This window comes from Sulfitobacter sp. F26204 (assembly GCF_026410305.1).
GTDB lineage: Bacteria > Pseudomonadota > Alphaproteobacteria > Rhodobacterales > Rhodobacteraceae > Sulfitobacter.
The window spans coordinates 172,430-230,100 of sequence record NZ_JAPMLQ010000005.1 but is presented as its reverse complement, the minus strand read 5'-3'; the positions used below and the strand labels follow the sequence as shown (position 1 = coordinate 230,100).

Genomic DNA, 57,671 nt, shown 5'->3' with positions numbered 1-57,671 from the left:
TTGTGACCCACTCCATGCAGCAGGCCGCGCGCGTTAGCCAGAAGACGGCTTTTTTCCATCTCGGTAGTCTGGTTGAATTCAACGATACCGACCAGATTTTCACCAACCCTCAAGATGGCCGTACAGAAAGCTATATCACTGGCAAGATCGGTTGAGGAATTGATCCATGAATGAAAAACATATTTTGACAGCCTTTGACCGCGACCTTGATGTGATTCAGGGTGCGATGATCAAAATGGGAGGGCTGGTGCGCATCTCCCTTTCCGACGCTGCAACTGCGTTGATTTCGGAAGATACGAACCTGGCCGAAAAGGTGCGTGCCGGCGACCGTGCCATTGACGCTCTTGACCAGAAAGTGAAAATCGACACGGCCAAACTACTTGCTTTGCGTGCGCCAACTGCGGGTGATCTGCGTTTCGTATTATCGGTTATGGAGATCAGTTCACATCTGGAAAGATGCGGAGACTATGCCAAGAATATTGCCAAACGAACCATTGCGATGGCGGGCGGCTGCGAAATCAACGGAACGCCGGCTGCCTTGGGGAGAATGTCCAAGTTTGCCGAAACGATGATCAAGGATGCACTTGAGGCATTTATTCAGCGCGATGTTGAGAAAGCCCGTGAGATTATCGCAAGGGATGTAGAAGCTGACCAAATTTACAACACGCTGTTTCGGTCGCTTCTGACACATATGATGGAAGATCACCGCAATATCACAGTCGGAATGCACCTTCACTTCATCGCCAAGAACATCGAGCGGGTAGGTGATCATGCAACCGGTATAGCAGAGCAGACTGTCTATTTGGTGACGGGTGATATGCCAGAGGATGATCGCCCGAAACAAGATTTTGTAACACCGGCATCCGAAGGGGCGGAGAACTAATGCCGGGACTTGTTGGCCAGCGCGTTCAAAACCGCCTTGGCCGACCAGCAAGGTCGGCGTTTGTTGTCGCTAACGGATCAGCCGCCTGGCTTGAAGAACGGTCATAACCTCTGGATGATCGCAACTTTATTCGATGGCAATCATGTGTCCGTTGCCTGCATTTTCCAATGTTACATGAGGTACCGTTTCACTGATCAATCTGACGGGGCTGGGCACATCGCCGACAAGCCGGGCAAGGGTTTGGCGTTCACGGGTTGGATCCGCCGTCGGCACTGCAGAAATCAACCGCCTTGTGTAGCTGTGGCGCGGCGTGCCAAAGATCTGTTGACAGCTTCCCATTTCGACAATTTGTCCGAGGTACATCACGGCTACGCGGTCCGATATGTTTTCGACAACGGCCATGTCATGCGAAATAAACAAGAAGGACACGCCTAGATCTGATACCAGTTCTTTCAACAACACCAGTACCTTGGCCTGTACTGTCACGTCCAATGCGGAAACGCTTTCATCGGCGATAATCAATTTGGGATTAAGTGCAAGTGCTCTGGCGATACAGATGCGCTGCCGTTGACCGCCCGAGAACTCGTGAGGATAGCGTTCAATCTGATCACGTGACAGTCCCACACGTTCGAACAGGTATTCGACCCTTCGTTTTTGTTCAGCGACGCTGCCAACGCCATGAATGACAAGAGGCTCGCGCACAAGTTCACCAACACGCATACGCGGGTCAAGAGAGGCCATGGGATCCTGGAACACCATCTGGATTTCGCGTCGGACTTGATTGTCGATGGTGCCGTAGGGCGGGCTGATGTCGATGCCATTGATGCGAATACGTCCCGAATGTTTGACCAGTCCAACCATCGCTTTGGCGATGGTTGATTTGCCACATCCGCTTTCGCCGACCAGCGAAAAAATTTCTCCCTTGCGTATGTTCAGGCTGACGTTTTCTACTGCGTGGACACGGTGGGTTACGCGACCGAGAATGCCACTGCGCACGTTGAAGCGCACAACAACGTTTTCAAGTTCTGCAACATAGGGATCTTCATTGGGCTTGTTGGCGGAAGCTGACGCCAAACCGTCGCCCAGACAGGGCACAGCGTTGAGCAGATCGCGGGTGTAGGCTTCGCGAGGTTGGGAAAACAGCGACACAACGTCATTTTCTTCGACAAAATGGCCACCCTTCATAACCAGAACGCGATCAGCCATTTCGGCGACAACGCCCATGTCATGCGTAATGAGGATCAATGCGGTTCCCATCTCGCGTTGTAGATCACGCAAGAGATCCAAAACCTCTCTTTGGACGGTCACATCCAACGCAGTGGTGGGTTCGTCCGCGATGAGTATGTCGGGTTTCAGCGCAAGTGCCATTGCAATCATGACCCGTTGGCGCATACCGCCGGACAATTCGTGGGGAAATTGGTTAAGCCGTTTTTCGGGTTCTGACAGGCGGACAGATTTTAATGCGGCCAAGGCGCGGGCGCGGGCGTCTTTGAAAGAAATTGACTCATGCGCGCAGATCGCCTCTGCAAGTTGGGTCCCTATTTTCATGACCGGATTGAGAGAAGTCATCGGTTCTTGAAAGATCATGGCAATCCGGTTGCCTCTGATCTGCCGCAGCGCACTTTCCCCAAGTGTAGTGAGCTCTTGTTCGCCAAAATGGATCGACCCGCCGGTAACGCGCACGGCAGGGGGCGGCAGCAACCCCATAATGGCCAAAGAAGTTAGCGACTTGCCCGAACCACTTTCACCCGCGATGGCCAGGGTTTCACCGCGATGCAGATCAAAGCTGAGGTCATGAACAAGCGGGCGTAGACCATCCTCTGTGTTCACGGATATATTGAGATGATCAAGCCGCAATACAGGGCCAGACTCCGTGGAGGTCTCTGGGGCCTTGGCCCCAGAGCGTTTGATATTTCCATCACTCATTCGAAAACGCACCTTGGAAAGTAGAATGAGACAATCCAGTTCGGCATATCGACGATCTCAGAAATGCGCAGATCACCACAAGTGGACACCAGCATATAAGCGTCAACCGCAGACAGCCCTTGCGTTTTGCAGAGAAGGTCAACCATGCTGGAGACCGCATCTCTTGCACCTGACATGAGGTCGGGGCCGACGCCGGTCGTAACGTCATACCCTTTCGCATCCAGATGCCGCGTGACCGGGCCAGGTGTCGTGAAACGCGGCATTTTGAGCTCCGCGTTCTTGACAAGATCGACAGTCATCACCGCATCCATGGGCGATTCAATCGCCGTGCCGCAGACCTCTCCGTCGCCCTGCGCTGCATGGGTATCCCCGACTGACAACATCGCACCTGCAACTTCGACAGGCAGGTAGAGTGTCGTCCCTGCCGCAAGATCCCGGATGTCCATGTTGCCGCCAACTCTGCGCGGTGGCACAATTGAGTGCAGCCCGTCTTCGGCAAGCGCATTGCCGATTGTGCCTGCAAATGGCTTGAGGGGTACCCGCCCGTATGTGCCAAACAACGCTGGCTCCATTGTGTTCGCATCATACTTCCACAGCGTCAAAGCGGGATCGGTGAACTGGTCAGCGAGCAGGCCAAAGCCTGGAATATTGGCCGTCCAGCCAAAGCCCGAAGGTTTGAAGCTGTCGATCGTGATCTTGAGCGCATCACCCGGTTCCGCGCCTTCAACAAAGATTGGCCCGTTGACCGGGTTAATCTTGCCAAAATCCAGCGTTTCAACATCTTTCACAGTGCTGTCAGCCGTAAGTTGCCCCGCAGAGCTGTCAACACAGTGAAATTCGATTGTGGAACCAGGGGCTACCGTTTCAACCGGGACAAGCGCGTTGTCCCAGCCAAAATGGTGTTGATGGTTATGGATTGTATAGGAACAAGCGTTACACATCAGTCGGTCACATACACATAGTCATAGTTAACAGGAATAGAAACCGGATCGACATAAAGCGCATCCGCACCGCCCATACGCGGCGACCTCATGGTGTAACGCTGTTCATTGAACACCGGCACCCATGGGGCATCTTCCATGACGCTCATGTAAATTTCGCTCCACATTTCCAAACGTTCGTCCGCACGGGCGGGATCAACGATGGCATCTGCTTCGGATGCTTTGGCGTCGAGGGCTTCGTTACAGTACCAGGACCAGTTCCAGCCTCCCTGCACGGCTCCAGAGCAGCCAAGGATCGGGCCATAGAAGTTTGCGGCGTCTGGAAAATCGGCGATCCAAGCCATGCCGCCAGACCAGATCATCGGCGCTTGATCAGCTTCGCCGCCGGCCGCGATGACATTGGCCTGAGCCAGTGATTTGATGCCGGCGGTGATCCCAATACTTGCCAGATCCTGTTGAATTGCCTGTGCAATGCGTGGGTTTGGATCCGTATTCATCACATAAAGTTCGGTCTCAAATCCGTCAGCAAAACCGGCATCTGCAAGCATTGCCTTTGCGGCCGCCTGATCAAAGGCATAACCTTTGTAGTCCTTCGTATAACCGGGCATGGTCGGTGGCAGAGGTTGTGTTGCTGGGATGGCCCGTCCGTTGATGATCTGGATGATCCGTTCCTTGTTGATTGCCATATTGACAGCTCTGCGGACATCAGCGTTATCAAAGGGCGGTATCTGTGTATTCAGTGTGATATATCCCGTGTGCAGCTGGCCGCCTTCAACAACACGTTCCGCCTGAGCGGGATCGTTCATCACTTCCTGGAACTTTGCAGGTGGAATGCCATCACCTGGCACGTCGACTTCTCCGTTCTGCAGACGCAGCAATGCAACAATTGGTTCCTGACCTACTTCAAATGTAATCTGGTCAAGATAAGGGACGCCATTGCGCCAGTAATCCTTGTTCTTGGCAAAAACCAGGCGCTGACCGATGGTCCAATCGGCGAGGGAAAAGGCACCGGTACCTACGGGCTTTTTACCAAAGTCATCACCGGCTGCTTCGACGGCTTCGCGTGGGACAACCGACGCAAAGTTCAACGCCATGACATGCAAGAATGTAGCATCCGGGCGGCTCAGTTCGATCTGCACCGTTGTTGGATCAGTGATCGTCACACCTTCGAGCGTTTCAGCCTCACCGCTTGCCACCTCGTCAAAGCCTTTGATGGACCAGAAAAATCCGGCACCGGGGCTTTGTGTGGCAGGATTGGTGACACGGTTCAGGGAGTAAACCACATCTTCTGCAGTCATTTCGCGGCCATTATGGAATTTCACACCGCTTCGCAATTTGAAGGTAAAGACCTTGCCATCGTCCGAAATGGTGTAGCTTTCTGCCAGACCCGGACGGAGATCGGTTGTTCCGGGGGTATAATCCATCAGCCCGTCAAAGATCGATTTGATCATGGACCAATTTTGCCAATCATAACCGATGGCAGGATCAAGGGTGGCAACATCATCCTTATAGGTAATGACAATATTGCCGCCTGACTGGGCATTCGGATCAGGCTTATAGCCATCGGCACCCGCTGGCAGCGCAAGACAAATTGCCATCGCGGTTGTTGCAATTAAATTCTTCATAGTTTCCTCCAGTTGCAGTGAATTGTTAGGTTTTTGTTGTTTTGTTTTCATCTTGTGCGGATACGGGGATCGACCAGCAGGCTGATGAGATCGGCAAGCAGATTGCCGATGACGATCGCGGCCGCCGATACAAGGGTCACTCCCATGATGATGGGAATGTCGACACGTTGAATCGCCTGCCATGCAAGCTGCCCAATGCCGGGCCAGCCAAAGACACTTTCGACGACTACGATCCCGCCCATGAAGATGCCGATGTCGATACCGATCATCGCGATGATGGGCAGAATTGCATTGGGTAACGCATGGCGAAAAATGACGCGCAGACGGGTCAGTCCTTTGGCGCGTGCCGTGCGTACATAGTCCTGCCGCAGAACCTCAATCATGGAAGAACGCATCATTCGGCTGTACCACCCCGACCCTAAAATCCCGAGGGTCATGGAGGGCAGTACCAGATGTGCAAAGGTGCCATATCCGCCAATCGGGAACCAACCCAACTGAACCGCGAAAACGTAAAGCAATAACAGGCCGACAACGAACTGTGGGGCCGAAACGCCGATGAACGAAACGATCATCAAGGATTGGTCGGTCGCAGTACCGCGGCGCAAGGCAGCGATGACACCCATGCTCAATCCGATCAGGAGTTCGGCAAAAATGGCTCCAGCCATCAGCAGAAGAGATGCAGGGAGGCGCGATGCGATCAAGGTGCTGACCTCGGTTTTCTGGAGATAGGAACGCCCCAGATCGCCCTGAACCAGCCCGGTCAGATAGCGCCAGTATTGCACCCAAAGCGGTTGATCGAGTCCAAGCTGTTGGCGAATGTTTTCGACGGTTTGTGCGGTGGCTGAGCGTCCTGCGATCTGGCGTACCGGGTCTGCCGGCAGCCAATACAGCAGCACAAAGGTTATGAGGGAGACACCAAGCAAGATCAGCAGGGATTGTATGACCCGGCGAAGAAAGAAACCAATCATCAGTCACGCCCCCGCTGGGTCGGATCGAGAATTTCGCGCAGGGCATCTCCGACAAGGTTGAAGGCAAGGGCGAGCGTAACGATTGCAAGACCGGGAAAGAAAACCAACCATGGCGCCGCCTGAAAGTATGTCTGGTTTTCGAATATGATATTGCCCCAGCTGGGTGTCGGGGGTTGGACGCCAACACCAAGAAAGCTCAGGGTTGCTTCAAGCAGAACGGTGGTGGAAATGCCGAGAGTGCCCCAAACTATGATGGTAGGAACCAGGTGCGGAAGGATGTGTTTCACCAGAATGCGGATATGGCTTGCACCCAGTGTGCGTTCAGCGGCAATAAATTCGCGTTCAGCCAGAGAGGCGGTTTCTGCATAGAGTACCCGCGCGGTTTGAACCCAATAGACGATCGCAATGACCAATGCGACGATCCAGAGCGACGGTTGAAATATCGCCGCCAGACAGATGGCCAAGAGCAAGGCAGGAAAGGCCATCATCAGGTCGGTCAAGCGCATCAACACACTGCCGATCCAGCCGCGAAAATAACCGGCGGTTACCCCGACGATGGTACCGATCAGCAGGGCTAGGCCGTTGGCCGCGACACCAATGATAAGAGATGTGCGTGCGCCATATAGAATACGCGTAAGCAGGTCGCGGCCAAGCAGGTCAGTGCCAAGTAGAAATGCGCCTCCCGGCGGCATCGGTGCGCCGTGAATGGACAGACCATCAAACATTTGCTCGTTTGGCTCGAACGAAGTGAGCCAGGGGGCAAAGACCGCCGCAAAGACCGTTAGCAAGACCAGAAACAAGCCAAATAAAGCAAGTTTCCGCCGTGCGATTTGAACCAGAATCCCGGGTTCTTTTCTTGCGGTGACGATTGGATCAATACTCGTTGAATTGGCCATGAAGCCCTCCTTCATTCTGGGCATCGTGAACAAGTCGATGAGCGGCTTCTTCGATGGTTTCGCGCCGTGACATGGCGAGGTGGCGTAACAGAGCATATGCTTCGTCTTCACTTCGGCCCGTTGCAGCGAGCAGGGTCACTGCCTGGACAACGGTCTGTCGCTGGGACAAACGCCCCCTCAGGACATTTATTTCATTGCGCATGGTTTGGCGGACTTCGAAAGCGCGGCGCGCAATCAAGAGGGCGCTAAACACCCCTCCGTCCCCGACGGGTTTCAGGATTTGTGCATCGGCGCCCTGCGACAGGGACCATTCGATCCGTCCCGGTGCTTCTGACCCGATAAGCGCGATCATCGGCATCGGTGCCTCGCCCGATTTCCATGGAAACTGAGCATCATACCCCATATCAGCATCAAAAAAGACAAAATCTGCTGCCAGTGCCTTGGGTGGCAATTCAGGCCAGCAGTCGAAAGCCTCCAAACCGATGGGTTTGCATTGGCGGCGCAGAGATTGAACCGTCGTGTGCGGACGGTGCAGGATCGCGACCCGCAATTTACTGAGGTCCGGGATATGCAGGCGAACCTTCATTTTACGACCCGCAGGCTAGGTTGACGGACGCCCGTGCGCCGCTCGGAGTAAGACAGGTAAGGATCTGCTGGAATGTCTTCCCATTGTTCAAGGACGTGAAACGAACGATCTTTGACCTGCGCCACCAAGACGGGCAGGGCGGTATGATGGGTTTCCGTATCGATCATGGTGCGCTGCCTGTTCACCTTAAGCAGTTCGGAAATGGGGGCATGTTCAAAACCGGGATTGGCGCGCAGTAGCAGCGAAAGCTCCATCACTGCGGCCCATGAGGCAGCTTCGAGCGAAGATTCAAATTCTCGCTTTCCCTGGCAAGGCCAGCCCTTGGCTCCATGAAAGTAAGGCCCTGTCGAAATCAAACCTTCTGCGGCATCGCCGATTTTCGGGAACTCGCTTTCGGTGAGGTTGCATGAAAGGATGGGGCAGCTTTCGGGTGTGAAATAGCTGTCCCGTTTTGCCAGCGCGGCAAATGCCTTGAGAAATGCATACGAGGATTCCCCTACCAGTGAATTGAGAACGAAATTTGGCCGTGTCGCGCTGATTTCCTCGATCAGGCGATCAACATCGGTGTCATTCAAAGCAAGGTGGCGTTCCCCCAGAATCTCACCACCTGCTTCTTGAATAAGTTCGCGAGCAACCCGGTTGAGTTCCCAGCCCCAGATATAATTTGAGCCCGCCAGATACCCACGATCGCCAAAGCGCGGCAGGATCCAGCTTAACAAGGGAAGCAAGTGTTGATTGGGGCAGGCGTGTGTATAGACTACGTGATCGGAGGCTTCGAAACCTTCGTATGGCAGACTATACCACAACGTTGCCCCAAATTTTTCCAGCACAGGAATGACTTCTTTGCGGCTCCAGCTGGTGACGCAGCCAATGACATGAGAGACAGATCCTTCCGCCAGAATTTCAGTGCAAAGTGGCGCATAAAGATCGATGTTGCCTTCGGGATCCCGTTCAATCGCGTCAAAAGTAAATCCAAACGAATCGTCTTCATTTACCGCTTCGATGGCGCGTAATGCGCCACGTCTGCTTGCACGCGAAAGCCGTCCATAGCTGCCGCTTTGGGAATATAAGATGCCCAATTTCAAGGGTTTTCGCGCCAGCTTCATTTGTTCCTCCCAAAACAAAAACGCCCTGCATCATGGCCCTAAAAAGGGAGGATACAGGGCGCGAATGCCATCTGACAAAGGTCAGTATTTGAGTTCAGATTAAGCGGAAGCGCCTATTTGTCAACGTAACATTGTGACAAATTTCAGGCTTGCCCGGTGGTCCGGGGCCTGACCTGCGCCATGAACGACCTGCAGCAACGACCGGTTTTTTCGGCGGTCGCGGAACGATCAATCCATCACGTTGCGGCGTGAGAAATTGATCTGATGGACGCATAGCAGAGGCTGAAAATCATTCTGTTGACAGTGAAAACCAAATCTGCAACCAATACCGAATTGGTTCAAAACGAGGGTGTCGTGTCACACAGTATGTCCAATTTGTTGTCCGTGAAGGGCCTCGGATTATCCTTTTCGGAGAAAGGCCCGGACTTCCTTCGAGACGTCAATTTTGACCTTAACAAAGGCGAAACCCTGTGCATCGTCGGGGAATCTGGCTGTGGCAAAAGTCTTACAGCCTTGTCGTTGATGGGACTGCTGGCACCAAGCCTCTCGCGCCGGGTAAAAGGCGAGCTGAGCTTTGAAGGGCAAAGCCTTAGGTTCCAGGATCAGAAAAAACTGCAGCAGATGCGCGGTGGACGTCTGTCAATGATTTTCCAAGAGCCAATGACATCTTTGAATCCGTCATTCCGAATTGGCGATCAGATCAGCGAAGCATGGCAATGCCATCACGGTGCCGGTGGTCGCGAGCGGGCGCTGGAGATGTTGGAACGTGTCGGCATACCAGATGCCAAATCACGAATGAACGACTACCCTCACCAACTTTCAGGTGGCATGCGCCAGCGGGTAATGATTGCAATGGCGTTGGTGAATAACCCATCCTTGGTCATCGCGGACGAACCTACGACTGCGCTGGATGTGACGGTGCAATCGCAGATTCTGAAATTGATGAACGATATGCAGAAAACGCTGAATATGGGGATCATCCTGATCACCCACGACCTTGGCGTTGTTGCCCAGGTCGCGACCCGCGTGGCGGTCATGTATGCCGGTGAAGTGGTCGAGCACGCAAGCGCGGAGGCGATCTTTAATGACCCACAGCATCCTTATACGATTGGACTGATTGCTTCTGTTCCACCGATTTCCGGCCCGCGGGAACGATTGACCGTTATTCCCGGCCGCGTGCCATTGCCTGGTTCACTAGGCAAGGGTTGCCGCTTTGCTGGCCGGTGCCCCTTTGCAACCGAAATCTGCCAAACTGATCCGCCTGTGCAACTTATGGAGGGGTCGCATTTTGTGCGCTGTCACCATGCTCCGATCGAAAACATGAAAGAGTCAGCCGCATGACTGCGATAGTAGAGGCGATTGATCTTGTTAAGGAATTCGATGCCGGCGGTGGTATGCTGGGCAAAGGGAAGAAGGTCTACGCGGTCAGCGGAGTTTCGTTTGAAGTACAGCGCGGCGAGACCTTTGCAATCGTCGGAGAATCCGGGTGTGGAAAGTCGACATTGGCGCGCACGCTGTCGCGCTTGATTGCGCCGACCTCGGGTGATGTTCTTGTTCAAGGAACCTCTGTTGGCGCCTTGAAAGGGCGCGGGTTGCGCGATCTGCGCAGCAAGATCCAGTTCATCTTTCAGGACCCGTTTTCCTCGCTCAATCCGCGCATGTCAGTGGGTGCCTTGATTGCCGAGCCGATGGAAGTACATCGACCAGACCTGAACGCGAAACAGCGTCGTGCGGAAACGGCACAGCTTCTGCGTCAGGTGGGCCTGCGGGCCGCGCATATGGATCGTTATCCGCATGAGTTTTCTGGTGGACAAAGACAGCGGATTGGAATTGCCCGTGCCTTGGCTGCCAAGCCTGAAATCCTGATCGGGGACGAGCCTGTCTCGGCACTGGATGTGAGCGTACAGGCACAGGTTATCAACTTATTGGCTGATCTGAAGACGGAGTTCGGCCTGACGCTGATTATTGTCGCGCATGATCTGGCGGTTGTGCGGCATATGAGTGACCGGATTGCCGTGATGTATCTGGGCCGGATCGTTGAAATTGGAGATGCCGATGCGATCACGGCAAACCCGCGACACCCGTATACCCAGGCGCTGATGAGTGCGGTACCGGAAGCCAGGATTGATGCCAATCGCAATCCGATCCTGCTGGAAGGCGAGATCCCTTCCCCGATCAATCCGCCATCCGGTTGCCGGTTCAGAACACGCTGCGCATTCGCAAAAGCAATCTGCGCCGAGAAGATACCCTTACTTGAAACCACCAAGGACGGTCGTGAGGTTGCCTGCCACTTCCACAAAGAAATCCCTGTTTCCGACTATGGATCAGAGACCCAAGCGTTGCCGGAGGCGGCGAAAAGGCGTTTCGCCCTGTTCCGCGGGGCGGTCAACGCAAGAAAAGAAAACAAGACCCAACAAGGAGAATATCAATGAAAAAAACACTTCTTTTAGCCGCATTGCTGGGCGCGACAGCGTTCAGCGCACAGGCGGGCAATCTGCGCATCGGTCTGGAAAGCGACCCTGATGCGCTTGACCCTGACAAATCGCGCACATTTGTTGGCCGGATCGTCTTTACCTCGCTCTGCGACAAGCTGTTCGATATCACCCCGGAACTGGAGATCGTCCCACAATTAGCAACGGCCTCGACGACTTCTGATGACGGCAAGACAATGACTCTGACGCTGCGCGAAGGCGTGACATTCCATGATGGTACCCCTTTTGATGCAGAAGCGGTAAAAGCAAATATCGAGCGGTCAAAAACCTTTGACGAAAGCGTGCGAAAGTCTGAACTGACAAGCATCGAAACCATCGATGTTGTTGACGATCTGACCGTCCGGTTCAACCTGAGCGCACCTGACGCCCCCTTGATTGCCCAGTTGGCCGACCGCTCCGGAATGATGATGGCACCCAGCGCGCTGTCGCCGGAATTTTCAAATGCGCCGGTATGTTCGGGCCCGTTCAAATATGTTGAACGCGTGGCGCAGGACAAGATCGTTCTTGAAAAGTACGAAGACTACTGGAACGCAGATGCAATTGATCTGGACGGTGTCACCTATACGATTATTCCTGACAGCACCGTGCGTTTGGCAAACCTACAATCCGGCGATATTGATATCGTCAACCAATTGGCGGCAACCGATGCCGAAGCGGTGCGAAACGCCAAAGGGATCAGTTTTGCCAATATCACCGGCCTTGGTTACCAGGGATTGACCTTTAACCTCGCCAACGGTGAAATGGCGCAGACCCCCTTGGGACAGGATGCAAAAGTTCGCAAGGCATTTGATCTGGCTTTGGATAGGGCCGCCATCAGTCAGGTTGTGTTTGACGGTTTGTTCCAACCGGCCAGCCAGCCATTTTCACCTTCCAGCCCGTACTACAACCCAGATTTTCCACCCGTCGAGCGTGACATTGAAGCCGCCAAGGCATTGCTGGCCGAAGCCGGAGTCGCGGTGCCGTTGAAGGTGAAAATTCAGGTGCCGAATACACCTGTGACGATGCAGCTTGTTCAGGTGATTCAGTCAATGGTCGCAGAGGCCGGATTCGAGGTTGAAATCATCGCAAAGGAATTTGCGACCTTGCTGAACGATGCGGATGTGGGTGATTTCCAGATCAGTCAACAGGGCTGGTCCGGTCGTATTGATCCGGATGGAAACATCCACCAGTTTGTGACAACCGGTGCCGGTTTCAACGATGGGCAATATTCCAACGCAGAAATCGACTCCTTGCTGAACGAGGCGCGGACCGTTTCCGACCCGGCAAAACGCGTTGAATTATATCAGAAAGCAGCCGCGATCTATTCCGAAGACCGCCCTCTGCTGTATCTCTACCACCTCGCCTGGCTCTATGGCATCGACGATAAAGTGCAGGGTTTGACACTTTATCCAGACGGGATGCTGCGTCTCGAAGGCGTGAGCGTGGCGGACTAACTCCCCCGAACCGCAACTACCACGCGGTTCAACTCTTCCCCGCGCCGGACCGGCGCGGGGCTTTTGAAAGACAGAACCCATGCTCCGCTTTTTCCTGCGCCGCCTTTTGGTGGCGATCCCGACGATCATCCTGATTTCGATCTTCGTTTTCATGCTGCAAAAACTGTTGCCCGGAGATCCGGTGCTTGCAATGGCCGGAGAAGACCGCGATCCTGAAACTCTTGCACGCTTGCGCGCTAAATATCGTCTGAATGATCCGTTGTTTGTTCAATACTGGACATGGATTACGGGCGTTCTTCAGGGAGATTTTGGCAATTCTATTCGCACAGGCGAGCCGATTGCGAAACTGATCGGGCAAAAATTGCCGGTCACGTTGCAATTGGCCGCGATGTCCATGTTCTTTGCTACATTGATCGGGATCCCGATGGGGATCATTTCCGCCGTCAAAAAAGGTACAAAGACGGATTTTGCGGCAAATGTCGTTGCCCTGTCAGGGTTATCAATCCCTAATTTCTGGCTTGGCATCATGATGATCCTGTTGGTTTCGGTGCATTGGCAGCTTTTGCCAGCCAGTGGCTATGTACCACCGACCGAAGACCTCGGGCAGTCACTGCGCACAATGCTGATGCCTGCCTTTGTATTGGGGACGGGCCTGGCTGCTGCATTGATGCGACATACGCGCTCAGCCATGCTTGAGGTATTGCGCCAGGATTATGTGCGTACGGCGCGGGCAAAAGGATTGATCGAACGTCGGGTCGTCTTGAAACATGCGTTTCGCAATGCGCTTACTCCGATTGTTACGCTCCTCGCCCTTTTGTTCGGCGAACTGGTTGCGGGCGCTGTTTTGACCGAGCAAATTTTCACCATCCCTGGATTTGGGAAGCTGATCGTCGATGCGGTTTTCAATCGTGACTATGCAGTGGTGCAGGGGGTCGTATTGGTCACTGCCTTCGGCTTCATCCTGATGAATCTCCTCGCTGATATGGCTTACATGCTACTGAATCCGCGCCTGAGGAAGAACTGATGACCAATATTCCGACGACTGATACGGCGGTCGCTGACACCGTTTTGGACCGCCCGTCCGAGAGCCGTGCCTGGCGCAAGTTCCGGTCCCATTCGATTGGCAAAGCCGGCGCGTTCATGGTCGCGTTTTTTGTGATCCTCGCGGTTCTTGCGCCTGTGCTGCCGCTTCAGGATCCAGTTGCGACAGATTGGGGTGCCGTTCGCAAGTCACCCTCATTCGCACATTGGTTGGGCACAGATGAAATCGGGCGTGACCTCCTGTCCCGCATGATCTGGGGCGCGCGCGCCTCCCTGCTTGCTGGGGTGGTCTCTGTTGCAATTGCCGTCATTCTTGGTGTGCCACTTGGTATTCTTGCCGGCTATTTCGGGGGATGGACGGACGCAGTTATTTCTCGCTGCACGGAGGCTTTGCTGGCCATGCCCTTCCTGATCCTCGCCATCGCGCTTGCGGCCTTTCTGGGCCCCTCGCTCACAAATGCCATGTTGGCTATTGGTATCGCAGCGATGCCGGTTTTCATCCGGATCACCCGCGGTCAGGTGTTGACCGTTGCGGCCGAGGATTACGTTGAGAGCGCGCGGGCCGTAGGCCTGTCAACGCCCAAGATATTGCGGCGCTATGTTCTACCCAATGTGTTACCGCCGATCCTGGTTCAAGCAACCTTGACCGTCGCAACCGCCATCATTGCCGAAGCCTCTCTCAGCTTTCTAGGCCTCGGCCAACAGCCGCCATCCCCGTCCTGGGGTTCAATGCTGAACACAGCGAAAAACTTTCTTAGCCAGGCGCCCTGGATGGCGCTCTGGCCTGGCATAGCGATTTTCATCGTTGTTTTGGGATTCAATTTACTGGGTGACGGTCTGCGCGACGCGCTTGATCCGCGCTCTGACTAACAGGAGAAATCATGGACATGTTCACAACGCGCCCCGACATTCGGGGCAATTTCGGAGTTGTCACGTCGACACATTGGATTGCATCAGCGGCAGGCATGCGGATGCTGGAACTTGGCGGGAATGCGTTTGACGCGGCAGTTGCTTGTGGTTTGACACTTCAGGTTGTCGAACCACATTTGAACGGACCTGCTGGCGATTTGCCTGCAATTGTGCATCTGGCAAAAACGGGGGAAACGCGGGTGTTATGTGCCCAGGGGATCGCACCGGCCCGCGCGACGATAGATCACTATCGTGCCCAGGGACTCGAACTTGTGCCCGGGTCCGGTTTTCTGTCGGTTGTCGTGCCGGGTGCTTTTGACGGCTGGATGTTGATGTTGCGTGACCATGGTTTGTTGGACCTGCAGACGGTCATGGAACCTGCGATTTCCTACGCCCGCGACGGGCATCCGGTATTGCCACGGGTCGCCGCAACAATCGAAAGTTTGAAAGAGTACTTCAAAGAACACTGGCCAACCAGCGCAGAAACATGGGCACCGGACGATAAATCACCCGAGCCTTGGGCCTTGTTTCGCAACCCGGTTCTGGCGAAAACCTATCAGCGTCTGGTTGATGACGGTGCCGCCGCCGGTGATCGTATTGCGCAAATTGAGGCTGCACGCACAATGTGGCGTGAAGGGTTCGTAGCCGATGGCATTTTTGATTATCTCAAAGATCGTGAGGTTATGGATGTATCAGAATCCGCACATGGCGCTGTTCTGGAACGTGCCGATATGGCGAATTGGCGCGCAACCTGGGAAGTGCCCCTGACAGCGACCTATCATGGCTGGACTATCTCAAAAACCCAGAGCTGGTCGCAGGGACCGGTACTGTTGCAAGCGCTTAAGCTGTTGGAAGGATTCGATCTTGCCTCAATGGATCCGCTTGGGTCTGAATTTGTGCACACTGTCGTCGAAGCCATGAAACTGGCCTATGCTGATCGAGAAGCCTATTACGGTGACCCGGATTTCTTTGAAGTGCCGATGGCGCAACTTTTGTCCGAAGACTATGCGGCAGAGCGGCGAAAGCTGATTTCAGACACAGCCAGTCAGGAACAAAGGCCAGGTCGCATTGCAGGCTTTGAACATCTAGCAGATGGTGCGATTTCACGTGCCGCCAGAAATTTTTCGGTTGCCAGTGGCGTGAGTGCCGGAGAGCCGACAATGTCTCACCTCTCCGAGAAACGCGGGGATACTGTACATATCGATGTAATTGACCGTTGGGGCAATATGGTTGCAGCGACACCTTCGGGTGGGTGGCTGCAATCGAATCCGGTTATCCCGTCGCTTGGGTTTGCGCTTGGCAGCCGTGCTCAGATGTTCTGGTTGGAAGATGGATTGCCGACCTCGCTGAAACCCGGCGCGCGCCCACGCACAACCCTAACGCCAACGATTGCCGAAAAAGACGGGCAGCGGATAGCATTCGGAACGCCAGGTGGCGATCAGCAAGACCAATGGCAATTAATCTGGTTCCTGCGCTTTGTTCACCATGGCTATGGCTTACAGCAAGGTCTGGATGCGCCATTGTTCCATTCCGAACATTTCCAAAGCAGTTTCTACCCGCGCGCTGCACGCCCCGGAGAAGTGACCATAGAACCCTCATTTGGTGCGGATGAAATCGAGGCCTTGCGCCAACGTGGACACAAGCTGGTGATAGCAGAACCGATGACTGTTGGACGCCTGACAGCCGCAATCCGCGATGCAGATGGCAGCTTGCGGGCAGGGGCAACACCGCGCTTGATGCAAGCCTACGCGATGGGACGTTAAAGGGAAAAGGAGTAGTGTAGATGACCTATTCGATCGTTGCCAAAGACCCCGAAACCGGTGCAGTCGGGATCGCCGTTGCCAGCCGCTTCTTCGCGGTGGGGGCAATGGTGCCACATGTTAGTGCAACCCATGCTGTCGCCTCGCAAGCATGGGTAAATCCGCTTTGGGGAACGCAAGGTCTGGCGCAGATGCAAGCAGGAAAATCCGCTCAGTCGGTGTTGGATGGGTTCCTGAGCCGCGATAGCGGACAGGCATCGCGACAATGCCACATGATTGATCCAGAAGGAGGTTTCGCTGCCCACACCGGGCGCGATTGCATCGACTGGGCCGGTCACGAGATCGGTGATAGGTTTTCGGTTGCCGGAAACATGCTTGCGGGGCCTCAAGTGATAACCGCAATGGCAAATGCCTTCCGCCAGGCTAACAACGAACCGTTTGAAAGCCGCATGCTGACCGCACTTGAAGCAGGTGAAACAGCGGGAGGAGACAAACGTGGCCGTCAATCCGCCGGCATGGTCATTCACCGAGGTGAAGATTATGCGTGGCTTGATATTCGTGCCGACGATCATGCTGATCCCTTGGGCGAATTGCGCCGGTTGTTGGCGGTTGCCCGCGAACGTTATTTGCTGATCGCGGACGATCTGCCGACCAGTGCTGCGTTTAGCGGATTGCCAGATCGCGATGATCTGGATGCCAGAATCGCCGCTGCCGATGCGCGCCGTAAGGCCGAAGGCCGGGCTTCAGCAAGCCATGCACCGGAACCCTTTGCATGAGCCTTGCGCGTCGCGCTGACAGAAAGGGGTGTAGGTCTTGAGCGATCCCATGATGTTGATTTTGGTTTCAGCCGGTGCTGGCGTGTTTGGTGGATTGCTTGCAGGGCTTCTCGGCGTGGGCGGCGGTATTGTCATCGTGCCTGCCTTGTATTTTGCACTGTCACTGACAGGCATGGAACCGGATCTGACAATACGCATCGCCGTCGGTACGTCACTTGCTACTATTATCTTTACATCCTTGTCGTCAGCACGGGCTCATCACAAGCGCGGCGCCATTGATTTTCAGATTCTGCGGTATTGGGCGCCGTCAATTGCGATCGGGGTGGTCATTGGCAGTTTGCTGGGTGGCTTCGTCTCTGGGCAACTGATGCTGGGGGTTTTTGCATTGACCGCCTTTGCCGTTGCGATGGATATGATCATGCGCAACCCGGCACCCAGAGAGGCCCCGCGCCAGTTTCCTGGCGCTGTCTGGTTCAGCCTGGGAGGTGCCGCTGGCATCGTTTCCGCGATGATGGGCATCGGCGGCGGCACGGTCTGTGTCCCGATGTTGAGCTTTTTGGGTTATGATATTCGCCGCGCTGTCGGGACAGCTTCTGTCATTGGATTGGTTATCGCGATCCCCGGGGCCGCCGGATATGTTTTTACAGGTCTCGGCGTGCCAGGACGATTGCCCTATTCGATCGGCTATGTAAATCTGGTCGCTGTGGTTGCGATCATCCCCTTGACGGTCACGATGGCTCCGCTTGGTGCCCGGCTGGCTCATGCCATACCCCGCCGAGCATTGCGGTTGGCATTCGGGAGTTTTTTGCTGATAACGTCCCTTCGCATGTTATGGGACATTTTATGAGTACTAAATTGAGCGGTGACGAAAAAGATCTTGAGCTACTGAAAAGCCTGCGCGAAGGATTGGCCTCCGAAGCCTTTCTTCGCGATGGCCGCCTGATCGGCGAACGTGACCTCGCAAGCAAGATGGATGTTTCCCGTGCCAGATTGCGCCGTGCGTTGGATCAAATGGAAAAAGATGGGGACATTTTTCGCAGACAGGGGCAGGGCACCTTTGTCCTTCCCCCGCCTTTGACACATGCGCCTCGCGTGCGCAGCCTGGCAGCAGCAGTCACACCGCATGATGTCATGGAAGTGCGCCTGGAGATCGAACCTGCGCTTGCCGCCCTTGCAGCAGAACGCGCGACAACCAAAGACCTGCACCAACTGGAAAGTTTTTGCGCGGCGACCAAATCACGCCCTTCCGCCGAAGCCTATGAACGTGCTGATGACATTTTTCACTACAAGATTGCAAAAATGGCAGCTAATCCGCTGTTCCTGTCGATCTTCGAAGAAATTCGGGCCGTTCGGCGGGAGGCGGTATGGACCAATGTGCGCGCTGAAAGCTATTCGCCCATGGTTCTGGCAGAAACCTCGGCACAACATGACGAGATCTGCATTGCCATCGCCAGCCAGAACCCGCATTCGGCAGCCTCTGCAATGCAACGCCATCTTGTCCATGTCTCGAACGCGCGCTTACGTCCCAGATGGTATGACGCAGATCAATGAATGAAACCTGTGCAACCGTGCGATTCAAAGCGGTATTTGCCTGCGCCTAACTCAATTCCTTTAGTCCTTTGGAAATCGCGCGATTTGGGTTTTTTTGCACGATATGCGCCCCCAGGGATTTTGCGAGGTCGGTATGGCCCTTGGCGATGGCGCGTTTGAACAACTCGCGTTGATACCGCGGGCTGTCCCTGCGTGCACGCAACAATTGATAATAGCTTTTAGAGGTCAAGGTCCCGCTCAGCGCCCCAAGAATGATCGGACTAAGAATTCCCATCTGATTCAGCGAAGACCCCAGACGGTGCCCTAAGAGCGGTGCGCGCAAATGCTGAACGTTATCCCCTGTGAAACGCGCCGCATGTCTTGCATCCAGAGGTTCATAGGGATCATACAGGATCGAAACGCGATGTGCAGCTTCACTGACCTTGGCCGCATCGCCGTATTTACCGGTAAAATCACGATCCCAGACAACCTTGTAGCGGCTTTCCCACGGGACGACCTCCTTGTCCACGGTGCTTTGTGGTGAGACCGCAATCACGTCGCATCCGGGTGCGGCAGGAGAGAAAGCGCAGGCGGCATAACCCCCCATCGAAGCGCCGTAAAATACCACCCGTTTGAATTGCTTGAAAAAGCCTTCTTTTTTTAGCTGGTCAAATTGGTCATACACCCAGGGTTCTCGATACCAGGTCCAACCACCTGCAAGAACACCAAGCATGGACCAGCCTTGTTCCTTGATAAAGCTATAGCCCCAAGGTCGGCGGTCGTCACGTTTGGTCATCGCAATGTCGAGGTTGTCAAATGTGACAACCAATGTGTCGGGACAACGCGGCATATAAAGAAAGCTGTGACCGTTGGTGCCGGGGCGATACCAGCCTTCCTTTCCAGCCAGTTCTCCTGCCAGATTGCTCCAGTCTTCTTCAGCTTCGGATAGAGGTTCGGGTGGCTTTGGTTCCAAACGGATGCGTGCAACAGTCTTTCCGTCTTCCTCGCGGTCGGAAAGATGGGTGTTGGTTCCATAGGCGCGGATTAGGGGAAAAGCCCCCGAGCCTTTGCGAATATCCATAAAAACGCGGCTGTCCGAATGCATCATCTTATCGAGAAAGATCTTGAGCGCTGGCACCTTGTAACGGTCGCCAAAGCCGCTGAGATTACAAATTACATCCACCGGCTTGAGCTTGCTTTTGTCGCGGATAATCTTGATGCAGTCTTCGTCAACCTCGTGCTCGGTCAGAAAGGTGACATAATCCGCCAGCCAATCCTCGTCAGTGTCATTGAACTCGCCTGCGCGGTTGGTGTTGACCAGATGAATGTCGCAGTCGAATTTGTGATGCAAAGCCAGTGTAAATGCGCGCCCCTGTCCGGTTAGATCGGCAACCGCGCTGACGTCTTCCAGATCCACATGATCTATCAAGGCGCCATCAAAGGTTGATTTCCCGCGGCTTTTTATCGGCGCAAGATGGGGATTGATGTCGTGTTTTTTGACCAGCAATTCCAGATAGCTACCGCTTGGCGGCAAACCATCGTGGATATTGCCCAGTTGGCGTTTGTTCGATGCCCAAAGATGAAGAGCCGTGGTTTTTTCGGTGATCAACTCTTCTACCTTGCTGGCACGGCGCATGAACTTGAAACGTTCGCGAAATGTGATGGGATAAAAAGCATCAAGAGGCTGTACCTGCTCTTGGAGTTTCAGATCGTGCACAAAATGTGTCACCATCATCGGTCCCCAGACTCCCCAGGGTTGTTCGCTGACATGCACCGGTTTGCCCTTTGCAGCCATCTGCCGCATCTTTTCCTGGCGTTTGCGGGGGAGGAACGAGGCAATCGAAAAGCGATCGTCCGTAAACGCGATCATTTGTCTTAGCATTTCACTGTTGGCAGGCATACCTAGGACGGCGTTGTTCACACGATGTTCACCGGGAAGTTCAAAACCAAATACATAATCGCTGTCATATTCCATCGGGCGATGACAATAGACGTCTGTGTCGATCCAGATCATGCCGGGACACTGCTGGATCATATGCAGACGAAACCAGTCAGCAAAAAGCGCAAATGAATCCTTTTTCTCGTATTTGATGAAATCATCGGTGTCGATGATTTCGCGACCATCCCGGCGAATGACACCCTTCGGCACATTTGGAATGTCTTCATAGCTGAACAGGGTGATCTGCTGGCCCTTATCTACAAAAGACTTGAGACAAAGTTGTTCCATCCAACTCAGGGGGCCGCCAATCCATAGCGTACCGACCTCGCGTATGCGTGTCATTTCCTGCTCCTCATCCGTGCGCCGGACTTTGCCATTTGCGCCTCATTTATCCCAACCATAGGTTTTTGCGTCGTGTTTGGGTACCACTAGATTACCAATGACGTCGAAACTTGCTGGGCGTGGCCATGATGCTTGCGTGATTATGGCGCGTGGATATATTGCTTGCAAATAAGAAACAAAGCGTATGTAGCGGCACATGTGAGGCATGGCGATGAGCAGTGAGATGTATACGGTCGTCTCGACCATGAAAAACGAAGGCCCCTACATCATTGATTGGGTGGCTCATTACAAGACCCTCGGCTTTGATCACATCCTGGTTTGTACCAACGATTGTACCGACACCACCGTCGAGATTTTGCTGCGCCTGCAAGAATTGGGTCTGGTCACGCATCACCCGACCATCGTACGCCAGGCGGGCATTCACCGCTCTGCTCTGCGTCAGGCTTCGCGCCGATATGATATTGTGATCGATGCGAAATGGGTTTTTGTCTGTGATGTGGATGAATATCTGAACATTCACATGGGCGATGGTTCTGTTCAGGCTCTTGTCGCGGGTTCAGGCCCTGATGCGGATGTCATTTCTGTCCCCTGGCGCATTTTTGGCCCCAATGGGATCGAAGGCATCGAAGATATGCCAGTAACCGAACAATTCACCATGGGTGAATATGAATGGGACGAAAAAGAGCGCCCGACAACGGGTAAGTTTGTCAAATCAATCTATACAAATCAGTACAAGTTCCAACGCATGGGGCTGCATTCGCCTGTGTCGCTTGACGAACATGTATCGGATACCAAACGCGTCCTGCCGGGAGGTGCGGATTATGTACGTGACGGCGTACGCACCGAAAATCCGCCGCTTTTTACCCATGCGCAGCTGAATCATTACGCCCTGCGTTCGATGGACAGTTTCCTGGTAAAACGCGCGCGGGGCAGAGCAAATCACTCACACCATGTTCTGGGCAAGAAATACTGGGAAAAGTTCAACCTTAATGACGAGGTGGATACGTCAATCTCAAGGTATGCCGCCGCGTCTGGAAAACTGGCGGCTGAGTTGAAAAGCGACCCGATACTCGCGGATCTGCACAAGCGATCGGTGGACTGGCATTTGCGCAAAGCTGCCTCACTCAAGATGGATCCAGATATGGATGAACTGATTGATCACCTGAAGTCTGATATAGGCGTGCAAAACGTCAGGCATTACGGCTGAACCTGAAAACTAGAAAGAGTGTGCACATATGAAAGATACAATGAATGAGATTGAACGACCCAAGTTAACCTTTACCCGTGAAGTCGAAGCCTTTGTGCGAAGCCATTATGAAAAGGCCAAGGTCATCTTGGAATATGGCAGTGGTGGATCAACAGTTATGGCCTCCGAAATGCCCGACAAGACGATTTTCTCGGTGGAAAGCAGTCGCGTCTGGACAAAAATGATGAAACGCTGGTTTGACGAAGCGCAACCCGTTTCGATGCCAGACATGCGGCATGTAAATATCGGCCCAACTGGAAAATGGGGCACGCCGATAGATAGCAGAGCCTATCAACGCTACAGCCTGTATCCATTGTCGGTTTGGGACAGTCCCGAATTCAAGCATCCGGATGTGATTTTGGTAGATGGTCGTTTCCGTGTCGCCTGTGCTCTGACGGCGATGCTACGTTGCACCAAAAAGACAACTTTGCTCTTTGATGATTACGAGGGACGAAAAGGCTATCACGTCCTTGAAGACTATCTTGAAAAAGAGGAAGTCGTTGGAAAAATGGCACGGTTTACCGTGAGCAAAAAAGCCTTGCCTCGTGAACAGCTGACTCAGATCATAGGCATGTATGCACAACATTTTTGATGCCTTGAAAAGGAAGCTATCGGTTTAACAGATTTCTGAATAGCGTTTCGCCGCACAGGCGTTATTCGGCGGCTTGACGCCAACGGTTTTGGTAATCCGTTTGATAAACGTCCTCTCCTGAACTCAACTTCTTGAGAGGCTTACGCACAGCATAATTAAGAATGATCCCACCGTCAGAAAGCTTTCCCGACAAACGTGGTCGTTTTCCGGTTATATTCGGGTTGGTTGTCGCAACCACCTTATAGGCATGCATCGGCATCAGCGGCTGAAGATCACAGTGAAGAACTTCGTAGCCCATTGCCTTTTCCCAGAAACCATACACCATCTCTGGGTTGATCTGATAAAAGGAATGGTTGACCCAATTGTTGCAGGGTGAATGCCCAATCAGCACACCGCCGGGTTTTAGCATTTTGTCGATGTTGCGATATGCCGTCGGCAGATCAAAGATATGCTCACAAGTACCACCATCATAAATCACATCGAACCGTTGGTTGAGTGTTTGCGGTAAATCAGCGCTAAGATCCTGTATGATTGTTGCATTCTCGAAGTTTGAAAAATCCAGTGAATCTACCGAGGTAAACCCCAGTTTTTGAAAGAAGGTTTCGGAATATTCATCGTCGGTGTTCTGCAAATCTTTTTCTGCAGTTCCAGGTAGATATTTTGCAAGCACTTCATCCAGCAACATTGCAGACCGTTTCCGACGTTTGCCGACCCAGCGTTGGCGCCCAAGCATGACGAAATTTCCGCTAAGATCATTGTCTTTCACAGTTTCGATCAAACGCGCAGCAAGAGTATCGGGAAGGGCCATTTACTTACCATCCAAATTCAAGGCTTGATCAGGATCAAAGAGTCTTGGCGACCATAATTCGGTCAGCACTGTTGTTCGCCGCTTTTACAATTGCACGCACATAGCCAATTTCAGATAGCTCAAGCATTGCATCACCCAGGGTATGGGCGCGTATGTCTAAGATGATCCGCCCCTCATCCGCGACGGAATTCAAAAAGAAATCCCGATAGGTGTGCCAGGGAAAATGGTAGCCGCAGGAAATGAAACTGAACGCATAGTCGAGCTTTTTGTATGTAGCGACATCTGTTTTCTCGGGATTGACGGTCTTGACCGCCTTCGCGGGAATGCCGTTATCGGTAAGAAGTTTTTTTGCTGTCCCGAGATTGGAATAAGCGGCACCTTCGGATTTGAAACCGAAATGACGATTTTCGTTACTCTCCAAATCGATGAGGACAAGATCCGTGTCGAAATCCTTTGCCAGAAACAAATCAAACAGCGCATAGCCACAGCCAATATCGGCAATTTTCTTTGGCTTCTTCTTTTCGAAGATCGGGCGAAGTTGGAGATATTCCAGATAGATATAAGCCGCTGCACGGCGGGTCAGCGTTTCAACACCCATGGTGTCGATCAGTTCTTTCATCGGGGCATCATCGCCCTGCGTCCAGGCCTTGATATATCGGTTGAAACGATGCTGGTCCCGGATGATTTCAGAGCGTTGCAAGATCAGATTGACCATGTCGCTTTCATCAAGCGCAGAAATGTTCAGCGAAGTGATCGCATCATCATCGAGCACTCTCATTGCCTGTTCGAAAGTAATCATAGTCCTCAAATCCATTTTCTTATCCATTGTTCAACGATCTTGCCCAATGGTTTATTTTGGCTTTCTTTGTTTACCTTTTTTGTCTGTTTTCAAGGAAAAACACCACAATCGAGGAAACGAAACATGCTGTTGAGCATTTTATGCATCACCTGCTTACGACAATCTCATCCGCTTTTGGTGGTAGGGGCCACGTTAAGTAACCGGAGTCAGTGTTGGGTCTCTGTCCGCTCTACCGTAAACTCGAAGTCATCAGGATGTTCGCCTTCAATAATGTCATCAGGAACGCTGCGGGGGCCAGCAAGAAACACGCTTGCCCCGAAATAATGATGCATCCGCGACAGCTTCTGCATCCTTGCACTGGTCAGCACTTTGTAAAAATCCTGCTGCGCGGGCATCGTCATGAGAGAGTCGATTTTTGCTCTATGTGCATCGACGCAACGTTGATGCTGCGCAGCTATTTCAGGATCCGCCAAAAGTTTTTTCAACTTGCGTTCCATCATCGGGATGCGGCTCTGGATCGAAAGGTCTTCGGTGGCGTTGTTGTTCATGCGGAACCAGTAAGCTTCGCCCTGATCTCGATCAACGTGATTGACGCGCCCGCGGTCCCGCTTGACCAGAAAGCTTTCGGCATTGCGCACCGCATAATGATTTAATGAAACCAGGTCATATCCATATGTCGCCGAGGTCGAACGCCAGGAATTGCGAAATTCGTTTTTGGGGATCTCTTCGCCGGACCCATTGACCCAGTTTATCTGGTCCCAAAGTTGCGGGCGCAGCCCTTTCGGGCGATGCACACCGAACTTCTTGAACAAACCGACATTGCGAAACAACGTTTTGAAACCCCAGGCCTGATGTGGTTTGGGTGAATATTCAGGTGCACATCGTACATGCATGCGGATCGTATGGTCTTCTTTGTAGTGATCCAGATCGGAATTCCCAAACAATCGCCAGGTGCAGGAAATCATGTTTGCATCTTTTACCGCGGCGTACAGATCCCGCAGATGTCCATCCCCTACCTTGATGTTCAGAAACTCATCCACATCCATGCAGATGATCCAGTCCGCCTTTTTCATCATCTTTTCGTTTTCAGCCGCTTGCAGTGCCGCATGCTGCGGCTTTAGGTCCATTTCACGAAATGGGTTTTGCCTGTGTTGAACAATCCCTTTGGACTGGAGCAGGTCGAACATGGTGTCAGTGCCATCGTCACAATCATTGGTATAAACAAGAAAGTCCTTTACCCCGATGGCCTGATGATAGGCGATCCATTCCAGAATGAAGGGGCCCTCATTTTTCATCGTCGTCACAATCGCGGTGCGTATGGCGTTTTGTTTGGGGGGTTTAACACGGCTTAAATTCGGCGCGCGCACTGCTTTGAAACCAAAAACATTCTTTGAGATCGCCAGCAATTGATCTGCTTCGACAAGGCTGGTTTTAGGTACGATCTTGCTGGATTGCGATACCGGATGGCGGATCGCCATACAGCGATAAAAAGGTGCCTTTCCCCCGACTTCAACCTTACTGACACGGCGATATTTCATCAGATTGCTGGAGGTCAATCCTGCCGGGCTGACGCACCAACGGTTGCGTATTTTTGGCCGGTCGAACTGAATGCAACTATGATCGCCAAAACTTGGCTCCATGTTCTTGCGCACCCGCCAAGGATAACAATGCATACCTTCCAGATGAACCACTTTGCCGGGGGTCTGTGCGGCCATATCAAACGGATTCTTTGCGATCCGGGGGGCACCTTTTGGTCCCTTTTCTACTGCGGGGTCGTACAAAAGATCACAAAGATCCAAATTGGCGACCGCGCGGGCCTGTGCCAGAAAGCGGGCGCGCCCGATTTCATAGATAGATACTTCGCCCAATGGGGCGAGCCACGGGTCGGCGGGCGGCACTTCCATCCGATCATGTCCCGGTGCTTCGCTGATGCAATGAGGATGGTGTTCCGGGGGCATGTCCCCAAGACCCAAAGGCAGCGCAGATTCGACTATCACCACCTGAATCGGTCGCCCAGTTTTACCAAGTTCGAATTCCAGACTTGCCAAAAAATCAGCGTCTTGTCCTTGCTTTACCCGGTTGAAAATGACCGCGCCATCCATCCCAAAATAATCGTAGTGATAGGTAAGCCAGTCCATGAGCGTGCTGACCGGCTCTCCATTTCGCGTCCCGATTGCAACGTTGCGGCCGGCGAACAATTCCGGTTCAGCCTGTGCCACCTCTATGCCGTCAGGTACGTTTTTGAATTCAAAGATCGGGGCGCCGTTTATTGCGCCGAGCTTCTTGCCGCCCTGCGCCGACTTCACATCCCCCGCAGCAGTCTTGCGGGTGAAAAACACCAGATTGCCTGTCTTTGCCGCGACCGCATCAAGCACAGTGAAACCACCCAGGCTTCCTGTAGATAAGGCACGCACGGCAAGTTTTGCTTCGCTCATGTTAACTGGCCTTTCCTGCCGTCATCCTTTGGATTCTACGAACTTGGCCTAGGATGGCAATCTGTTCAGGGCAGATTTCTGGGGCGACAGGGCAAATTCGCAGGATGTCGAGCAATGCCATTTTGTAACGCAACTAACCGCTTCAGTCTGGATTTGACCATCTACCCGATAACGCCGATACCTATGCGGTTAACAAAGTTACTCCTTCAATCTTTGATACCTTTTCAAGATCAGCCGCATAATGTTCTTGCATCAGCCTTTGTTTTTCTTGGTTCCATCCGGGAATTGAAAGATTGTCCTGTTCTGTATCCTCCACTTTGAACTTGTCCAGAAACAGCGCGACGGCCCGGCTTCGCTTTTCCGGTGGCAAATCTTGATGCTGCTCCAGATATGCCGCCAATCGCTGACCCCCTTCTTCCGTCATCAATCGCTCTGCCAGATGTATGCCGGCCGCAAGCGGAACCTCTGACGGTTTCTGGGTCGCTGCATGTAGCACCTGATGCCAGATTAACGGAGATTCTTCGGCAGGCCATGCAATAACAGGAACATCAGGACAACACGCACGTACATCATTAAGTACGTCCGCCCATGACAGATCAAACGGATCAGGAGCTACAGCATCAAAGCCTGCATAATTACCGCTTGACCATGCATCAGAGAGCAGCGCCGCAGGATTTCGCAGGCTGATCATGATCCGCAGCGGCGAGGGTGAAAAAAGTCCGCAATAACGCGCTGCACGTTCGCCCAGCCCCCGAAACCACTTGCCCTCGGGGCAGAAATTCTCGCCAGATTGCATCAACTCCTTGACGCTTAAAAAACAACGGGACTGTTGCGCACCCCTTCCAAGCTCAACACCCAGTAACTCTTGTAGCTTTGCTGTCCCAGCCGGGGTGTCTTCATAGGCATGGGCCATTTTAGCCAATTCGCGGCGATACTTGCGGGGTCGCGGAATAATCAGGCCGCCATCGTGCGACGTTGCTTCTTTTTTCAAAGTCCAGATCAGTTCCTGACCATTGTCAAAAGCAGTACCGATCTGAATGGTAAATTGATTTTCTGCTGCCATAAGATTCCCTCACCTGTTCTATGCCACCTCCGGCTTGTTGGCGATACTTATCGCTTGTCTCTTCAAACATTAAAATTGGTTTGATTGTCGCGAACCTTTAAACGGCACGGTTTTCAATCTGTTCGGGTCGCATTCCCTAAGGGAACTGGCTTCTAATGGTGATCGGAGCCTGCCGACATTGGCAGCCATTTCCCTTTGCCAGCAATACCTTTGAAGTTGCCATCCCGCAGGGTGATTTCACCACGAGACATAACGGTAACGGGGATGCCTTTGACCGTTGTGCCGACAAATGGATTATACCCCACATTGTCGTGAAGATCATTGGCAGCGAAAGTATGTGTTCGTTCGGGGTCCCACAGGCAGATATCGGCATCAAAACCTATGTCAATCTGGCCTTTGTCCAACAATCCAAAGGCGCGGGCCGGCTCCGTCGCTGTCAGCCGCACAAAATCCTCAACAGAGGATCGTCCTTCGCTAACCATCGCATTGAACATCAATGGCAACCGGGTCTCAAGGCCCGGCATGCCGTTCGCAATGCGGTTGAACGGGGCATCGGGCCCATGGGCGAACTTACCAGTTTCATCCATGCGATATGGGGCATGATCGGAAGTCACGAGTTGAATGGTTCCGTCTGCAATTGCTTCCCATAGGGCATGCTGATCGTCAGCCGTGCGTTGAGGCGGCGAACACATGAAACGAGCAGGGTTTTCGCTTTCCAGAATATCAACAGTCATGAACAGGTAGTGCGGACAAGTCTCTGCCTGAACATTGACGCCTCGGGCGCGGGCACGCCGCACGATTTCTGCACCTTCACGCGTTGATACGTGAAAAATCATGATGCGCGCGCCGGTAAATTCGGCAAAACGGCACATGCGATCAATGGCTTCGATCTCTGCTTCGCGTGGATGTGACTCCGCATGGTATTTGGGCGCTGTTTTCTCTTCAGCCAAAAGTTTTTCCGTCATGTTGCGGATCAACCCATCATTTTCGGCGTGGAAACAGACCAATGCGCCATCGCGCTTTGCCAAATCAAGAATGTCGAGAATTGATTTATCGTCCTGGCGAACCTTGTCATAGGTAGTGAAAATCTTGATTGACCGATGGCCTTGCGCGATCAATTCAGGAATGTCGTGGGTCAGATTGCCGTTACCTGTATCTGCCACGATCATATGGAACGCATAGTCGATCATTGCACCTTTTTCAGCCAATGCAGCATAGTCCGAAACAACTTTACGCATCTGGTGGCCTGGGTGCTGGGCCGCAAAGGATACGACCGTCGTCGTACCCCCAAAAGCAGCAGATCGCGTGGCGGTTTCGAAGGTGTCAGCATTCAACAATCCGGCACCCGAAACCTGTTCTATGTGACAATGGGTGTCCACCCCACCTGGTAAAACCAGAAGGCCTTTCGCATCGATTTCTGTGGGCGCATTCCCTGAAATATCGGTATTGATCGCTGTGATCTTGCCTTTGGAGATACCGATGTCTCTGGCTCCGGTACCCTGTCCGTTGACGACGGTTCCACCCCGAATGATGGTGTCGAATTCTTCGTTTTGCATACAGCCCTCGGCATTGGTTGTGGGTATTTGTATACTTAGTGTATACCTATTAGTGCATCTTTAAAGGCGATTTGTATAATTGTATCACGAAGTTCCATTCCATTGGGAGAAATGACATGGCCGAAACGTTCCAGACCTTAGGTGATTCGACTTTCCAACGCCTGAAATCGATGATCCTGGATGGTTCGCTGGAACCGGGAACACGTCTGAGTGAAAAGAAATTTGCGGATATACTGGGGGTTTCTCGCACGCCTATCCGCGAAGCGATCGGACAATTAATCAGTGAAGGGTTTGCCACACGGTCCGCAGGCGGAGCGCCGGTCGTGAACAGTATTTCACTGGCTGACATCATGGAGATTCTCCACGTCCGAAGTCTACTGGAGTGCGAAGCAGCAAGGAAAGCAGCCCTTTCTGGCAAGTGTTCTGAAGAATTGGCGACAATCAGAGCCCAATTATGCACTTTTCTTGAGGGGAGAAGGCCTGGTGCGGCAGAACATTCCGCCCTGGATATGAAGCTTCATTTCCTTGTTGCACGTATGGCGGGATCGAAACTTCTTGTCGAACTGATCGAAAGCTTGAAGACAAAAACCTGCATGTACGACCAGGGATCCATTCCTGACCGCCTGGAACCGGGATGCAAAGAGCACCTGGATATTATCGATGCGATTTCAACTGGGTCGCCAGAGGCCGCAGCCGCCGCTATGAAATTGCATTTGACCAATGTACGCGAGGCAATCATCTCGCATATCTATCATCCGTTCTGAACATTCGTCAGGCGAAACGACCTTTTTTTAACGTCGCTGTTGACTCGGCATTCCGCGTGTATACCATTGGCATACCGTATAGCCAAGGAACGGATCCAACTGATGACAGCGCAAGACACTAAGCGGCCGGAAGACGGGATCGTTCTGGCGATCACATTTCAGTATTATCGTGACCTGCCGCGGGCGATGGCGTTTTACGAAGACATCCTTGGATTAACTCTGGCAATTGATCAGGGATGGTCAAAAATTTACCGGATCGATGGGCAAGCCCATGTCGGTCTGGTTGACGAAAGCCGTGGCATGCAAAACTGGGCAGAGCAAAAAACCGTGCAGTTATGCCTGCGCGTGCCGGATGTGGATGCCTGGTACTCTTGGGCAAAATTCAGGGAAGTGAATGGTCTGACTGAGATGTTTGACAGCACGGAGCTGGGCATCCGTGCATTCGCCATGAATGACCCCGAAGGATACCAGATCGAAGTGCAAACCGCAAAAACCGGTCACTAAACTGCAACAATCCGCGACAATTTCCCAAAAAGCAAACAAGGGCGGCACACCGCCCGACACACCCAAAAATTCGAAAACAGAGGAGTTTCCATGACATATCTATCTCAAACCGCGCTTCGTGCTGGTGCCGTGGGCGTCGCCATCCTGGCCGCAACCACGGCCTTTGCACAGGACAAGTCCGCGACCATCGGGCTCACCTCAGACCCAAGCCACCTTTACCCTTTGGCGGGTGAGGAGCTTTCCTCAAACATCATGTACTATCATCTGTATGATCCGCTTGTTAAACGCGGTGGTGACCTGTCCTTCGGTCCGGGACTGGCTGAAAGCTGGGAAAACGTGGATGATGTGACATGGCGTTTCAAATTGCGGCCTGGCGTAACTTTCCATAATGGCAACGCCTTTACCGCAGCCGATGTGGTTTACACGGTTAACAAGGCACGTGAATCCATCCGTCCAGATCTGGTTGCCAATATCGCCGAAATAAGCGCGGTTGATGATCTGACTGTCGAGATCAAGACACCAAAGCCCTATGCGGTCCTGCCCAATGATCTGGCAGAACTGTTGATACTGGATGAGGAATACACAACTGCCACTGGCGATGAACAGATGGACCTCAAGCCGATGGGTACCGGTCCCTATATGCTGGACGAATGGATCAAGGAAGAAAAGCTAACGCTGTCATCCTTTGATGATTATTGGGCCGGGCCTGCAAAGATCAAGAATGTCACTTTCCGTCCGATTACAAATCCGGCGACGCGAACTGCGGCACTGCTAACCGGTGAAGTGGATGTGATTCAGGATCTCGCTGTACGCGATGTTGATCGGGTAAAGCGGGATGATACCTTTAACGTGATTACACGGCCCAGCCTGCTGAATGTTGTGCTGGCGATGGACATGCGCGAGGATTCTCCGACCATCGAGGGCAAGAACCCCATGACGGATCAGCGAGTGCGCCAGGCGATTGCCCAAGCGGTAGATGTGGACGCGATAAACAAGATTGTCATGAACGGTTTGGCGACACCCAGTGACCAATATGTGCCGTCGTCGCATATCGGTTACGTTGACGGCATGAGCTTTCGCGACATGTATCCACTGGACCTTGAAAAGGCCAAGTCACTGATGGCCGACGCGGGCTATCCGGAAGGTTTTACGATGACATTGGATGCCACCAACAACCGCTATGTCAATGACGCGCAAATCGCTCAGGCATTGGCATCGATGTTGGCCAAAATCGGTGTAACGCTTGAATTGAACATCATGCCCAAATCGAACTTCTGGGGCTACATTCGTGTGCCAACAGAAAACTCAAGCTTTATCATGAGTGGCTGGGATGTCCCGGCGGGGGACGCAGGGTCGATGTATGGAGCGCTGTTTTATACACGCGATGTCAAAGACGGCTATGGTCAGGTGAACCGTGGATCCTATTCGAATCCGGAAATGGATGCCCTGGTTGACAAAGCTGACGCCACGCCCAGCATCGAAAAACGCGACGAATATCTTCAAGAAGCGACAAAAATCCTGATGGTGGATATTCCGATGATCCCCGTGCATTACGAACAGGACATCTATGCCGCGCGTAAAGGTGTGACCCTTGAACCGCGAGTGGACAAGTTCCTTTGGGCCTACGACATGGACGTTGAATAGGTCGTTCCGCGAACTGTTTCCGGCGGTCAATTGCCACCGCCGGAATCTCTTCTCCCTTGACATGATCCGAAGGTCTGGTTCCCGCACATGCTTGGCTACTTGCTTAAACGACTGATACAGATGGTGCTGGTTTTATGGATCGTCTCGGTCATCGTCTTTTTGATGATGAGTTTTACCGGCGATCCGGTGTTCATGGTTGTACCAATTGATGCAACCGACGCCGAGATTGCACAGGCACGGCGTTTACTGGGTCTCGATCAATCCATACTGGTGCAATACTGGAAGTTTCTCACCAGTCTTCTGCAAGGCGACTTTGGCCGTTCCTACGTTTTCCGCCAACCCGCCATGACACTGATCCTGGAACGTCTGCCTGCAACTGTCGAAATGGTGATTGTGGCCATGGTGCTGGCGGTTGTCGTGGCAATTCCCCTCGGGGTCTATGCCGGTGCCAACCCCGATGGCCGCCTGAGCAGGATGATCATGGCAGGGTCATTGATGGGCATTTCACTACCGGGGTTCTGGGTGGGCATGGTACTGATATACCTGTTTGCCGTCACCTGGGGCGTTTTCCCTTCCTCAGGGCGCGGGGACACGGCAGAAATATTCGGCCTGCGTATCAGTTTGGCAACCTGGGATGGATGGCATCACATCGCATTGCCGGCCATTACCCTGTCTCTTGGCACAATGGCGATTTTGTTGCGCATGACCCGCGCAGGCATGATGGAAGTAAGCCGTCAGGATTTCATGAAATTTGCCCGCGCCAAGGGGGCCACCCGCAGGGATGTCTTGTACAAGCATGGGCTGAAAAATGCCCTGATCCCCGTCGTAACGATTTTCGGTTTGCAACTCGGTGATCTAATTGCCTTTGCAACGATCACCGAAACGATCTTTTCCTGGCCGGGTATGGGCAAGCTGCTGATCGATTCCATCTATCGCGCCGACCGACCGGTGATTGTTGTCTATCTCATGTTGGTTGCACTGATCTTTGTAGTGATCAATTTCCTTGTCGACATCGTCTATACGCTGATCGACCCGCGTATCACGTTGAAATGAGGCGCTGATCATGACAGGTTTTCTTCGTTCCGAGTTCTTTCACAACTACAGACGCAGCAGTTCTGCAGTGATCGGGAGCGCGCTGATGCTTGGCTTCGCGTTTGCAGTGATGGTCGGGCCGTTTCTGGTAGCGCAAAATCCCTATGATATTGCAGCTCTTGATCTGATGGATAGCTACAAACCCCCAGTGTGGCTTGAAGGGGGCGATCCGCGCTTTCCTTTGGGCACCGACGGGCAGGGCAGGGATGTCTGGGCTTCCATTCTTTATGGAGCGCGCATTTCAGTCTTCATCGGATTGGTTGCAATGGTCGCCTCTTGCACGATCGGCACCTTGCTGGGTCTGGTTGCAGGTTTTTACGGTGGCATTGTTGATTCAGTCATCATGCGGATCGCCGACATTCAGCTGTCATTCCCATCCATCCTGATTGCATTGTTCCTGATGTCTGCCGTTGGAACCGGCGTTGACAAGGTTTTGATCGCCCTGACAGCGGTGGGCTGGGTGGTTTATGCCAGAACAGTGCGTGGATCGACCCTGTCTGAAATCGAAAAGGAATACGTTCAGGCGGCCAAGGTTGCAGGACTTCCCAATCACAAAATCATCCGCAAGCATGTGTTGCCCAATGTTTTGACGCCCTTGATCGTCATTGCGACCATACAGGTTGGCACCTTTGTATTGATCGAAGCATCGCTCAGCTTTCTGGGTGTGGGTGTGCCGATCACCCAACCTTCGCTTGGGCTTCTGATCAAGAACGGATTTGACGTGCTCTTTAGCGGTCTTTGGTGGACCTCTGTTTTCCCAGGAATTGCAATCATGATCCTTGTATTCGGCATCAACCTGTTTGGGGATTTCCTGCGTGACGAACTTAACCCGAGGCTGAAATGATGGCGAATACCGCACAACATCCGCTATTGGAAGTCCGTGACTTACACACTTATTTTCACACGTTTTCAGGAACGGTAAAGGCAGTGAACGGTGTCAGCTTTGCCATTAACGAAGGCGAGGTGATGGGGCTGGTCGGTGAAAGCGGCGGTGGAAAGTCGGTCGTCGGATTTTCCATACTTGGACTGATTGACAGCCCCGGCAGGATCGAAGCCGGAGAGATCTTGCTTGAGGGTCAGAACCTTGTTGCAGCAGGTGAGGATCGCCTGCGCGCGATCCGTGGCCGTGAAATCTCGATGGTGTTTCAGGACCCGATGACCTCCCTCAATCCCCTGCATACTGTAGGGAAACAAATGGACGAGGTATTACGTCTACACAGCGATCTGGATGCCGAGGCCCGGCATGCCGCCTGCGTCGAAATGCTTGAAAGTGTCGGGATAAGCCGAGCTGCAGACCGGCTCAAGGCCTATCCGCATCAATTTTCTGGTGGAATGCGCCAAAGGGTGGTCATTGCCATTGCCATGCTTGCGCGACCCAAATTGATCATTGCTGACGAACCCACAACCGCCCTTGACGTCACTATCCAGAGCCAGATTTTGAAACTGATGCGTGCCCAGATCGCTGACAAGGGTGCATCAATGATCCTGATCACGCATGACTTGGCTGTTGTCTCTGAAATGGCGGATCATATTACCGTCCTGTATTGCGGCAATGTGGTGGAACGAGGCAGAACCCGCGATGTCATCGAAAACCCGTCACATCCCTATACCCGTGGCCTGATCGACAGTATCCCCGACACCACAAAACGACTGGACCGGTTGTCCCAGATACCAGGTTCCGTTCCTGACATTCGCAATCTGCCGCATGGCTGTAACTTCCGTGATCGGTGCCCGCGGGCGCAGGCCCGTTGTGCCAGCGAAGAACCAAAGCTGATGCCCCAACATGCAAGTTTGATGGCCGCCTGTCATTTCCCGTTGGAACCGGGAGATACCGCATGACTGAGACACCCGTCCTTGAGGTCCGTGACCTTCAAATGCATTTTCCTATTGGTGGTGGCATTCTCGACCGGCTGAAGCTCGACAGCAATGGCATCAGGTTGGAGAAACCGGTAGTCCATGCCGTCAATGGCGTCAGCTTCAAGATCAACCGCGCCGAGATCATGGCGCTGGTCGGCGAAAGCGGCTGCGGCAAATCGACCGTCGCTAAAACCATTGCACGTATCTACAAACCTACCGCCGGTGAGGTGCGCATCGAAGGCCAGGATATTGCCGGTTACGGTTTTGCCGAAATGCTGCCGGTACGGGCCAAGATGCAGATGATTTTTCAAGATCCCTTTGCGTCGCTCAACCCCCGTCAGCGCGTGAGTGACATCGTCGCCGAACCCTTGTTAGAGCAAACCAAGACCACGCAAGAGCGGGCCGAAGTGCCAGAGCGGATCGGTCAGCTGCTTGCGCGTGTCGGACTGAACGCAGAACATGCCGGACGCTACCCACACCAGTTCTCGGGTGGACAACGTCAGCGTATCGGGATTGCTCGTGCATTGTCGGTGACGCCTGATTTGATCATTGCTGACGAGCCTGTTTCGGCACTGGATGTTTCCATTCAGGCCCAGATCCTCAACCTGATGAAAGATCTCAGGGATGAGTTCGGGCTGGCTTATCTTTTCATCAGTCATGATTTGTCCGTTGTCCATCACATCGCTGACTGGGTTGGCGTGATGTATCTGGGTCATATGGTTGAAAACGCCCCGCGTGATGTTTTGTTCGCACGGCCTCGACATCCCTACACCCGTGCCTTGTTGTCTGCGGCTCCCAGCATCAAGGCCAAGCGCGACATCAAGGAAATCGTGTTAAGCGGAGAGGTACCTTCTGCACTTGATCTACCATCCGGTTGTCCATTTCGGACACGCTGCCCCCTTGCCTGGGAGCGCTGCACAGCAGAACGCCCTGTTTTGCAAGAAGTCGGTGACGGACAAACTGTAGCCTGCCACCTGATTGACGCGCCGGAAAGAGACATCACATGACCGTAATTGCACAGGCCAGAGTCGGAATACATGACCCGCATGATTGCACAGATTCAAGTGATGAATTGCCTATCCTGCATGCAATTTATGATACTCTGGTGCGGCGTGTTGGACAGGGTTTCATACCGCATCTGGCAAAATCCTGGACTGTCTCCGAGGATGCACGTTTCTGGACGTTTTTCTTGCACGAAGGTGTTCTGTTTCATGATGGTTCCGTTTGCGACTCTGCCGCAGTCGCGCAAAATCTTGAACGTATGGCGCGCGAGGACAAAGGATATACCTTGGGCGCGCCCGCAGTCTGGCGACAATTCCTCGGTGGTGCCAGTATAGAGTCGATAACACCGCATAAATTGCAGGTCACCCTCACGGCCCCGATGGCCGATTTGCTCGATGTGCTGGAACAGGGATTTATCGTAGCACCCTCTGCTTTTTCTGCACTCGATGCGGGGAACTTTTCCGTGCAGATCGGAAGCGGACCTTATCGGCTGCTTTCCCTGGAACCAGAAGAAATCCGTGCAGCACGGATTGATACCCACTTTGCCGGATTACCTGCCAACAACAATGTCACCTGGCGGCTGGTACCCGATCCCGCTGAGCGGCTGCATTTACTTGAGCAGGGCGCGGTCGAAGTGGCTAACGCGCTTGATTTCGAAACCTCAAAAAGTCTGGGGGAAAGGCGTCATGAATACCTCTCGCCTGTTGCGATAATATATCTGTTGAACGCTGCCAAAGGGCCGCTTGTCGACCCACGCATCCGCCGTGCCCTAAGCCTTGCCGTGGACCGCGATGCCATCGTTCAAACCGTGATGGCTGGTGCTGCCGTGCCACTGACCGGGTTCATCAGTCAGAACCATTTTGGAGCAGGCCCGGAAGCCTCGACAGGGAGGGATCTCGAATTGGCGCGCGCTTTGCTGACGGATGCAGGATTTGGAAAGGGGCTCACACTTGAGGTGGATTGCCCAACGCGTTTACCAGACGAAGCAGAGCGGCTAACGACGGCATTGGCACTGCAACTGGCCGAAGTTGGCGTGATACTCAATGTACACATCCATCCAGAACGCGAAGAATATGCACATATGGTCCGGCGTAAGGAAATTCGCGACATGTGTGTCTTTGATTCCAGTCCCATGAGCACCTATCGCGTTCTCTATGAGAAGATTGACGCCCGCATTGCAGGCTCCTGGTGGCAAGGTTACGCCAATCCAAAAATCGAAACGCTGATAGATCAGGGGCGGTCGACCACCAACCGTGGCGCACGCGCCGAAATCTGGCGACAAGCCTATAGGCTGTTGCAGGATGATCCGGCATGGCTGACGTTGTATAACCCCGTGCGCGTAATCGGTTTGGCAGGCAATCATCCTGATTTCACCATGCCGGCGGACGGTGTCATCGATGTTGCGCGACTTCCCCGACTTTGCGAGGGCGCAACATGAAGGCAGATACACTAATCACCGGGGGCACGGTTATCACGATGGACCCTGATCGCGCGATTATCGAGAATGGTGCGATTGCCGTTGCAGGGGGACAGATCGTTGCCATTGGCACCGCTTATGCCCTGAAAGAACAAGTACAGGCAGATCGTATTGTCGATTGTGTTGGTCATGCCGTCTTGCCCGGCCTGATCGACGGACACGCCCATGCGGGTCATGGTCTGATCAAGACAATGGGTATGCATGGTGGTGACCGATGGGAAGACATCTGCGGCGAAGTCTACACCCAAGCGTCGCCACCAGATTTCTGGCATGCCGAGGCCAGCCTTGCCGCGCTAGAACGTCTGCGGTTTGGTGTTACCACCGGTGTATCGCTTTTAGGCGGCGGCGATACGATCATGCGGACAGATCATCCCGAATATGCCGCTGCGCATTGTCGAGGTGTGACGCAGGTGGGCACGCGCAGTGTTGTTGCCGTAGGCCCCACTCGTGCACCTCACCCGCGCACCTATGCCAGTTGGGTCGGGGGTGTGCGCCGCGAATATCCGGTATCCTTTGAACAGCAATTCGAAACCTGCCAGCAAATCGTCAACGACCTGCACGCAACACAGGGCAAGCGGATCAACATCGCGATGCTATATCCGGTTCTGCGTGATGAGCATGAACGCGACATGGCAGCCGATGATTACGCAATGGCTTGCGTCCAGGCAAAACGCGTGCAGCAATATGCATTGGACAGGGGTTTGGTGTTTACACAGGACGGGCACTGGCGCGGCTCTGTCCGGCGCGCCCAAACGCTTGGTTTGCTGGGGCCGCGAACTTTGCTGTCCCATTGTATCGATCTGCACGAGGATGAGATTACACGCATTGCTGCGACGGATACCAAAATCGCGCATAACCCGTCAGCGAATGCCTCGATCCTGGGGCGTTGTCCTGCGATCGAACTGATGGAAGCGGGGGCAACGGTTGCTCTTGGCTCGGATGCGACGGCACCGGACCGCTCGGCAGATATGTTTCGCCATATGCAGCAAGCCATGCATTATCATCGGACCTTCTTTAGGAACGCCAATGTCTTGCCTATTGGCAAGGTGCTTGAGATGGCTACGATCGGGGCCGCCAAAGCCTTGGGCATGACAGAGACGATCGGATCTCTGGAAACCGGCAAGGAAGCAGATATCATCACGGTCGATCTAAATCGTCCACACCTTGCCCCACCGAATATGTCCGTGCACCGCCTGGTCTGTTTTGCCAATGGAAATGATGTGAGTAATGTCATGATCGGCGGGGAACTGGTCTTAAAAGATGGCCAGGCGACGCGGGTCAAAGAAGAGGATGTGCTGGCCAGCGCAGCCCAGCAAGCGACCCTGATGATCGACCGGATCGGCGGCACGCAAGATCTGGCGCTACCGCATGATTTTTGGGGTAAAAAGAGAGCAAGCCAATGACAATCTACGTGATAAATCCCAATAGCAGCCAGCATGTAACAGCAGGCATTGACCGTGCCATTGATCCGATGCGCGAGGCCGCCCCTGTTCCCATCGAGGCCCATACCCTGTCCGAAGGCCCGCCAGGAATTGAAACACAAGCACATGTAGATGGCGTTGTCGGCCCGTTACTGGCCCATTGCGCTGGGTTGGAAACTCAGGCCAGCGCATTTGTTGTGGCGTGTTTTTCCGATCCCGGCCTCGCCGCTCTGCGCGAACAATCAAAACACCCGGTTCTCGGAATTGCCGAAGCATCGATCCTGACAGCGATGACCTTGGGACAGCGGTTCGGCATCATTTCCATTCTATCCAAAAGCATACCACGTCACATGCGTTACCTCGGTGCCATGGGTGTAATGGACAGGTTGGCGGGGGATCAACCGCTGGAACTTGGCGTGCTGGAACTGGCCGACAAAAAGCGCACCTTTGATCGCTTGCAAACCGTTGGCCGAAATCTACGCGATGGTGCCATGGCCGACGTTGTAATTCTGGGCTGTGCCGGCATGACGGCATTTCGAAGTGATCTGGAAAACTACCTTGGTATCCCTGTGGTTGAACCCTGCCAGGCGGCCACTTCAATGGCGATCGGCCGCGTTGCACTCCAAAAGACACAATAGGAAAAATACATGACACGATTAACGACTGAAGCCGCTGGCGTTTTTGTAATAGCGGTTACACCCTTTCATCCTGATGGCCGGATTGATGAAGAAAGCTGTGACCGGATGGTTGATTTTTATCTTGAGGCGGGTGCAACCGGCCTGACGGTTCTGGGAATGATGGGCGAGGCACCCAAGCTGACGGTCGAGGAATCCCGCGATGTTGTGGCACGTATTCTTGCGCGTGTTGATGGCCGTGTACCGGTGGTAGTTGGTGTGTCGGCGCCGGGCTTTGCCCAGATACAAACCCTGACAAAGATGGTAATGGATCTGGGTGCGGCCGGTGTCATGGTTGCCCCGCCGGCAAATCTGCGCACTGATGATCAGATTGTGACTTATTATACGCAAGTGGCCGAATTGATCGGCGACGTGCCCTTTGTCCTGCAGGATTTCCCTCTGGTCACAGGCGTTCAGATGGCACCAAGGGTGGTTGCACAGATCGTGAATGATTTGCCAACCTGTGTCTGTCTCAAACACGAAGATTGGCCAGGGCTAGAGAAAATCTCATATCTGCGTCGTGATGGCGTGCTGAACAGGCGTATTTCGATTTTGTGCGGAAATGGCGGATTATTCCTGCCCGAGGAAATGGCGCGGAATGCGGATGGCGCGATGACCGGCTTTGCCTATCCCGAAATGATGGTTGCCGTTGTCGAACACTATACCAAGGGCGATGTTGACCGAGGCTTGGACCTATTCAATGCCTATTTGCCACTTGCCCGATTTGAACAACAACCGGGCATGGGACTGGCCATCCGGAAATACACACTAGCGAAACGAGGGATCATTGCACATGACGCCTTGCGGCGCCCGGGGGCATCGCTTTCTGCACAAAGCCGCGCAGAGGTTGATGCACTCATTGAACGACAGGAAAAACGACTGAAGGAACTAGGCTAATGGATCTTGGGATCAAAGGAAAACGTGCGATCGTTCTAGGTGCGAGTCGTGGTCTTGGGATGGCGATTGCGCAATCACTGGCAGCAGAAGGGGTGCGCGTATATGCAGCTGCGCGCAGCCGTGACAAGATCGCCACCTGGGCGGCAGACATGGACAATGTGCATCCTCTGCAACTGGATCTCGGCAAGATCGAAGAGGTCGATCAGGTGGTTGAGGCACTTCTGAAAGAGGGAGGCGTCGACATTATTGTAAACAACGGCGGCGGCCCTCCTCCCGGCACGGCACAAACAGCAGAACGCGCAGCTTGGATCACCCACTTCGAAGCCATGGCTGCAAACCTGTTTCACATGAATACCCGCTTGTTGCCCAGGATGAAGGAACGTGGCTGGGGGCGGATTATCTCGATCACATCATCGGGTGTAGAACAGCCGATCCCGAACCTTGCCCTGTCCAACGGCATCCGTTCTGCAGTTGTGGGATGGTCCAAATCACTTGCCAATGAAGTCGCGGCAGATGGAATAACTGTAAATGTCGTCATGCCCGGCCGCATTCACACTCAACGGGTCGATGAGCTTGACGCTGCGGCGGCAAAGCGCACGGAAACAGATGTCACCGAAGTCGCGGCCAAATCACGTGCGGCAATCCCCGCTGGCCGATACGGCAAACCGGAAGAATTCGCTGATGTGGTCACCTTTCTTGCCTCCGAGCGGGCAGGCTATGTCACGGGCTCGAAAATTCGGATTGACGGCGGATCGATAAAGTCGGTCTAACCTCTGCACCCGGCACGCCAGCGGTGTTCAATCGCTGGCAACCTGCTACCATTGCACCGCGCCATGTGGAGTAGGGGGATTTATGAAAATCGCATGTATGCAAATCCGGCCTTTGTCATCGGATGTCACGGGAAATCTGGAAAGGCTCGAAACTTTTGCAACCAGGGCTGGTGCCACAGGCTGTGATATACTGGTGACGCCAGAGATGTACGTTACCGGTTACAACATCGGGGCAACGGAGGTTCGGCGGCTGGCGCAACCCGATGATGGATTCATCGCGGATCAGGTTTCCAGGATTGCCACAAGAACCGGCATTGCCATTCTTTATGGTTACCCCGAAATCTGCGCAAAAACAGATGCCGTTTTCAACTCTGTCCAACTCATCAGTGCGTCGGGAACTCGTCTTGGCGGCTATCGCAAGACCCATCTTTATGGCGCAGTTGACGCCCAACAGTTCAGAGCCGGCGATACGCGCTCAGCACTTTTGAAGATGAACGGATGGAAAATTGCTTTGGCGATTTGTTACGATATTGAATTCCCCGAGCTGGCGCGAGCATATGCGCGTGATGGTGCGGATATCATTCTTACGCCAACCGCCAATATGGCACCCTATGATGGTGTCGCCAAAAGACTGGTCCCCGCCAGAGCAGAAGAGAACGGCATCTTTGTGGCCTATGCAAACTACATCGGGAGGGAAGGTGGGTTTGACTATAACGGATTGTCCTGTATTTGCGGTCCCGATGGCACGGACCGGGCACGTGGCGGTGACGAAGAAGTGCTGATACAGGCAGTTCTGGAGCGTAGTGAAATTGAACTAAACAGAAAAAACGCACCATATCTGATGAATATACGATCCGAAATCTACGTCGAAAAAAGAGCAGAGGCATCGCAGCATGACTGAAAGCGGCAGACCCAATCCCGAGGTAACGGCCTATGGACCTGATTTCACGTTTTCCTTTGATAACTGGATCAACAGCCCTGAGGGGATCGGCTCCATTCCTGCGGAAAACCATGGACGCAAAGTTGGTATTATTGGTGCCGGCATCGCGGGCATAGTCAGTGCCTACGAATTGATGAAACTGGGCCTTCACCCCGTCGTTTACGAATCCGGACAGTTTGGCGGAAGGTTGCGCAGCCAGTCATTCGAAGGTTCCAGCACCGCCATCGCCGAATTGGGAGGAATGAGGTTCCCGATCTCCTCGACTGCTTTTTATCGCTACGTCGATATGCTGGGTATCAAGACTCGGCCCTTTCCAAACCCTTTGACTGCAGCTGCCGGATCAACCGTGATCGACCTTGCTGGCGAACCGTTTTATGCGGAAACGGTTGATGACTTGCCGCCCTTGTTTCGTGAAGTCGGCGATGCATACAACCGTGCCCTTGAAGATCACGCAGATTTCGCCGCTTTGCAAACAGCCATAAAAAACCGCGATGCGCCACGGGTCAAGGAACTGTGGAACCCGATCGTACGCGATTGGGATGATCGCAGTTTTTATGATTTCATTGCGTCTTCGGACGCCTTCAGAAAATTGTCGTTCCGCCATAGGGAGGTGTTTGGGCAGGTCGGTTTCGGAACCGGTGGCTGGGACAGCGATTTTCCAAATTCAATGCTTGAAATTTTGCGGGTCAACCTGTTGCGGCTCGACGATGACCAACGGTTTATGGTTGGCGGTGTAGAGCAGGTTCCCCGCGGCCTGTGGGTGCGGTCGCCGCGCAAGATGGAACATTGGTCGCCCGATATGACCTTGGAAAAATTGCACGGCGGATCAACCTTTCCCGGAGTGGTGAAGGTCCAGCGTGAAGGCGATGAAGGGCCCTTTGTGGTCACGGATCGCTGGGGGCGCATCGAAAAATTTGATGCCTTGATCAGTACCTGCCAAAGTTGGCTGATGACCACATCGATGGAATTCGACGAACGTTTATTAAGTCAGAAGATGTGGATGGCGTTGGACCGCACGCGATACATGCAGTCATCGAAAACCTTTGTGATGGTCGATCGTCCGTTTTGGCGCGATCGTGATCCAGTTACCGGTCGCGAGAAGATGAGTGTCACGTTGACGGACCGCATGACACGGGGCACCTACCTTTTTGAGAACGGGCCGGACGAACCCGCAGTGATCTGTCTGACATATTCTTGGATGTCGGATGCTTTGAAAATGGAACCTCTACCTATTGATAAACGGGTTGAGCTGGCACTGGATTCTTTGCGAAAGATCTATCCTGACGTCAACATAGCTAAACATATTATCGGCAACCCGATCACAGTCAGTTGGGAAAGTGACGAAAATTTTCTTGGCGCATTCAAGGGGGCCCTGCCGGGGCATTACAGATATAATCACCGAATGTACGGCCATTTCATGCAGTCCGAAATGCCCAGGGAACAGCGCGGACTATTCCTTGCCGGTGATGGCATCAGTTGGACCCCCGCATGGGTTGAGGGCGCGGTTCAGACAGCCCTGAATGCTGTTTGGGGTGTAATGAACCATTTGGGAGGGGCATCGCCACGCTCTAATCCTGGCCCTGGAGATGCCTATCCAGAACACGGCCCGATTGACTTGGGAGAATAAGCCTGTATCGGTTTTGCGGGAGGTTTAGAAGCATTTCTAAACCTGATGAAGTCGCTCCGTTCACCGGCGACACGCAGATTGATTCACGCGGCGGCCTCCCGTGTTCGATCCATCGGAGAGGCCGCATGGCCAATAGGCACAAGCAGCACCCTTTGGTCAGACTGACCAACAATCCGCAATCCAGGGATTCAAGACATTTCTATTAACCTACTGGCGCTACTGCGCCTTTCAGCCTTGGGCAAAACGGCGGTATTCCAAATTTGCATGAGCGATTTGAAATTGGCATTGGCGCATCTGTCCCTGCATGTCTTAACAATCTGCCACCAACACAGGAGGCCAATGCTTGGTTTCCGACAAGGAGGAAACACCATGAATAAATTTATCCGCATTGCTGCTGCCGGCGCCGTCACCGCCGTCTTCAGCACTGTTGCGCAGGCGGAGGTTACCGTAAAAGTTGCCTATGACGCCGATCCGGTCTCGCTTGACCCGCACGAGCAACTCTCCGGGGGCACATTGCAGTTGTCCCATATGGTATTTGATCCGCTGGTGCGCTGGACGCAGGACCTGCAGTTTGAAGCCCGCCTGGCAGAAAGCTGGGAGCAGATTGACGAAACCACAACGCGCTTTCATCTGCGCGATGGTGTCAAATTCCACTCTGGTAACGAATTGACCGCAAATGATGTTGAATGGACCTTTGACCGCCTGAAAGAAAGCCCGGATTTCAAGGGTATCTTCAGCTTGTTCTCTGATGTCAAAGTCATTGACGACGACACATTCGACCTGATTACTTCTGAACCCTATCCGCTGGTCTTGCATACAGCGACCTACATCTTTCCGATGGACAGCAAGTTCTATACCGGTACGACAGATGACGGCAAAGACAAATCAGAGCTTGTCAAACACGGCGACAGCTTTGCGTCGCGCAACGTATCAGGCACCGGCCCCTATGTGGTAACCGAACGTGAACAAGGCGTTAAGATGGAATTTGACCGTTTTGACGGATACTGGGACACTGCGTCAAAAGGCAACGTAGACAAGATCATTCTGACACCGATCAAGGAAGATCCAACACGCGTAGCGGCATTGTTGTCCGGTGACGTTGATTTCATTGCACCGGTCCCACCAACAGATCTTAAGCGCGTTGAAGAAAACGAAGGCACGGATCTGATCACCATGGCTGGTACACGGATCATCACCTTCCAAATGAACCAGAACCGCGTCGAAGCATTCAAAGATGTGCGCGTCCGCCAGGCAATCGACTATGCCGTGAACAACGCGGGTATCGTTGACCGTATCATGCGTGGCTTTGGTACAGTGGGTGCACAGGCAAGCCCGGCTGGTTACCTTGGCCATGATGCCAATCTGAAACCACGTTTTGACGTTGAAAAAGCAAAGGCACTGATGGCGGAAGCAGGCTATGCCGACGGCTTTGAGATCACGATGCTGGCACCGAACAACCGTTACGTGAACGATGACAAGATCGCGCAAGCAGTTGCTTCCATGTTGTCAAAAATCAATATCAAAGTTGATCTGCAGACCGTGCCAAAAGCCCAGTACTGGCCCAAGTTTGACGAACGCGCTGCTGACATGATGATGATCGGCTGGCACGCTGATACAGAAGACAGTGCGAACTTCCACCAGTTTCTGACGGCCTGCCCCGATGAAGCGACTGGCAATGGTCAGTACAACTCGGGCAACTATTGTAACGCCGAAGCAGACGCTCTCATGGTTGCAAGCAATGGCGAAACTGATGCTGAAAAGCGTGGTGAAATGCTGAAAAAGCTTGAAGGTATTCTGTATGAAGAAGCCGCCTTTGTGCCGCTGCACTGGCAGAACCTCGCATGGGGTGCCCGCAAGGGTGTCAACGCAGCACCCATCGTGAACGCTCTGAACTTCCCATATTTTGGTGACCTTGTCGTCGACAAGTAAGCCAAGCGCAGGAACGCGTCCGGGGCGGGCCAACAGGTACGCCCCGGATTCTTTTTACAGGTTGTTTTTTCATGCGCGCTGCTTTGTATACCGCCCATCAGCAAACAACTCGACCATCAATAAAGTAACCAACATTTGGGTTTGGAATTATGCTCGCCTATCTCGTGAAACGTGTTTTTCAGGCCATTGCGGTAATGCTTGTCATCTCGTTGGTCGGCTTTGCCATTCAGGATAATCTGGGTGATCCGCTGCGCGAGCTTGTCGGGCAATCCGTTTCAGAAGAAGTGCGCCAACAGCTACGCGACGAACTCGGATTGAACGACAGTTTTTTCAGACAGTATTCGCGATTCCTGGGCAATGCGCTTCAAGGCGATCTTGGAACCAGTTACTTTTTCAAAGAGCCTGCGCTGGATGTTATCCTGAAAAAGTTGCCCGCCACACTTGAATTGGTTCTCGGCGCGACGCTGATCATTGTCGGCTTCTCTGTTCCGCTGGGCGTTTACACCGCGATCAAGCCGAATGCGCTTCTGAGCCGGCTCATCATGGGTGTGTCAATTGTCGGCATTTCCATTCCCGTTTTCCTAACCGCAATCCTCATGATCTTTGTCTTTTCAGTCGAACTGAACTTGCTGCCCTCTTACGGACGCGGGGATGTCGTGACCGTCTTTGGCAATTGGGATACCAACTTTGCCACGCTGGATGGTTGGGCCCATATCTTGTTGCCGTCCCTGGCGCTGGCGTCGATCATGCTGCCTCTGTTTGTGCGTCTTATCCGCGCCGAAATGATGGAAGTTCTACAAAGCGAATATGTGAAATACGCCAAGGCCAAGGGTATCCGCCCCTATCGGATCTATTTTGTTCATGCGCTCAAGAACACACTTCTACCGGTCATTACAGTGGGTGGTGTGCAAATCGGCACCATGGTCGCCTATACGATCCTGACCGAAACGGTGTTCCAATGGCCGGGTATGGGGTTCATGTTTCTGGAAGCTGTGAACCGCGTCGATACACCGTTGATCGTGGCTTATCTGATTGTTGTCGGCTTCATCTTTGTTCTGACCAATACAGTGGTCGATCTGATTTACGGCCTGGTCAATCCGACAGTTAACCTTGCGAGAATGGGCGCATGACAATGACAACAAACCCCGCAAAAGCATCCCGTTGGAGCCGGATCTGGAATTCCAACATGGGATATAGTTTTCGCCGCAATCCTGTCGCTGTTGTGTCTTTGGCCATCTTTGTTTTCATTACAGCAATGGCGTTGCTCGCGCCGATCATCGCACCTTTCAATCCTTATGATCCCGCGCAGATCGACATCATGAACAGCGAATTCCCCCCGGTTTGGATCGACGGCTCCGATGCGCAATTTGTCTTTGGCACCGACGATCAGGGGCGTGATCTGTGGTCAACGATCCTTTATGGCACTCGGCTGTCATTGCTCATCGGTCTTTGCGCGGTCATGCTTCAGGCCTTTCTTGGCATCTCTATCGGATTGATCGCTGGCTATGTCGGGGGGCGACTGGATAGTCTCCTGATGCGGATGGCAGATATTCAGTTGTCTTTCTCTACGCTCATGGTGGCAATTATTTTTCTCGCCGTGACGCAGGCGATGTTTGGCTCCGAAACATTCAATCAATACGCGATCTATTTTCTGATTGCGGTGATTGGCGTCGCCGAATGGCCACAATATGCACGAACCGTGCGCGCGACAGTGCTGGCTGAAAAAAAGAAAGAATATGTCGACAGCGCGCGCGTTCTGGGATTTGGACCGCTGCGGATCATGGTGCGCCACATCCTGCCCAATTCACTGTCGCCGATCTTTGTCATTTCCACTGTACAGGTCGCCAATGCCATCATTTCGGAAGCTTCACTCAGTTTCCTCGGCCTGGGCATGCCGCCAAGCCAACCTTCGCTCGGTTCGCTGATTTCCTCCGGCTTTGATTATATCTTTTCGGGCAGTTGGTGGATCACTGCGATCCCCGGGGTTCTATTGGTGGTTTTGGTGCTGGTGATCAATCTTCTGGGTGATTGGATGCGCGATGTCCTGAACCCCAAATTGTATAAGGGATAAACACCATGTCTCTGCTTTCCGTACGTGATCTGACAGTCAAATTTGCGATGCGCGATCACACTGTAACAGCGCTGGACAACATCAGCTTTGATCTGGCCAAGGGCGAGCGTCTGGGAATTGTCGGTGAATCCGGCGCAGGCAAATCCATCACAGGATTTTCGCTGATGAATTTGTTGAGCCGCCCCGGGTTCATTGACGCCGGAAAAATACTGTTCAGAGGCGAGGACATCGTGAAAATGCCACAATCGCGGATGCGTGGGATCCGTGGCAACCGCATGGCAATGATCTTTCAGGATCCGATGGTCACTTTGAACCCGGTTTTAACCATCGGGCAGCAAATGGTCGAAACCTTGATGGCCCATCGTACCCTCAGCAAAGCCGAAGCAGAGCAGATCGCAATCGTCAAATTGCGAGAAGTCTATATTCCGTCGCCCGAAGAACGGCTTGCACAATATCCGCATGAATTGTCCGGCGGAATGCGCCAGCGGATCATAATTGCAATTGCCCTATTGCTTGACCCCGAACTGATCATCGCGGATGAGCCGACAACCGCGCTCGACGTGACAATTCAGGCGGACATCATGGAATTGCTGCTTGAACTGTGCCAATCCAACAAGGTGGGCCTGATCCTGATCACTCACGATCTGGGTGTCGTCAGCCAAATGACCGAACGTACCTTGGTCATGTATGCGGGTAAGATCATCGAAGCGGGTCGTACCCGCGAGATCATCAATGATCCACAACATCCCTATACTCAGGGTTTGATCAACGCGCTGCCACAACAAACCAAACCTGGCATGCGGTTAAAGCAGATCCCCGGCAACATGCCGTCTTTGACAGCGATTCCACCGGGTTGTCCTTTTAGCCCGCGCTGCGAATACGTCCGTGACCATTGCCGCACAACACGACCGGAAACAGTGCAATATGCCCATGTCGAGGTTGCCTGTCATGAAGTGAGCCGCCTGCACCAGGAAAACACCGAGGAGCAACCCGCATGAAGGATATCGTCGACGATGGTCCCCTGCTTGATCTTCGGCAGGTCAAGAAACGCTTTGATCTGGACCAAGGGTTTTTGGAAACCATCAAATGGCGCAAGGGCAGGGTTATCCGTGAGCGACGGTCTGTCCATGCGGTGAACAATGTTTCACTGAAAGTAGACCGTGGCGAAGCACTCTGTGTTGTCGGGGAAAGTGGCTGTGGAAAATCTACAGTTGCCCGTTTGATCGCCGGCCTGCTCAAGCCAAACGCAGGTGAGATCCATTATGCCGGGGAACGCATTGATGACATGTCACGCCGGGCACTGATACCGTTGCGTAAAAAGATGCAGATGATTTTCCAAAACCCTTATGCATCGCTTAATTCCCGGATGAATATTCAACAGGCCTTGGAAGAGCCCGTGCGCTATCACAATCCTGGTTACAGCCGAGCCGAGATACGTGATAAAGTGGCAGAGGTCATGACCTCTGTTGGTGTCGATCCCAGTTGGTCAGCGCGATACCCGCATGAATTTTCTGGCGGTCAACGGCAACGGATTGCAATTGCCCGCGCTCTGACTGTCGATCCGGAATTCATAATAGCGGATGAGCCGATCTCGGCGCTGGATGTCTCCATTCAGGCACAGGTTCTAAACTTGATGCTTGAAGCCAAGGACCAACGCGGCCTGACCTATCTGTTCATCACCCATGACCTGAGCGTGGTTCAGCATTTTGGTACCCGTGTCGCGGTTCTTTATCTTGGGTCGGTCTGTGAATTGGCAGACACGGCAACACTGTTCGAGAATCCAAAACACCCATACACCCGCGCATTGCTGTCGGCGGTTCCACAGCTTAAGGACGACAAGCCCAATCACATCCGGCTCAAGGGGGAAATTCCGACACCAATCAATCTGCCGCAAGGGTGCCCGTTCGCAAGCCGATGCGCCTATGCAAATGATCGGTGCCGCATGGAACAACCCCGACCGGTGCAACAACCGGATGGCTCCATGGTGGCCTGTCATGCGGTTGAAGAAAACCGGATGGTTGATTAAACATCCGACGTCATAATACGGATTGCTCACTTGGATATTGCCTGGCTCAGGGACTTTGAGGCTTTGGTCGCGCAGAAAAACTTCTCGCGGGCTGCGGAGGAGCGCAATGTCAGTCAACCTGCATTTTCACGCCGCATTCGCGCATTGGAAGAAGAAATCGGCGTCAAGCTGATCAACCGCCAAACATTGCCGCTATCGCTGACGCCTGCGGGCGAGGTCTTTCTACCACAAGCCCGGATCATGCTGCGAACCTATCAAGAGACATTGGAACGCTGCCAGATCATTGATGCCGCGGGTGAGAACATAATCCGCTTTGCTACCTCGCAATCGCTTTACTTGACTCATTACAAAACCCACATAGCGCCACTTGTGGAAAAGGGTGGGCTGGACATCGATCTGAATTCGACCAGCTGGGCGGCTGATCAATTTGTGTCGGCGCTGCAGCAACAATATTGCGATGTGATCCTCACCTATTGGCATCCGGAAATGGATTACCTGGCACCTTTGGAAATCAGTAAAAGCGAATATCTGACACTCACAACCGATACCTTCATCCCCGTGTCAAAACCAGGCAACACCGGTCCATTACATGATCCCAACACAGGCACGAAAGATCCGGTATCCCTGTTGTCTTATGGTACGGTTTCTGCATTGCGTTCCGTGGTAGATTGTTCGCTGCGGCGCAAGGTCAACGGCCCAAAAATTCTGGTTGTCAACCAAAGCGCCCTCGCGATTTCTGTCAAGGCAATGATACTGGAAGGCTTTGGTTTTGGCTGGCTGCCGCAAGCATTGTGCCAAGAAGAACTGGATGATGGACGGCTACAGATTGTGGGCGACCCGGAAGACGTTCATCAACTGGAAATCCGATTATACTGGGACAGCGGCAATACCAAACCAACGTTAAAAAAACTTCGTTCGGAGATCGAGGATCTGGCACTCCGTGGAGCTCAAATGACGGCCTGAGCCATCCGCAAGTTTACGTCGCTGCAGTCCTGTCCAGTGCGCGTGCCTGCCGGGCGATCTACTTGTTCAACAATGCTGGTGTTATCAAGAGAGTTTGCCGAATACTGACAGGAATAGTTGGAGCCTTCATCTATTTAACATAAGTCTGATTATAGTGGTTCTAGGTCGCAACGGCTGCGCGCTGCCTTGAAGTGCGACTCCCCTTTCAAGATAAAGCCTCTACAATACCAGGGGCTATTCAATCCAGATCAGCCTCAGCTAAGGATTTGGCAATACCCATCCGGCTCTGGGCCGACTACACCATTGAAATGGTCGTGTGATCCGGCATGTTCAAAGCTTCACAAGTTGACGCAAACAACTTGGCAATAGGCCTTCGATCATTCAGAATGGTATCAAAAGGACTCCACAGTTGAACCGTTCTTCACGCCAGGCTCCGGCGTTTTTGCTTAACGACAGTCTGGGCTATCTGATCCGTTCTACCCATCATCAGTTTCAAAGCCTGCTTGCGGCGCGGATTGAGCCCCATGGAATTACATTGGGGATGTGGTATTTTCTTCGAGTGTTATGGGAAGAAGAGGGGCTGACCCAGCGCGAGCTTTCCAATCGGGTGGGCACCATGGAGCCCACCACCCTTGAGGCGATCAGGTCAATGGAAGGCAAGGGTTTGGTCCGCCGGGAAAGGGATTTGACGGACGGCCGCAAACGGCTGGTCTTTCTTACGGAAAAAGGAGCGGCGCTTGAAAAGGTCTTGCTCCCTATTGCCCGCGATCTCGTTGAGGATGCGGTAACCGATCTTACTACGCGAGAGCAGGCTGATCTGGAACAATTGCTTACACGGGTGCGCTCTAAACTGGTCCTGACCCGCCAAGAGACCACACAGACGGCAGGTCGCGCTTTACGCAATGACATGTCTACCCCGAAACAGGGCTGATTCAACAAGTACCAGCGCCTGCGTTCTCGAGATCCTCGGTGGTTATGCCCTTTGCGTTACTTTCCTGCGACTATGTCAACGGTGACCCTGCGAACGGTCAAGCCCTCTCGCCTGGGGATTTGACAGGCCCCAGAAACAGGAGGGTTCCGCTGCGCCACCACCAGATCCCCAGCCCGGCGGCGATACAGATCAGGGGCACGGAAACCATTGGGTAGGGAGAAACTACTGCTATCGCCACCAATAAGGCAGGCAAGCGCAATACGCCACGCATTTCCGCTTCAAGCACATGGGCCAGAATGATGACCGCGACGCAACCGCCTGCGGCGGCAATAGCGATCATGGGCAGGCTACTCATCGCCAGAAAAGCCGGATTCCAGACAAAGACAAAGGGCAGAACAAAGCCTGTGGCGGCAAGTTTGACCGCAGTGACCGCGATTTTCATCGCATCCTCGTCAGCTATGGCGGCGGCGGCAAAGGCGGCCACCGCGATGGGTGGCGTCAAGGCGGATAGCAGCGCGAAATACAGCAGGAACATATTTGCCGGAAGCACGGCAAGTTCCGCAGCTGCAAATGCTGGCCCAACCAACACGGCCGCAAGGATATAGGCGCTTGGTGTCGGCATTCCCAACCCGAGAATGATCGTGATCAAGGCCCCCAGCAACAAAAGCGGAAGATCGCCCGCCTCAGCAACCAGACTTACCAGCCCGCTGGCCTTCATTGACAGACCAGTCATGGTCAATCCGCCGATCACCAGCCCCGCTGCGGCGCAAGCACCGGCAACAGGCAGCATCCGGACGGTGGTTTCTCCGATCGCGCGCATCAGGGCCAACGGCCCCATACGTGTCTGGCGACGCAACATTGAAGACGCCAACAAGGAGAGCGTGCCAAAAACCGCCACAAAGGTTGGAGTGTAGCCGACCAAAAGAGCTGCGGTGATGACGATCAGCGGCACGATGAACACCCAGCCGGATTTCAGGGTTTCCAGAATTGGATCGGTTTCAGTGACCCCGCGCAGACCACGGCGCAGCGCGCGCAGATGTACCTGAATGTAGATGCCGAGATAGTAGAGGATTGCGGGGATAAGCGCGGCCAGCACCACACTGCGATAATCAATGCCGGTGTATTCCGCCAGGATAAAGGCGGCAGACCCCATAACCGGAGGCATTGCTGCACCGCCAGTTGAAGCCGCCACCTCTACCGCGCCGGCAAAGCGGGCGGAATAACCAAGGCGTTTCATGATGGGGATCGTCACGGAACCGGTCGTCGCCACATCCGATGTTGGACTGCCCGAGATCATCCCATACATTCCAGAGGAAATAATTGCGATTTTAGCTGGACCTCCCGGTGATCTGCCGGTCAAGGCCGCGGCCAGTTGAAACATGAAATCCGCCCCACCCGCTTTGCTGAGCAACGAACCGAACAGCACAAATAGAAACACATAGCTGGCCGCCACCTGAATAGGCACGCCAAAAACGCCATCTGTTGTATACATGAGGGTGTCGATGAAGGAGCTGAAATCGATATAGCCGTGGCCCAGTGGCGGCGGGATGATATGACCCCACAGATTATAGGCCATGAAAATCAGAACCACCGCTGTCAGCCCGAGGCCGGTCGTGCGACGGGTCGCCTCAAGGGTCAGAAACATCAACAGAGCGCCAAAGAATAACTGGCCGTCTGACAGCGGGTAAAGCAGGGTGATATGGGTTGCGAGAGACTCTCGGATCATGAAGAAATAGATCCCACAAGCCGCAGAAGAAGCGGCTAAGCCCCAATCCAGAAGCGAGGGTCTGTCCAAGGCATCATTGCTGCCTCCTACGGCCAGAAACAACAGCGTATATATCCCGCTTACAAAGAGAATTCCCACCAACAGGGCATCCGGCAGCGCATAGATATTCGCATAGACCACCCACAGTGCAAACACCGCGGAAACACCATAAAAGACATCACCCGAGGCACCGCCGAAAGACCGGCGGCGCCCTGTTCCAAAAAACCGAGAGATCACTCTATCAGACCAGCTTCACGATAGGCCTTTAACGCCCCCGGATGATGCGGTGCCGCGGTTTCACGGATCATCAATGCCGTGCTCAGAGCCTTCATCGCCGGATGCACGGAGCGAATGGAATCAATGTTGTCGATCATCGCCTTTGTCAGCGTATAGGCCTGATCCTCAGACATATCGGCACTAACCACCAGCACTGCCCCGAGTGCCAGCGTCTGGATGTCATCGGGTTGATTTTCATAGGTTCCGGCGGGAATTGTAAACTCAGCTATTGAGAATTCCTTGCCAACCGTGTTGCGGACATCCTCGGGCACATTGATCAAGCGCATATCAATCGCGTTTTCGATCTGCCGTATGGAACTATGGCCGACAAAGACTCCATTGGAAAACATATCCACCCGGCCGTTGGTCAACAGATCGGCCTGTTCCTTGGATCCTGCGCGGATAACCGCCCCGCCCCAGGCCTCGATCTTTTCAGGGTTGGCCCCGACCGCTTCCAGCATTGCTGCGGCTACTTCGCCGGTTATGTTGCCCGCGCGGTTGATTGTGATGGTCACGGGAACTTCGTTGGCGGCAATATCTGCCAGCGATTGCACACCATTTTCCTCTGCCCATTGATTGGTTGCGATGAATTGCATCGGTGCCCAGTCATAAAGATAGCTGATAGTGCGCAAGTTTTCGATTGGACCCTTGAAAGGAGCGCCCCCTGCCACTGCGATCTTCAATTCGGCATCGTGGATCAGGCCAAGTTCGGCGCGTGCAGAACTGACCAGCATGGCATTGGCAAACCCGCCCCCTGAAGTCTGATAGGTCACGGACGAGCCGTCCTCGTCGACCTTGAGCGCAGATTCCAGCCCTGCCCCCAGCAGCGTCCAGAGCCCGCCCGGACTTGCCCCGGCCAAGGTGACATTCATCTGCTCGGCCTGGACTGGCAGTGCAAAGGCCAACAGTGAAGCGGCTGCAAAAGACGTTATTCTGTTTTGTCTGTAGTGCATTTTGGTTTCCTCCCTAGATGCCACAATGCTGCGCAGTGGCGTGTGATGCGAACCGCGCGAGGATACGCGCAATCTGCGGTTTGTTAGGCTCCGCCCCTCCCGAAACCGGTCTTCTTCCTGCCTGGCATGTGCCAACACATCAGCACGGCGCTGTTGTTTGGGTTAGCTTCAGCAGGAATTGCTGCGCGCCGAGAACTTCTCGTTGCGGCATTTCTTCATGGCCTCCCTCCAGATTTACGTCATAGTGGAGCCCCTCTCCGTCCCAGTACCACCAATAGACAATTGCGCCCTGCTTATCGCGGATCGGCATCCTGAAAGTGGGAAAGGCGCGGGCAGAAGCAGGAAGCGCGACTTGGGCCACTACCTGTGTCTTAAGTCCAAGGCGATCCACCACGCTTTCCAGCGGGATCATCGCAACGAATGCGGGCGGCACGTCAAGCAGGGCCGACACATCCGCTGGACGCGTCTTGAACAATCCGCGCAGCGCCTTGATCACAGGGGGATAGCTGGGATGTTGATGGGTCAACTGAACATAGGCCAGGCCCGCATCGGTTTGCAGTTCGACAATATCACCAGGCGCGAAACGGGTCATTAGATCCACTCCTAAAGACTGTAGGTTTCGGCTGTGGACGGGTGAAACAACTCCGTCACAGCCACGTGGCGCGGCGAAAGACCCTGCCCGTGATGATATTCTAGAAACTTCTCCAGAACGTGTCGGTTCGGGGCAAGTCCATAGCTCCAGGGATCATCCCCCATCAAAGTTTGTGCCCGATTTAGCGTATCCTCGACAAAGGGCATGGTCACTTTGGTTGCCGAGGTGTCCGCCAGCGCGGTTTGAGCAAGTTGTTTGGCCGCGCTGAAACCCTTGAGCAAGGCACCAGGCAGCCAGGGATGGGCGTCGGCCAGACTGCGCCGTACCCCCAGCAGATGCATGATCGGAAAAATCCGGGTCTGGCGAAAATATGTCTCCGCCGCGCCAATTGTATCCTTCCAGAGCCGCCCCACATGGGGATGCCCCTCGGCAAAACAGCGGGGCCAGCGCGGGCCGATAAAACCGTCGATTTCTCCGGCGGCCAACATTCCGTTCAACGTGCTGCCTTCGGGCGCGTCCTGCATTGAAATATCGGGGGGCAGTGTCACTTTGATTTTTTCAGGCCGCCCTGGTGTATCCATGCCGCCCCGCACCCATTCGATGGCAGAACTTTTGACCCCATGGTGTTCATCAAGAATACCTCGCGCCCAAACATTCGCGGAAAGCTGATACTCCGCCACCCCGATACGCCGTCCCTTCAGATCTGCGGGAGTCTCGATTCCCCGATCAGTGCGGATATAGATCGAGCTGTGGCGAAACGCGCGACTGAGAAAAACCGGAACCGCGACGTAATGGGCGTCGCCCCGTGCGACAGAAATGGAATAAGACGACAGGGAAAGTTCGCTGATGTCAAAGGCCTGATGCCGGAAAGCGCGAAAGAACATCTCTTCCGGGCTCAGCAGCATCGGGATTGGGGAAACTCCATCAATGCTGACGCGGCCATCCACCAAGGCGCGGGTTCGGTCATAATCGCCCATGGCGAGAGAGAGGGATAAGGGACTCATGGGGTGCCTTTCCAAGACGGGACAGATATTTGATGTTTCAGCCCAACGGGAAGCCCCGTGCGGGCACTTTCAAGAATGGCCTGACAAGCTTCGAGACTGGCAAGCCCCCACTCACCGGTCTGAATGGGTTCTTCATCTGCACGTACCGCCCCCCACAGGGCATCGAGGACACCACCTCTGGGCCGGTCCGGTGCGGGGGCGGCGCGAAAGCTGCGGCTTGTGTCGGCGAAAATCTCGACCCCGCTTGGGGTCAATTTCAGATCGGCATGATCGCACAAGGCGATGACGGGGCCGAAATGTTCATGCTCTGTCGCTCGAGGTCCCTCGGTTTCACACATGTATGTGCGCGCCGTTTTCAGCGCGATTTCGTCCGGATGCGGAACCTGTGCAAGTGTGCGACGGGCGTTGCCATAGGCTGCGGGCGGTTTCTGTGTGCCCAGCTCGCTGATGTTGTTCATCCAGAGATCGCTGTCAAAATGGGCATATCCCGAATAGGTCAGTGTGGCGAAAGTGCCGGATTCAAACTGCATCAATGCGGAAAACGCGCCTTCTGTGGGGCGTGCGGCATCCCAGTTTCCGGTCATCGCCACCAACCGCGTCGCCTTGCTACCGGCCAGCAGGCGCACAACGTCAATCTGGTGGACCGCCTGACTGAAAATCACACCGCCCCCGGATGCCGTGGACAGTTCTTCGGGGCGGCGGGGGCGATAAAGAAAATCAGTGTAATTAAGGGCCTGAATCATGCGCAAGCGGCCAAATTCACCGCTCTCGATGATGTCCGCTGCCAATTTGACCGGAGCATCGAAACTGTGGCTTGGCCCTGTGATCAGATGAACACCG

General features: G+C 53.6%; 52 protein-coding genes (2 of these 52 running past the window's edge). 34 read left to right on the top strand and 18 right to left on the bottom strand.

All coding sequences use genetic code 11. The features are described from left to right. A protein-coding gene (pstB, locus tag OS190_RS13980; RefSeq protein WP_267159336.1) for a phosphate ABC transporter ATP-binding protein PstB crosses the window boundary here: on the top strand, positions 1 to 155 show its final stretch. 643 nt of this gene lie to the left of the window's left edge; 155 of the gene's 798 nt are visible here — the last part of the coding sequence; its start codon lies beyond the left edge, outside the window; the stop codon is at positions 153 to 155. Positions 156 to 166: 11 nt separating this feature from the next. Then, positions 167 to 883 (top strand): phosphate signaling complex protein PhoU, encoded by a 717-nt coding sequence (phoU, locus tag OS190_RS13975; protein ID WP_267159335.1) that lies wholly within the window; start codon positions 167 to 169, stop codon positions 881 to 883. Positions 884 to 1,009: 126 nt separating this feature from the next. On the opposite strand, the gene OS190_RS13970 is transcribed toward phoU, so the two are convergent. The 7 genes from OS190_RS13970 to OS190_RS13940 are packed head-to-tail and all read right to left on the bottom strand — an operon-like array spanning position 1,010 to position 8,931. Next, a complete protein-coding gene (locus OS190_RS13970; protein ID WP_267159334.1) occupies positions 1,010 to 2,809 on the bottom strand; it encodes an ABC transporter ATP-binding protein in 1,800 nt (599 codons plus the stop codon). Further along, the gene (locus OS190_RS13965; RefSeq protein ID WP_267159333.1) at positions 2,806 to 3,750 is read right to left on the bottom strand and encodes an acetamidase/formamidase family protein; all 945 of its coding nucleotides are present in this window, start codon (positions 3,748 to 3,750) and stop codon (positions 2,806 to 2,808) included. Before OS190_RS13965 ends, OS190_RS13970 begins: the two co-directional genes overlap by 4 nt. Next, the gene (locus tag OS190_RS13960; RefSeq protein ID WP_267159332.1) at positions 3,750 to 5,375 is read right to left on the bottom strand and encodes an ABC transporter substrate-binding protein; all 1,626 of its coding nucleotides are present in this window, start codon (positions 5,373 to 5,375) and stop codon (positions 3,750 to 3,752) included. Before OS190_RS13960 ends, OS190_RS13965 begins: the two co-directional genes overlap by 1 nt. Positions 5,376 to 5,422: 47 nt before the next feature. Beyond that, complete coding sequence (locus OS190_RS13955) at positions 5,423 to 6,343, bottom strand: ABC transporter permease (RefSeq protein ID WP_267159331.1); 921 nt, start codon at positions 6,341 to 6,343, stop codon at positions 5,423 to 5,425. Beyond that, on the bottom strand, positions 6,343 to 7,239 hold the full coding sequence (locus tag OS190_RS13950; protein WP_267159330.1) for an ABC transporter permease: 897 nt from the start codon (positions 7,237 to 7,239) through the stop codon (positions 6,343 to 6,345). The genes OS190_RS13955 and OS190_RS13950 overlap by 1 nt, the downstream gene beginning before the upstream one ends. After that, entirely contained in the window at positions 7,217 to 7,825 is a 609-nt protein-coding gene (locus tag OS190_RS13945; protein WP_267159329.1) for an ANTAR domain-containing response regulator, read from the bottom strand. The genes OS190_RS13950 and OS190_RS13945 overlap by 23 nt, the downstream gene beginning before the upstream one ends. Further along, entirely contained in the window at positions 7,822 to 8,931 is a 1,110-nt protein-coding gene (locus OS190_RS13940; protein ID WP_267159328.1) for a transporter substrate-binding protein, read from the bottom strand. The genes OS190_RS13945 and OS190_RS13940 overlap by 4 nt, the downstream gene beginning before the upstream one ends. Before the next feature lie 366 nt (positions 8,932 to 9,297). Between OS190_RS13940 and OS190_RS13935 the strand changes: the two genes are divergently transcribed. From OS190_RS13935 to OS190_RS13895, 9 genes are all read left to right on the top strand, one after another. Then, complete coding sequence (locus OS190_RS13935; protein WP_267159327.1) at positions 9,298 to 10,272, top strand: ABC transporter ATP-binding protein; 975 nt, start codon at positions 9,298 to 9,300, stop codon at positions 10,270 to 10,272. Next, a complete protein-coding gene (locus OS190_RS13930) occupies positions 10,269 to 11,363 on the top strand; it encodes an ABC transporter ATP-binding protein (RefSeq protein ID WP_267159326.1) in 1,095 nt (364 codons plus the stop codon). Before OS190_RS13935 ends, OS190_RS13930 begins: the two co-directional genes overlap by 4 nt. Next, positions 11,360 to 12,856, top strand: a complete 1,497-nt coding sequence (locus OS190_RS13925) for an ABC transporter substrate-binding protein (protein WP_267159325.1) — start codon at positions 11,360 to 11,362, stop codon at positions 12,854 to 12,856. The genes OS190_RS13930 and OS190_RS13925 overlap by 4 nt, the downstream gene beginning before the upstream one ends. 79 nt (positions 12,857 to 12,935) lie before the next feature. Beyond that, entirely contained in the window at positions 12,936 to 13,880 is a 945-nt protein-coding gene (locus OS190_RS13920; RefSeq protein WP_267159324.1) for an ABC transporter permease, read from the top strand. After that, positions 13,880 to 14,767 carry an ABC transporter permease gene (locus OS190_RS13915; protein WP_267159323.1) on the top strand — a complete coding sequence of 296 codons (888 nt, stop codon included), beginning with the start codon at positions 13,880 to 13,882 and terminating at the stop codon, positions 14,765 to 14,767. Before OS190_RS13920 ends, OS190_RS13915 begins: the two co-directional genes overlap by 1 nt. A gap of 11 nt (positions 14,768 to 14,778) precedes the next feature. Then, positions 14,779 to 16,569 (top strand): gamma-glutamyltransferase family protein, encoded by a 1,791-nt coding sequence (locus OS190_RS13910; RefSeq protein ID WP_267159322.1) that lies wholly within the window; start codon positions 14,779 to 14,781, stop codon positions 16,567 to 16,569. Positions 16,570 to 16,589: 20 nt separating this feature from the next. After that, positions 16,590 to 17,342, top strand: a complete 753-nt coding sequence (locus OS190_RS13905) for a DUF1028 domain-containing protein (RefSeq protein WP_267159321.1) — start codon at positions 16,590 to 16,592, stop codon at positions 17,340 to 17,342. Positions 17,343 to 17,379: 37 nt separating this feature from the next. Beyond that, entirely contained in the window at positions 17,380 to 18,189 is an 810-nt protein-coding gene (locus OS190_RS13900; protein ID WP_323370716.1) for a sulfite exporter TauE/SafE family protein, read from the top strand. Next, positions 18,186 to 18,893, top strand: a complete 708-nt coding sequence (locus tag OS190_RS13895) for a FadR/GntR family transcriptional regulator (RefSeq protein WP_267159320.1) — start codon at positions 18,186 to 18,188, stop codon at positions 18,891 to 18,893. Before OS190_RS13900 ends, OS190_RS13895 begins: the two co-directional genes overlap by 4 nt. Positions 18,894 to 18,939: 46 nt before the next feature. Here the strand turns inward: OS190_RS13895 and OS190_RS13890 are convergent, their stop codons facing one another. Next, the gene (locus OS190_RS13890) at positions 18,940 to 21,153 is read right to left on the bottom strand and encodes a hypothetical protein (protein WP_267159319.1); all 2,214 of its coding nucleotides are present in this window, start codon (positions 21,151 to 21,153) and stop codon (positions 18,940 to 18,942) included. A 211-nt stretch (positions 21,154 to 21,364) separates the two neighbouring features. Between OS190_RS13890 and OS190_RS13885 the strand changes: the two genes are divergently transcribed. Both OS190_RS13885 and OS190_RS13880 read left to right on the top strand, forming a co-directional pair. Beyond that, entirely contained in the window at positions 21,365 to 22,360 is a 996-nt protein-coding gene (locus OS190_RS13885; RefSeq protein ID WP_267159318.1) for a glycosyltransferase family 2 protein, read from the top strand. 28 nt (positions 22,361 to 22,388) lie between these two features. After that, positions 22,389 to 22,991 carry a hypothetical protein gene (locus OS190_RS13880; RefSeq protein ID WP_267159317.1) on the top strand — a complete coding sequence of 201 codons (603 nt, stop codon included), beginning with the start codon at positions 22,389 to 22,391 and terminating at the stop codon, positions 22,989 to 22,991. A gap of 61 nt (positions 22,992 to 23,052) precedes the next feature. Here OS190_RS13880 and OS190_RS13875 read toward each other — a convergent pair whose 3' ends face one another. From OS190_RS13875 to hydA, 5 genes are all read right to left on the bottom strand, one after another. After that, on the bottom strand, positions 23,053 to 23,799 hold the full coding sequence (locus OS190_RS13875; protein ID WP_267159316.1) for a class I SAM-dependent methyltransferase: 747 nt from the start codon (positions 23,797 to 23,799) through the stop codon (positions 23,053 to 23,055). A 34-nt stretch (positions 23,800 to 23,833) separates the two neighbouring features. Next, positions 23,834 to 24,613 carry a class I SAM-dependent methyltransferase gene (locus OS190_RS13870; RefSeq protein WP_267159315.1) on the bottom strand — a complete coding sequence of 260 codons (780 nt, stop codon included), beginning with the start codon at positions 24,611 to 24,613 and terminating at the stop codon, positions 23,834 to 23,836. Between the two features lie 191 nt (positions 24,614 to 24,804). Beyond that, positions 24,805 to 27,033 carry a glycosyltransferase family 2 protein gene (locus OS190_RS13865; protein ID WP_267159314.1) on the bottom strand — a complete coding sequence of 743 codons (2,229 nt, stop codon included), beginning with the start codon at positions 27,031 to 27,033 and terminating at the stop codon, positions 24,805 to 24,807. A 181-nt stretch (positions 27,034 to 27,214) separates the two neighbouring features. Continuing rightward, entirely contained in the window at positions 27,215 to 28,096 is an 882-nt protein-coding gene (locus tag OS190_RS13860) for a hypothetical protein (protein WP_267159313.1), read from the bottom strand. Positions 28,097 to 28,248: 152 nt separating this feature from the next. Next, positions 28,249 to 29,652, bottom strand: coding sequence for a dihydropyrimidinase (gene hydA, locus OS190_RS13855; protein WP_267159312.1), 1,404 nt, complete (start codon positions 29,650 to 29,652; stop codon positions 28,249 to 28,251). A 116-nt stretch (positions 29,653 to 29,768) separates the two neighbouring features. On the opposite strand from hydA, the gene OS190_RS13850 reads away from it, so the two are divergent. The 21 genes from OS190_RS13850 to OS190_RS13750 all read left to right on the top strand — a co-directional run bounded on the left by OS190_RS13850 (position 29,769) and on the right by OS190_RS13750 (position 52,241). Then, positions 29,769 to 30,416, top strand: coding sequence for a GntR family transcriptional regulator (locus OS190_RS13850; RefSeq protein ID WP_267159311.1), 648 nt, complete (start codon positions 29,769 to 29,771; stop codon positions 30,414 to 30,416). Between the two features lie 102 nt (positions 30,417 to 30,518). Then, positions 30,519 to 30,920, top strand: coding sequence for a VOC family protein (locus OS190_RS13845; protein ID WP_267159310.1), 402 nt, complete (start codon positions 30,519 to 30,521; stop codon positions 30,918 to 30,920). A 90-nt stretch (positions 30,921 to 31,010) separates the two neighbouring features. After that, positions 31,011 to 32,564: an ABC transporter substrate-binding protein gene (locus OS190_RS13840; RefSeq protein ID WP_267159309.1), complete on the top strand. Its 1,554-nt coding sequence runs from the start codon at positions 31,011 to 31,013 to the stop codon at positions 32,562 to 32,564. Positions 32,565 to 32,651: 87 nt separating this feature from the next. After that, entirely contained in the window at positions 32,652 to 33,617 is a 966-nt protein-coding gene (locus OS190_RS13835) for an ABC transporter permease (RefSeq protein WP_267159308.1), read from the top strand. A gap of 10 nt (positions 33,618 to 33,627) precedes the next feature. After that, positions 33,628 to 34,500 carry an ABC transporter permease gene (locus tag OS190_RS13830; RefSeq protein ID WP_267159307.1) on the top strand — a complete coding sequence of 291 codons (873 nt, stop codon included), beginning with the start codon at positions 33,628 to 33,630 and terminating at the stop codon, positions 34,498 to 34,500. Continuing rightward, positions 34,497 to 35,495 (top strand): ABC transporter ATP-binding protein, encoded by a 999-nt coding sequence (locus OS190_RS13825; RefSeq protein WP_267159306.1) that lies wholly within the window; start codon positions 34,497 to 34,499, stop codon positions 35,493 to 35,495. The genes OS190_RS13830 and OS190_RS13825 overlap by 4 nt, the downstream gene beginning before the upstream one ends. Further along, positions 35,492 to 36,520 carry an ABC transporter ATP-binding protein gene (locus OS190_RS13820; protein WP_267159305.1) on the top strand — a complete coding sequence of 343 codons (1,029 nt, stop codon included), beginning with the start codon at positions 35,492 to 35,494 and terminating at the stop codon, positions 36,518 to 36,520. Before OS190_RS13825 ends, OS190_RS13820 begins: the two co-directional genes overlap by 4 nt. Then, positions 36,517 to 37,953 (top strand): ABC transporter substrate-binding protein, encoded by a 1,437-nt coding sequence (locus OS190_RS13815; RefSeq protein WP_267159304.1) that lies wholly within the window; start codon positions 36,517 to 36,519, stop codon positions 37,951 to 37,953. The genes OS190_RS13820 and OS190_RS13815 overlap by 4 nt, the downstream gene beginning before the upstream one ends. Continuing rightward, entirely contained in the window at positions 37,950 to 39,395 is a 1,446-nt protein-coding gene (locus tag OS190_RS13810; protein WP_267159303.1) for an amidohydrolase family protein, read from the top strand. The genes OS190_RS13815 and OS190_RS13810 overlap by 4 nt, the downstream gene beginning before the upstream one ends. Beyond that, a complete protein-coding gene (locus tag OS190_RS13805) occupies positions 39,392 to 40,051 on the top strand; it encodes an aspartate/glutamate racemase family protein (RefSeq protein ID WP_267159302.1) in 660 nt (219 codons plus the stop codon). Before OS190_RS13810 ends, OS190_RS13805 begins: the two co-directional genes overlap by 4 nt. A gap of 9 nt (positions 40,052 to 40,060) precedes the next feature. Beyond that, on the top strand, positions 40,061 to 40,984 hold the full coding sequence (locus OS190_RS13800) for a dihydrodipicolinate synthase family protein (protein WP_267159301.1): 924 nt from the start codon (positions 40,061 to 40,063) through the stop codon (positions 40,982 to 40,984). After that, the gene (locus OS190_RS13795) at positions 40,984 to 41,754 is read left to right on the top strand and encodes an SDR family oxidoreductase (protein WP_267159300.1); all 771 of its coding nucleotides are present in this window, start codon (positions 40,984 to 40,986) and stop codon (positions 41,752 to 41,754) included. The genes OS190_RS13800 and OS190_RS13795 overlap by 1 nt, the downstream gene beginning before the upstream one ends. An 82-nt stretch (positions 41,755 to 41,836) precedes the next feature. Next, entirely contained in the window at positions 41,837 to 42,655 is an 819-nt protein-coding gene (locus OS190_RS13790) for a carbon-nitrogen hydrolase family protein (RefSeq protein WP_267159299.1), read from the top strand. After that, entirely contained in the window at positions 42,648 to 44,321 is a 1,674-nt protein-coding gene (locus tag OS190_RS13785; protein ID WP_267159298.1) for a flavin monoamine oxidase family protein, read from the top strand. Before OS190_RS13790 ends, OS190_RS13785 begins: the two co-directional genes overlap by 8 nt. Positions 44,322 to 44,690: 369 nt before the next feature. Further along, positions 44,691 to 46,250 carry an ABC transporter substrate-binding protein gene (locus tag OS190_RS13780; protein WP_267159297.1) on the top strand — a complete coding sequence of 520 codons (1,560 nt, stop codon included), beginning with the start codon at positions 44,691 to 44,693 and terminating at the stop codon, positions 46,248 to 46,250. Between the two features lie 149 nt (positions 46,251 to 46,399). Then, complete coding sequence (locus OS190_RS13775; protein WP_267159296.1) at positions 46,400 to 47,380, top strand: ABC transporter permease; 981 nt, start codon at positions 46,400 to 46,402, stop codon at positions 47,378 to 47,380. After that, positions 47,377 to 48,321 carry an ABC transporter permease gene (locus OS190_RS13770; protein ID WP_267159295.1) on the top strand — a complete coding sequence of 315 codons (945 nt, stop codon included), beginning with the start codon at positions 47,377 to 47,379 and terminating at the stop codon, positions 48,319 to 48,321. Before OS190_RS13775 ends, OS190_RS13770 begins: the two co-directional genes overlap by 4 nt. Before the next feature lie 5 nt (positions 48,322 to 48,326). Further along, complete coding sequence (locus tag OS190_RS13765) at positions 48,327 to 49,319, top strand: ABC transporter ATP-binding protein (protein WP_267159294.1); 993 nt, start codon at positions 48,327 to 48,329, stop codon at positions 49,317 to 49,319. After that, complete coding sequence (locus OS190_RS13760; RefSeq protein ID WP_267159293.1) at positions 49,316 to 50,347, top strand: ABC transporter ATP-binding protein; 1,032 nt, start codon at positions 49,316 to 49,318, stop codon at positions 50,345 to 50,347. The genes OS190_RS13765 and OS190_RS13760 overlap by 4 nt, the downstream gene beginning before the upstream one ends. Positions 50,348 to 50,377: 30 nt before the next feature. Next, the gene (locus OS190_RS13755) at positions 50,378 to 51,310 is read left to right on the top strand and encodes a LysR family transcriptional regulator (RefSeq protein WP_267159292.1); all 933 of its coding nucleotides are present in this window, start codon (positions 50,378 to 50,380) and stop codon (positions 51,308 to 51,310) included. A 409-nt stretch (positions 51,311 to 51,719) separates the two neighbouring features. Continuing rightward, entirely contained in the window at positions 51,720 to 52,241 is a 522-nt protein-coding gene (locus tag OS190_RS13750; protein ID WP_267159291.1) for a MarR family winged helix-turn-helix transcriptional regulator, read from the top strand. A gap of 97 nt (positions 52,242 to 52,338) precedes the next feature. Here OS190_RS13750 and OS190_RS13745 read toward each other — a convergent pair whose 3' ends face one another. The 5 genes from OS190_RS13745 to OS190_RS13725 all read right to left on the bottom strand — a co-directional run. Further along, on the bottom strand, positions 52,339 to 54,243 hold the full coding sequence (locus OS190_RS13745) for a TRAP transporter permease (RefSeq protein WP_267159290.1): 1,905 nt from the start codon (positions 54,241 to 54,243) through the stop codon (positions 52,339 to 52,341). Further along, positions 54,240 to 55,235, bottom strand: a complete 996-nt coding sequence (locus OS190_RS13740; protein ID WP_267159289.1) for a TAXI family TRAP transporter solute-binding subunit — start codon at positions 55,233 to 55,235, stop codon at positions 54,240 to 54,242. The genes OS190_RS13745 and OS190_RS13740 overlap by 4 nt, the downstream gene beginning before the upstream one ends. Positions 55,236 to 55,374: 139 nt before the next feature. After that, the gene (locus tag OS190_RS13735) at positions 55,375 to 55,827 is read right to left on the bottom strand and encodes a hypothetical protein (RefSeq protein WP_267159288.1); all 453 of its coding nucleotides are present in this window, start codon (positions 55,825 to 55,827) and stop codon (positions 55,375 to 55,377) included. Between the two features lie 11 nt (positions 55,828 to 55,838). Then, complete coding sequence (locus tag OS190_RS13730; RefSeq protein ID WP_267159287.1) at positions 55,839 to 56,831, bottom strand: ABC transporter substrate-binding protein; 993 nt, start codon at positions 56,829 to 56,831, stop codon at positions 55,839 to 55,841. Further along, a protein-coding gene (locus OS190_RS13725; RefSeq protein WP_267159286.1) for a Gfo/Idh/MocA family oxidoreductase crosses the window boundary here: on the bottom strand, positions 56,828 to 57,671 show its 3' portion. 347 nt of this gene lie beyond the right edge of the window; only the last 844 of its 1,191 coding nucleotides appear in the window; the start codon falls outside the window, past its right edge; the stop codon is at positions 56,828 to 56,830. The genes OS190_RS13730 and OS190_RS13725 overlap by 4 nt, the downstream gene beginning before the upstream one ends.

What these genes read in the sequence shown, in the direction of transcription:
- OS190_RS13760 (WP_267159293.1), top strand. Translation starts at nt 49,316, where the DNA reads ATGAAGGATATCGTCGACGATGGTCCCCTGCTTGATCTTCGGCAGGTC.
- OS190_RS13845 (WP_267159310.1), top strand. Translation starts at nt 30,519, where the DNA reads ATGACAGCGCAAGACACTAAGCGGCCGGAAGACGGGATCGTTCTGGCG.
- OS190_RS13965 (WP_267159333.1), bottom strand. Translation starts at nt 3,750, where the DNA reads ATGTGTAACGCTTGTTCCTATACAATCCATAACCATCAACACCATTTT.
- OS190_RS13765 (WP_267159294.1), top strand. Translation starts at nt 48,327, where the DNA reads ATGTCTCTGCTTTCCGTACGTGATCTGACAGTCAAATTTGCGATGCGC.
- OS190_RS13805 (WP_267159302.1), top strand. Translation starts at nt 39,392, where the DNA reads ATGACAATCTACGTGATAAATCCCAATAGCAGCCAGCATGTAACAGCA.
- OS190_RS13780 (WP_267159297.1), top strand. Translation starts at nt 44,691, where the DNA reads ATGAATAAATTTATCCGCATTGCTGCTGCCGGCGCCGTCACCGCCGTC.
- OS190_RS13770 (WP_267159295.1), top strand. Translation starts at nt 47,377, where the DNA reads ATGACAATGACAACAAACCCCGCAAAAGCATCCCGTTGGAGCCGGATC.
- OS190_RS13785 (WP_267159298.1), top strand. Translation starts at nt 42,648, where the DNA reads ATGACTGAAAGCGGCAGACCCAATCCCGAGGTAACGGCCTATGGACCT.
- OS190_RS13870 (WP_267159315.1), bottom strand. Translation starts at nt 24,613, where the DNA reads ATGGATTTGAGGACTATGATTACTTTCGAACAGGCAATGAGAGTGCTC.
- OS190_RS13910 (WP_267159322.1), top strand. Translation starts at nt 14,779, where the DNA reads ATGGACATGTTCACAACGCGCCCCGACATTCGGGGCAATTTCGGAGTT.
- hydA (WP_267159312.1), bottom strand. Translation starts at nt 29,652, where the DNA reads ATGCAAAACGAAGAATTCGACACCATCATTCGGGGTGGAACCGTCGTC.
- OS190_RS13795 (WP_267159300.1), top strand. Translation starts at nt 40,984, where the DNA reads ATGGATCTTGGGATCAAAGGAAAACGTGCGATCGTTCTAGGTGCGAGT.
- OS190_RS13730 (WP_267159287.1), bottom strand. Translation starts at nt 56,831, where the DNA reads ATGAGTCCCTTATCCCTCTCTCTCGCCATGGGCGATTATGACCGAACC.
- OS190_RS13790 (WP_267159299.1), top strand. Translation starts at nt 41,837, where the DNA reads ATGAAAATCGCATGTATGCAAATCCGGCCTTTGTCATCGGATGTCACG.
- OS190_RS13930 (WP_267159326.1), top strand. Translation starts at nt 10,269, where the DNA reads ATGACTGCGATAGTAGAGGCGATTGATCTTGTTAAGGAATTCGATGCC.
- OS190_RS13820 (WP_267159305.1), top strand. Translation starts at nt 35,492, where the DNA reads ATGACTGAGACACCCGTCCTTGAGGTCCGTGACCTTCAAATGCATTTT.
- OS190_RS13950 (WP_267159330.1), bottom strand. Translation starts at nt 7,239, where the DNA reads ATGGCCAATTCAACGAGTATTGATCCAATCGTCACCGCAAGAAAAGAA.
- OS190_RS13735 (WP_267159288.1), bottom strand. Translation starts at nt 55,827, where the DNA reads ATGACCCGTTTCGCGCCTGGTGATATTGTCGAACTGCAAACCGATGCG.
- OS190_RS13945 (WP_267159329.1), bottom strand. Translation starts at nt 7,825, where the DNA reads ATGAAGGTTCGCCTGCATATCCCGGACCTCAGTAAATTGCGGGTCGCG.
- OS190_RS13940 (WP_267159328.1), bottom strand. Translation starts at nt 8,931, where the DNA reads ATGAAGCTGGCGCGAAAACCCTTGAAATTGGGCATCTTATATTCCCAA.
- OS190_RS13920 (WP_267159324.1), top strand. Translation starts at nt 12,936, where the DNA reads ATGCTCCGCTTTTTCCTGCGCCGCCTTTTGGTGGCGATCCCGACGATC.
- OS190_RS13890 (WP_267159319.1), bottom strand. Translation starts at nt 21,153, where the DNA reads ATGACACGCATACGCGAGGTCGGTACGCTATGGATTGGCGGCCCCCTG.
- OS190_RS13880 (WP_267159317.1), top strand. Translation starts at nt 22,389, where the DNA reads ATGAAAGATACAATGAATGAGATTGAACGACCCAAGTTAACCTTTACC.
- OS190_RS13850 (WP_267159311.1), top strand. Translation starts at nt 29,769, where the DNA reads ATGGCCGAAACGTTCCAGACCTTAGGTGATTCGACTTTCCAACGCCTG.
- phoU (WP_267159335.1), top strand. Translation starts at nt 167, where the DNA reads ATGAATGAAAAACATATTTTGACAGCCTTTGACCGCGACCTTGATGTG.
- OS190_RS13825 (WP_267159306.1), top strand. Translation starts at nt 34,497, where the DNA reads ATGATGGCGAATACCGCACAACATCCGCTATTGGAAGTCCGTGACTTA.
- OS190_RS13775 (WP_267159296.1), top strand. Translation starts at nt 46,400, where the DNA reads ATGCTCGCCTATCTCGTGAAACGTGTTTTTCAGGCCATTGCGGTAATG.
- OS190_RS13840 (WP_267159309.1), top strand. Translation starts at nt 31,011, where the DNA reads ATGACATATCTATCTCAAACCGCGCTTCGTGCTGGTGCCGTGGGCGTC.
- OS190_RS13860 (WP_267159313.1), bottom strand. Translation starts at nt 28,096, where the DNA reads ATGGCAGCAGAAAATCAATTTACCATTCAGATCGGTACTGCTTTTGAC.
- OS190_RS13875 (WP_267159316.1), bottom strand. Translation starts at nt 23,799, where the DNA reads ATGGCCCTTCCCGATACTCTTGCTGCGCGTTTGATCGAAACTGTGAAA.
- OS190_RS13895 (WP_267159320.1), top strand. Translation starts at nt 18,186, where the DNA reads ATGAGTACTAAATTGAGCGGTGACGAAAAAGATCTTGAGCTACTGAAA.
- OS190_RS13960 (WP_267159332.1), bottom strand. Translation starts at nt 5,375, where the DNA reads ATGAAGAATTTAATTGCAACAACCGCGATGGCAATTTGTCTTGCGCTG.
- OS190_RS13830 (WP_267159307.1), top strand. Translation starts at nt 33,628, where the DNA reads ATGACAGGTTTTCTTCGTTCCGAGTTCTTTCACAACTACAGACGCAGC.
- OS190_RS13835 (WP_267159308.1), top strand. Translation starts at nt 32,652, where the DNA reads ATGCTTGGCTACTTGCTTAAACGACTGATACAGATGGTGCTGGTTTTA.
- OS190_RS13800 (WP_267159301.1), top strand. Translation starts at nt 40,061, where the DNA reads ATGACACGATTAACGACTGAAGCCGCTGGCGTTTTTGTAATAGCGGTT.
- OS190_RS13815 (WP_267159304.1), top strand. Translation starts at nt 36,517, where the DNA reads ATGACCGTAATTGCACAGGCCAGAGTCGGAATACATGACCCGCATGAT.
- OS190_RS13740 (WP_267159289.1), bottom strand. Translation starts at nt 55,235, where the DNA reads ATGCACTACAGACAAAACAGAATAACGTCTTTTGCAGCCGCTTCACTG.
- OS190_RS13970 (WP_267159334.1), bottom strand. Translation starts at nt 2,809, where the DNA reads ATGAGTGATGGAAATATCAAACGCTCTGGGGCCAAGGCCCCAGAGACC.
- OS190_RS13865 (WP_267159314.1), bottom strand. Translation starts at nt 27,033, where the DNA reads ATGAGCGAAGCAAAACTTGCCGTGCGTGCCTTATCTACAGGAAGCCTG.
- OS190_RS13905 (WP_267159321.1), top strand. Translation starts at nt 16,590, where the DNA reads ATGACCTATTCGATCGTTGCCAAAGACCCCGAAACCGGTGCAGTCGGG.
- OS190_RS13955 (WP_267159331.1), bottom strand. Translation starts at nt 6,343, where the DNA reads ATGATTGGTTTCTTTCTTCGCCGGGTCATACAATCCCTGCTGATCTTG.
- OS190_RS13925 (WP_267159325.1), top strand. Translation starts at nt 11,360, where the DNA reads ATGAAAAAAACACTTCTTTTAGCCGCATTGCTGGGCGCGACAGCGTTC.
- OS190_RS13915 (WP_267159323.1), top strand. Translation starts at nt 13,880, where the DNA reads ATGACCAATATTCCGACGACTGATACGGCGGTCGCTGACACCGTTTTG.
- OS190_RS13810 (WP_267159303.1), top strand. Translation starts at nt 37,950, where the DNA reads ATGAAGGCAGATACACTAATCACCGGGGGCACGGTTATCACGATGGAC.
- OS190_RS13935 (WP_267159327.1), top strand. Translation starts at nt 9,298, where the DNA reads ATGTCCAATTTGTTGTCCGTGAAGGGCCTCGGATTATCCTTTTCGGAG.
- OS190_RS13885 (WP_267159318.1), top strand. Translation starts at nt 21,365, where the DNA reads ATGAGCAGTGAGATGTATACGGTCGTCTCGACCATGAAAAACGAAGGC.